The sequence below is a fragment of the Rhodococcus sp. MEB041 genome, from assembly GCF_030208955.1.
Classification (GTDB): domain Bacteria; phylum Actinomycetota; class Actinomycetes; order Mycobacteriales; family Mycobacteriaceae; genus Rhodococcoides.
The window spans coordinates 1-57,671 of record NZ_JARVSZ010000008.1 but is presented as its reverse complement, the minus strand read 5'-3'; the positions used below and the strand labels follow the sequence as shown (position 1 = coordinate 57,671).

Genomic DNA, 57,671 nt, shown 5'->3' with positions numbered 1-57,671 from the left:
GGGCTGTCCGAGAAGCGCGAGGGTGGTGAATCCGAGGCCGTGGAACGCGGTCACTCCGTACCGTCGCACGCGGTCCCAGAATGCCGACGCGCTGAAACGGGGCACGACGACCACCTCCGCTCCCGCGATGAGTCCGGTGGTCAGCACGTGTATGCCACTGACGTGGTAGAGCGGCGCGGACGACATGTACACGTCGTCGTCACGCAGCCCCGACCACGGCCCGAAGACCTCACCTTGATGCAGGAGGTACCGCTGGCTGAGGACGCAGCCCTTGGGCAGTCCGGTGGTGCCCGACGTGTAGACGATCTGGGCCGGGTCGTCGGGCCCGGCGAGTTCCAGTTCGTGCAGAAGAGGTCCGGAGGCCACGGTGCTCCACGCGACCAGGTCGAACGGCACCCCCGGAAGCGGGTGCGACGTTCCGTCGTCCAGTACGACAACCGTTCTCAGCTCCGGGACGTCGAGCGCGAGAGTGGCGAGCATGCTCAGACCATCGGAATCCACCACGATCACGCTGGGCGCGGCATCGACGAGTTGATGACGGAGCGAGTCACCTTTCAAGTACTCGTTCAACACGACGTTCACCGCGCCGAGCCGGTATGCGGCGAGAACGGTGAGCAACACCTCGCGTCTGTAGGCACTGAGATACACGATGCGCTCGCCTTTGGCCACGCCGAGCTGTAGCAGCCCTCCTGCCAGCGTCGCGGTCGCCGTGTCGAGGCTGTCGTACGTCAGCACGCTGTCGTCTATGCGTACGGCCGTGCGTCCCGGTCTCGTGCGTCCCCACGTGTGCAGTGCGTTCGCGATGTTGATGAACGGCTTTGCGGGGCTCGATGATTTGTTTCCGGTACGGGCCGCGAGATCGGGGTCGGTCATGGGATCCTCACTGCGGACGTGGTCGGGATTGCGCTCATGCGATCGGGTCGAGGCCACGGAGCGATCCTTCCTCGCGCCAATTCTTCAAGAGGTCGAAGAACTTGAGGGGTCCGTCTCCGTAGCCGCCGGAGAACAGTCCGTTGGCATCGCCCGGCTTGCCCTCGTTGTTGAAGTAGCCCGGAGTGCACTCTTCGTAGAATGCCTGGCTCGACTTCGATGATCGGATGATCTCGTCACGCCATTCCTTCTCCGCGAGCGGCGATGCTTCGAGCGGGCCGAGGCCGGATGCTTTCTGGGCGGAATAGATGTAGGCGATGTGCTTGGACTGTTCGTTGACGGTGTGCATGTAGTTCACCGATGTCCCGGTCTGTATCCGGCCCATGAAGTAGCAGTTGGGGAAGCCTGCGGAATGCAGACCGTGGAAGGTGCTGAACCCGTCCTGCCATTTCTCGCTCAGGCGTATCCCGTTGCGCCCGACCACGTCGTAACCGTTTCTGCTGGTGTACTGAGTTCCGACCTCGAAACCGGTGGCGAAGATGAGGCAGTCCAGTTCGACGGTCCGGCCGCCGGCCACCACAGCACCCTTCTCGATTCGTTCGATCCCCTGTCCCATGGTGTCGAGAAGAGTGACGTTGGGACGATTGAAGGTGTCGAGGTACTCGTCGTGGAATCCCGGGCGCTTGCACAGCAGGCGATACCAGGGTTTGAGCGCCTCGGCGGTCTCGGGATCCGCGACGGTCGCTTCGATGCGATCCCTGATCTCGTCCATCTTCTTGAAGTCGAGCAGTTCGAGAATCTCGTCCTTCTCTGCCGGCGAGAGTCGCCTACCCAGCTGCTCTGCGACCGGGCGAACTGCTCGCCCCGTCAGTCGCTCGTAGATCGATGTCCACCCGTCCGCCACGAGATCCGTCGACACCGCGTTTCCGCTGACGATGGTGATGAAATTCGTCATCCGATCCTGCTGCCAACCCGGCTGCAACGATTCCGCCCACTCCGGATCGGTCGGACGATTCGCGCGAACGTCGACCGTGGAGGGTGTCCGCTGGATGACTACCAGTTCGCCTGCAGATTCGGCCAATTGGGGAACCGCTTGCAGGGATGTCGCGCCCGTACCCACGATTCCGACCCGCTTGTCGGCGAGCCCGCTCATTCCGCCCGTCTCGTCGCCGCCGGTGTAGTCGAAGTCCCAGCGGCTGGTGTGGAAGACGTGGCCGCCGAAATCTTCGATGCCGGGGATGCGTGGGAACTTCGGCTTGCTCAGCGGACCGCTGGCGATGACGATGCTCGATGCGCGGAGAACGTCGCCGCGGTTCGTCCGGATCTGCCACACGGCTCGGTCGTCATCCCATTCGACGCTCTCGACACGTGTGTGGAATGTGGCCTTCTCGTACAGGCCGAAGTGACGTCCGATCCGCGCGGCATGGGCACGGATCTCGGGCCCCTTCGCGTATTTCATCGTCGGGACGTAACCGACCTCGTCGAGAAGCGGGAGGTAGATGTACGACTCGATGTCGCACATCGCTCCGGGGTACCGGTTCCAGTACCAGGCCCCACCGAAATCTCCGCCCTCGTCGAGGATTCGGATATCGGTACATCCTTGTTGCCGCAACCGCGCACCTGCCAGCAGGCCGCCGAACCCGCCACCGATGATCACGACCTCGACGTCCTCGTCGATGGCGGCCCGAGGTACGACATCCATGAAGGGGTCGTCGGCGAATCCTTCGTACGTGTCGACCGCGCCCTGGTACTGGGCGACCCCGTCGACCCTGATCCTCTTGTCTCGCTCGCGGCGGTAGATTTCCCGGTACTCCTCGGGGGACTTGTGGAGCCCGGCGACGAGCGACGCTCGAATCTGTTCGAAGTCCGATGTCGTTGGGTGTGTGGGTGTCGAGTGCGTGCTCGTCATGTTTCGCTGTCCCTGTCTTGTGTCGATTCGCCCATCGGTGATCGGGGCGCGCTACGGAAGCAGTTGTCGTGCTTCGACTCCGCGCACAGCGGGGGCGGTCGAAGTCGAGTAGGTCTTGACTAACTAAACAATGTTTAGTTGACTTCTCTCGAACGGTACGTCCATCGGACAGGCCCGTCAACCCCCATTACAGGGAACAGCTCCACCGTTGCGGCGAGGCGGCACCGGGAGATCTCACGGGCTGTTCCACTGCGTCGGCCGGCGCCCCGAGAGGGGCGAAAGATCAAGGAGTGATCATGAATTCGACGGGCGGTGCTCCGGGACCACTGCAAGGGCTACGGGTGTTGGAACTGGCGGGAATCGGACCTGTCCCCTTCGCGGGAATGATGCTCGCCGACATGGGCGCAGATGTCATCCGCCTGGACCGGGTGGGTCGGGGCGCGCATGCCGCGGACGTCGACGAGCTTCGGCACACCAGCATCAATCTCCGCGGCAAACGTTCACTCAGCGTCGACGTCACGACACCGCATGGCCGCGACGTTGTTCTACGCGTGATCGAGACGTGCGACGTCGTACTCGAGGGAATGCGGCCGGGAGTCGCGGAACGGTTGGGGCTCGGTCCCGACGACTGTATGGCACGGCGTCCCGACCTGATCTATGGACGGATGACGGGGTGGGGACAGACCGGTCCCTACGCGCAAGTTCCCGGCCATGACATCAATTACCTGGCGTTGGCGGGCGTGCTCGAGGGCATCGGGCGGCCGGACTCACCTCCGACTCCGCCGTTGGCGTTGGTAGGAGACTTCGGGGGCGGTGCGATGTTCCTATTGTTCGGCGTCATGGCAGCTCTCCACGAGGTGAAGTCGTCCGGGAGGGGACAGGTCGTCGATGCCGCCATGATCGAAGGTGCTGCACTGCTGAACACGATGAACTACAGCATGAGCGCTGCAGGTGCCGGGACGACGGAGCGAGGCGAGCATTTCCTGTCCGGTGCAGCGCCGCACTACGACGCCTACCGATGCTCGGACGGACACTGGATCTCCATCGCGGCAAACGAGCCGCAGTTCTACGCCGAACTGCGCGACGCACTCGGCCTCGACGGAAAGGAGTGGAACGACCAGCACGACCGAGCGCTGTGGGCATGGCGAAAAGTGCAGCTCGACAACCTTTTCGGGAGTGCTACTCGTGAACAATGGTGCGAGCGGTTGGAGGGACGTGCAGTCTGCTTCTCGCCGGTACTCGACATGCACGAGGCGGCGGAACACCCACAGAGCCTGGAGCGACAGAGCTTCGTGTCCAGGGAGGGTGTGCTGCAGCCGGCACCGGCGCCTCGGCTCAGCCGCACTCCCGCTCGTGTCGGAGCGAGACCTCCGAAGATCGGAGAGCACACGATCGACCTTCTGACGGAACTCGGCTTCGCCCCGGAGAGCGTGCGCCAGTGGGAGATCGACGGAGTGATCGGGTCTCGAGCCGACTCGGACTAGTGTGCGTCCGTCTCGTCTGTCGGCTCTCCGGAGACCGTCGCTTCCTCGGCGAGCGCCTCGAAACCTCGGATGAGTGCTCGCACGGTGATGTCCAGTGACTCCTCGGCCGTCCAGGTGTCGGCTTCGATGGCGCGCCGCAATGTGGGGTACTGCTCGGGTACGTCTCCGTACTTGCTGTTGTCCCAGTCCGGGCCGATGAGCGCCGAGGCGAGCCCCAACATCTCGCCGGCTCGCATGATCGCGAGCTGGAGGTTCTCGGGAACTCCTCCGGCCGCCATCGACGACAGGGAGTGCTCGAACTTCGCATACGAGTAGCCCTGCCACAGGCGTGCGGCGAGAATCGGTGCTGCGCGGGGATGTTCGAGCAACGTACGACGATACTGGTGAGTGCCGTTGACGAACGTGTTCTGCCAGCTGTCCTGGTGCTTCGGTATTCGTTGTTTGCGCAGCAGGTGCATCGTCAACTCCGCGAGGATCTCCTCCTTGTTCGCGAAGTGGTGGTACAGCGAGGCGGCGGTGACGTCCAGCGCCGTGGCAATCTTCCGGAGGTTGAGTCCCTCGGGGCCATCGCGATCGACGATGACGAGTGCAGCTTCGACGATCGATTCGCGGGTGATCAGAGCCGTCTTCGGGCGACCGAGCCCGCGCTGACCGTTCTCCGTCTTCTTCTGCACCGTGCCGAGCCTACCTTCGTCTCCGGGATGGATGCCTGGTGGAGATCCCGCTCGTCAGGGCGTGAAGTTCGGCGTGACGACGACGTTGATGGCGTTCTCCCCGGCGACCTGACCCTTGAGCACGTCCAGTGCTGTCCCGAGCCGATCGAAGCCGAAGACGTGTGTGCGCAATTCGGACAAGGCCTTCGGATTGTTCGCCACGAGGTCCAGCGCCAGGCGGTAGGAACGGTCGGTGCTGCCCGGCACCGCCTTGAGGGTGCCCCGCTTGTACAGGAACTGGTCGATCGGAAAGTCGTCGAGAGTACGGAGTTTCACCCCGATGACCATGATCGTGCCGCCGCGCCGGAGAGCAGCGACCGACTCGTTGATCGGGGTGACCGCGTGAGGTGTGGTGTCCAGCACCACGTCGAAACCCTCGCCGTCCGAAAGCTCCATGCACCGAGCGACGAAGTCTTCCGATTCCACGTCGATGACCGCGTCGGCGCCCAGTCGAAGAGCCACATCCAGTTTGAATCTGTCCTTGGTGAGACCGGTGACCACGATCTTGCCCGCACCGGCATGACGGGCGGCCAGCACTGCTCCGAGGCCGCGTTGACCCGGTCCCAGAACGAGAAGCCGATCGCCGACGCGCAAACCGCCCTGGGCGATCGCCCACTCGTATCCGCCGGCTATGGGCTGCCACAGAGTGGCATCGAGGGCATCGACTTCCGGCGGCACCTTGTAGAGGATGCCGTTGCGCGGAACGAATGCGTGTGTCGAGTACCCACCCCACAAGCTGGGCGACACCGATGTGGGCACCATTCCGTACCGCAATCTCTCGACATGGCCTGTGCAGCCGGAGAGATCGCCGATCAGGCACGAACGACAGATGCCGCACGAGACGAACGGATTGACGCACACCCGGTCGCCCACGGCGAGGCCGCGGCGATTGACCGTCGCCGGCCCCATGTCCTGGATGGTGCCGGCTATCTCGTGGCCGAGAATGCGAGGACGTTCGTCCCAGTCCCGGTCGAGCCCTTCGTACGCTTCGACATCGGACGCGCACAGTCCGTTCGCCTCGACACGCACCAGTACGTCGCCCTCGCCGAGTACCGGCAGGTCGAAGTTCTCGAACTCGAACTTGCCGGCGCCGTGTTGGACGAGCGCAGTCGCCTGTTCCATGTGATCACCTTTTCCTGGTCGAGGCAGATGGGCGCATCGTCCCGTGACCGAGTGCGCCGGCCGCGAGTGCCGAACGTGAATCGTTGCAGGTCGGAAACCTTGTTTGCCGACACACTGTATCCAAACAGTGTTTGATTTACAGGTATATCCCACCGGATGAGAAGAGGTCAACCGCCGCAGTGCAGCAGATCACCGGATAGATGAAGTGTGATCTGCATCTAGCGTCGTAGCTCACATTCGACTACTATGTCGATTAAGCGGAGATGAGATCTGCATCGGCTGTCGCCGGGCTCGATCGACCGCATGAGTGATAGCTGCCGGAGCTCGGCTGCACCCGACACGAGGAGTTTCAGATGGGTTTCACAATCGGAGTCGACGTCGGTGGAACCTTCACCGACATCGTCTTGAGCGACGGTGAGCGAACCTGGCGCGACAAAGCGCCGACGGATCCACAGGAGTTCGGCCGCGGCGTGCTCCAAGCATGTGACAACGTCGCCGCCCGAGCCGGAACGACCAGCGCGGACCTGATGCCGAAGGTCGAGCGCTTCGGTCTGGGCACCACCGCTGTCACCAACGTCCTGACGGTGCGCAAGGGAATGCGCGTGGGCCTGCTGACGACCGCGGGATTCGAGGACGTCATCTCCTCTGCCCGTAGCCGCCGCGTCTCCGTCGACGGGTGGCTGGAGGTGCCCTGGCAACCGGTCGAACGCTCGTGCGTCAGGGGAGTGCCCGAACGGATCGGTCGGGGTGGCGTCGTCGTCGACGAGCTGGACGAGGCCGCGGCGATCGCGGCGCTGGACGAGCTCGTGCGGGATCAGGGTGTCGAGTCGATCGCCGTATCGCTGTTGTGGTCCTTCGCGAACTCGGTACACGAGGATCGTGTGACGGCCATCGCGCGGGAAAGGTACCCGGAGATTCCGGTGTTCTCGGGCGCGGAACTGCACCCGTCCATCCGCGAGTACGAGCGGACGATGGTTGCGGTACTCAATGCGTTCAGTGGTAATGCGCTGGACGGAATCGATGATCTCGCAAAGACTCTCGTCGACATGGGTCTGCGTTCACCCATGCTCCTGCTCCAGGCGAACGGGGGTACGACCACACTCGACGAGGCCCGGCGATCACCGTTCAGCCTCAACTCTTCGGGGCCGTCCGCGGGTGTCGTCGCGGCCGCCGAGTTCGCGGCCGCAGCCGGATTCTCGAACGCGCTGTGCGGCGACGCCGGCGGCACGAGCTTCGATGTGGCACTGGTTCGGGAAGGACTTCCGCAGCGCACACAGCGCGGAACTCTGCACGGTGTCATCACTGCTCAGTCGACGGTCGACGTCGAGTCGATCGGAGCGGCGGGAGGGTCCATAGCCTGGGTCGACGACCGGGGGCTCCTGCGGGTGGGGCCGGAATCCGCGCGCGCCATGCCCGGTCCGGCCTGTTACGGGCGCGGCGGTACCCAACCTACGTTGACCGATGCCATGGTCGTACTGGGTTACATCGATCCCGCATCGTTCCTGCGTGGCACGATGCCGCTGGACGCTGCGGCGGCGCTGGAGGCGTGTGCCACCGTCGGTGCCGAACTCGGTCTGAGCGGTGAGGAGGTCGCGCTGGGCATCCATGCGATCGCGGTCGAGCAGATGGGCAAAGCCGCCCGGCTCCTGGCGACGTCCAGTGGTCTCGAACCCCGATCGCTCGCCTTTCTCGGCTACGGCGGATCCGGTCCACTCTTCTCCGGGGATCTGGCTCGGATCGCCGGGGTGCCGACCGTGCTGGTTCCGCTCCCGGCATCGGTGTTGTCCGCCTTCGGTGCCGCGTGCGCCGAGGTCAGACGAGAACGCCTTACCTCTGTCGACCAGCTGATCGATTCCGTGGACACCGAATCTCTCTCGGCCAAGATGAAGAGCCTCGGCCAGGACGTCTACGACGACGTCGAACGCAACGGAGTGCCCGAGTCCGGACGTCGCGTCGAATTCGAAGCGGACATTCGCTTCCACCAGCAGTCGTTCGAGCTGACGATTCCCCTCGGTGACGGAGCGTTCGACGCCGCCCAGATCAAGGAACACTTTCTCGCGCAGTACTCCCAGCGCTACGGCACGAGTGCCATCACCCTGGGAACTCCCGTCGAAGTGGCCGCCGTGCGCGCCATCGGCATCGGGAAACTCCCGCGCGCGGCCATACAGATCGATCCCGACGGCGTCGACACGACAGCGAAGCCCGACGGAACCCGGCAGATCCTTCTCGACGAGAACGGCCGTCGATCCGTCGACGTCTACGTCGCAGCCAATCTGCGTCCAGGACACACGTTCACCGGGCCGGCGATCGTGGACCAGGGAGACACGACCATCGTGGTTCCCGACGGCTACCGCGCGACGCGCGACTCCCGCCACACCTTGAAGATGGAGGCAATCTGATGACCGCTCTGCAGGAGAACCCGACCGTCACCATGAACGTGATCGCGGTCGAGGTTCTACGGCACCGGCTGGAAGCGCTCGTCGCCGAGGCATCGAGGGTGATCGAGCGGACCGCGATCAGTCCGATCGTCGTCGAGAACGGTGACTACTGCACCGCGATCCTCGACGGGGCGGGCGATCTTGTCATCGGCGGCGGCAAGATCACGATGCAGTTCAACGAATCCACCAATGCCGTCAAGACGGTGTTGGCAGTGCACGACGACATCGCCGCGGGCGACGTCTTCCTCTCGAACGACCCGCACGGTGGCGGCGGACTGCACCCGCAGGACGTCTTCGTACTGAGGCCCGTCTTCGTGCACGGCGAGCTCGTCGCATGGGTGGTGAACTCGGCCCACCTCATGGATCTCGGCGGCATGGTGCCGGGATCGTTCGCCCCCAACGCCACCGAGTGCTACCAGGAGGCGCTGCGCTTCCCGCCCGTACGTCTGGTCCGCGGCGGCGTGGAGCAACGAGACGTGTGGGCGATCTTCCTCAACAATGTCCGCGTCGCACACCTCGTCGAGATGGACCTGCGCGCACTGGTAGCCGGCATCAACGTCGGCCACGACAGGCTCTCCACCCTGGTCGAGGAAACCGGGATCGAACGATTCCGCTTCGCGATCGCCGACCTGAATCGACGTGCGCTGGCGGCGATCCGAGGTCGGATCGCCGAATTGGCGGACGGTACGTACCGCTACACGACGTATGCGGAATGGCGAGGTGCGTTCCACAAGATTCCGTGTGCGATGACCGTCGACGGGTCGTCCCTCGTCTTCGACTTCGACGGCGCGGCACCGCAGGTTGCCAGCTTCCTCAACTCCAAGGACCATGTCGTCAAGAGCATGTTGAGCATGTACCTCGCGCTCTACCTGGTGGGCGATCTACCCCACAATCAGGGCTACCTGGATGCCTTCGAGGTCAAGTGCACGGAGGGTTCGATCCTCAATGCCCTCCCGCCGGCGCCGGTCGGTGCCGCGCATCTGCTCGCGTCGATGGATGCTGTCAGCGCGGCCCTGCGCTGCCTGGTCGCAGCAGCGTCGTCGGCACCGGGTTCGTACGTCAGCCGATTCCTGTCCGCCATCCCGCCGCACTCGGGCAAATTCCTGTTGACCTGGTCCGGCCCCGGCCACGCGGGAGAGCCGCTGGCATGGCTCATGCAGGACTCCTCGGCAGCGGGCTCGTCGGCGGGCGCCGACCGCGACGGAACCGATTTCTACTGCGAAATCGTCGGGAAGCAGAACACGATCGAACCTGCCGACGTCGAGACGACCGAGTCGTGGTATCCGTTACGCATCGACTTCCGCCGACGGGGAACGCGCATGGCACACGGTGCGCACCGCGGCGGCGCCGGCGTGGAACTGGGTTTCCGGTCGACGAGCGACACGTCGCTGTTCGGCACCAGTATCGGGCAGCACGATCTCCTGTCGACGGCAGGAACTGCCGGGGGACTCGACGGAACGACATCTCGGATGGCGATCCAGCTCGCTGACGGCACGCGGAAACCGCTGGCCTTGACCGATCAGGGATTCGAACTGAAGCCGGGCGATCAGTTCCTGTGCTGGGCGGGAAGCGGAGCGGCGTGGGGCGATCCGATCGATCGTGCGCCCGCTCTAGTGGAAGCCGACATCGATGCCGGGTATGTCTCCGTCGAGGACGCTGCCGAGATCTACGGCGTCGTGCCGGGGGACGAGGATGCAACGAGTCGCCGTCGGGCCGAAATCGGTTCGAGGCGCCTGGCAGCGGCCCGGGCTGCGGCTGTCCCGATGGAGCAGACGGTGGTGTCGAACGAGGCAGGTCTGCCCATCGGTCCGAATGTCGATCAGCGAGGAGACCTCGCCGTGGCGAGTGCGTCCGGGGCGGTACTGGCGCAGGCGCCTCGTCCGTGGACGGACGGCGCCCCTGTTCTGGTCGAGGAGATCGGGGGTGCCTCCGAACGGCGGGCATACCTCGACCCGGTCACCGGGCACTTCCTCCACGTGGAGGTCGTGCCGGTGGGCGAAGGGATCTCCTTCGAGTACATGCCCACGAGTTGGGTGACTGCATGAAAGACGTCGAAGCGTGGACGACCCTGGTGTCACCGTCGAGCAGTCGTGACCCGCGGAAGTTGGCCGAACGTGCGCAACGCCTGGAATCCGACGGGTGGGACGGTGCTTCGCTGGTCGACTCCCAGTGCCTCATGGGGGACGCGTTCGCGGTGCTCACTCTCGCCGCGGTGTCCACGAGCACGCTGAAACTGGGGACGGGCACCAGCAATCCCGTGACACGTCATCCATCCGTCCTGGCTAATCTCGCGGCGACCGTCCAGGTCATCTCGGGGGGCCGGATGTCCTTGGGTATCGGACGTGGTGACTCCGCGTTGGCTCACATCGGAGCCCGACCTGCGACCGTGGCGACGTTCGACAAGGTGTTGTCGATGCTCAAGTCGTATCTGCGAAACGACGGCGTTCCGATGTCCGATTCGGCGAGCATGCTTGCCGTCGGACGTCCCGGGCTCGACGGCATCGCCATCGCCAACGCGCCGGAAACCAGTCGGCTGCACTGGCTTCCCGCCGACCTGCCGCCGGTGGAGATCGAGGTCGCGGCCAGTGGACCCAAGGTCATCGCCGCCGCAGCTCGCCACGCAGATTGGATCTCGTTCTCACTGGGTGCAGATGAGCACAGACTCCAGTGGGCGATCGACGTGGCACGTGAGGAGATGGATCGGGCAGGAAGGGAACCCGGATCCGTGCGCTTCGGAGCTTACCTTCCGCTCTACCCGCACGTGGACGTCGAGTTCGCTCGCGAATTGAGTCGGGGAATCGTCACGTCACACAGTCGGTTCGCGGTGATGAGCAACTCGATCACCGGACCCGTCAGCGAGTCTCAGCGCACCAATCTCGAACGGGTCAAGTCCACGTACGACATGACGAAGCACGGAGATGCTGCAGGTGCGCACTCGAAGGTGCTCGATGACGACTACATCGATCAGTTCGCGTTGGTCGGAGACCCCGATCGTTGCGTCGAGCGGATAGAGCGCCTCGTCGACATCGGGATCGAACGGTTCAATTTCTGGACGGCAGACCTGGACGGTAAGGCAGGCGAGAGTTACGGTCTCGCAGTCGAATCCATTCTCCCCCGCGTGCCTAACCGGGGGAGGAGTCCCGCGACGCCGTCACTCGACTGAGGGTTCGCGAGACCGATGCATGACGGCGCCGATGGATCTCACCACCGTAGGACGTTCACGGTGCTCGCTGCCGGTGTGGTGTCCTTCGCGCTGATGCTGTCGCTGGTGACGCCGGCTCTCCCGACGATCCGAGACGAGCTGGGAACCTCTCACGCCGGCGTCACGCGAGTACTGACGGCATATCTGCTGTCTGCGTCCATCTTCACACCGATCGTCGGTCGCCTGGGTGACAGGTACGGCAAGAAGCGGTTCCTGGTCATCGTCCTCGTCGCGCTGGCGCTCGGGTCGCTGGCCGCGGCGTTGGCAACCACTCTGCCGTTCATGATTCTCGCTCGGGTGATCCAGGGAATCGGCGGCGGCGTACTGCCATTGGCGTTCGGAATCATCCGTGATGAATTTCCACCGGACGAGGTCGGCGGCGCGGTCGGGTTCATTGCCGCGCTGACCGCGTCCGGTGCCGGCCTCGGGTTGGTGCTCGCCGGGCCGATATTCTCGACGTTGAGTTACCGATGGCTCTTCGTGATACCGATGGTCGTCGTCGTCGCCGCGGCAGTTGCAGCGCAGGTGTTCATCCCCGAGAGTGCGGAACGCGCAAGCGATTCGATCAGTGTAGGGGCGGCACTGGCCATGTCGGGTTGGCTGGTGGCACTTCTGGTAGCCATCGATGTGGCACCGCAGCGGGGCTGGACCTCCGTCTCGGTCATCGGTCTCCTCCTCGTCGCCCTCGTTCTGTGCACTCTGTGGATCCTCATCGAGACTCGTAGTGACTCGCCGCTCATCGACATCCGCATCATGGCCGCTCGTCAGGTGTGGGCGACGAACCTCGTTGCACTGCTCTTCGGTGTCGCTCTGTACGCCCTGATGAGCACTCTTCCTGCGTTTCTCCAGACCGCTAGGGACCACGGATACGGATTCGGTGCGTCGGTCACTCACTCGGGGGTGATGCTTCTGCCCCAGTCGGTGTTCGTCTTTCTCGCCGGATCCTCTGTCGGCAGACTCGCCCGCACGTTCGGATACCGTGCGATTCTCGTTGCTGGAACGGTCATCTCGTTCTCAGCATTGGTGACCTTGGCCCTCGCGCACACGCATCAGTGGCATATCTTTCTCGTGACCTGTTCGACCGGAGTGGGATTCGGTCTGGCTTTCGCGTCGATGTCGAGCATCGTCGTCCGCTCCGTACCCCGACATCGAACCGGGATGGCCGGCGGGGTGAATGCCAACATTCGAACGATCGGTGGATCCCTCGGTGCGTCGATCGTGGCCAGCGTCGTCGCGGCTGACGTCGATCCGTCGGGCGTACCCGCCGAATCCGGTTACACGGTCGGCTTTCTGGTCCTCGCAGGCGCCATGTTGCTCAGTGTGTTCGCGGCATTGGCGATCCCGAGGGGGCCTCGGGCGATCACGTAAGTGCCCGTTCGCGAGGTCGCCCGAAGTTTCGTGTCGGACAGTAATTTCGAATTTCTTTGCCGGCGTATCGGCTGCCGCGAGCGCTCGGAATCAAGCATTGCAATCGACATGCATGTCGGGTACGTTCCTCCGGTAAGTGAAACACATCACATCGTCGGACGTTCCTCGAGCCCGAGGTCGGTCCATTCCACGGAAGGATGTTCGCATGCCAAAAATGCAACCTCGGCTTGCGGCGGGGGCCAGCCTCATCGGCACGACAATCGAGTACTACGACTTCTTCGTGTACGCGACAGCAGCAGCTCTTGTCTTCAACAAGGTGTTCTTCCCCGGTCTCGGAGAATTCGGTGGCACGTTGGCATCGCTGTCCACCTTCGCGGTGGCATTCTTCTTCCGGCCGTTGGGCGGCATCGTGATCGGGCACTTCGGTGACAAGGTGGGTCGCCGTCCCATGCTGATTCTGACGCTGACCATGATGGGTGTGGCCACGGTCCTCATCGGAGTGCTGCCGACATTCGCAACCATCGGCGTCGCCGCACCGATCCTTCTGGTCCTCCTGCGCGCAGTGCAGGGTTTCGCCCTCGGCGGCGAGTACGGAGGCGCCGTCGTCCTGACGATGGAACACAGCCCGGTCGAACGACGTGGGTTCTTCGGCAGTTTCACCACTGCTGGTGGTCCGTTGGCACTCGTGCTCGCAACCCTCGTGTTCCTTCCGATCACCGCGTTGCCGGAAGAGGCTCTGCTTTCCTGGGGATGGCGTATCCCGTTCATCCTGAGCGCCGTTCTGATCTTCCTCGGCTTCTATCTCCGGCGAACCATCGAGGAGAGCCCCGCGTTCGCCGAGGTGAAGTCGGCCGGCCGACAGGATCGGTCACCGGCGCTGACCATCGTTCGTCAGTACCCGCTGCGGAGTCTGCTCATTGCCGGCATCAGCCTGAGTGCGGGTGTCTCGTTCTACGTGTTGGCCGTGTTCGGTCTGTCGTACGGCACGGGCACAGTCGGGTTCAGTCGGCAGACGATGCTCGAGATCGTCATGGTGACGATGATTTTCTGCTTCGCATTCATGGTCGCCGCCGGCAGGCTCTCCGATCGCATCGGGAGGCCGAAGTGCATCGTTGCCGGGATGGCCGGACTCGCCCTATGGGCTTTCCCCTGGCTGTGGCTGGTGGGTAGTGGCAACGCCTGGCTCGCGTTGGTGGGCTGCGTCGTCCTGTGTATCCCGTTGGCGATGAACATGGGTGTCATGGGTGTCTTTCTCGCCGAGTGCTTCCCCCCGGAGGTCCGGTACGCCGGCATCTCGATCGGCTACACGATCGGGCTCATCGTCGGCAGTGGTCTGGCGCCCCTGATCGCGACCACTCTGACGTCCGAATTCGGTGCATACGCGGTCGGGTGGTACCTGGTCGCCATGAGTCTGGTGTCACTGCTGTCGGTGGCAGTACTGTTGCGCACCAACGGCCATACAGCTGCCGGCCGCCGGACCCCGGTGTCGACGTCGAGTGCTCCGCGGGACAAGTCCGACGTGATTCACTGACGGACGGGTGCGTTGCGACTGCGGGACAACGAGAACGAAACTCGTTGTCCCGCAGTCGACGTCGTAGCACTGAGTGGGACGACTCAGCCCTTGTCCCTGCTCAGGCCGATGGTGCGAACCCACGCATCTGTGAGCGCTGTCGCTGCTTCGTCATGATCGTGTGACTCATTGCCGACGAACCACCAGTAGTTGAAATTCGAGGTCATCGAGACGAGCAGACCGGCAGTCGTCTCCGCGTCGATCGTGGTATCGGCTATCCCGCGATGTTGCCATCGCCGGATCGTGTCCGCCACGCGCGCCACGTGGTCGCGTCTCCTCCTCGTTCGGTCCGTGTGCACCTCGGGGTCGATGGTCGCGACCTGCTCGACCAGTCCGTACATGGCGGCGTGCTGCTCGTAGGTCGCGATGTATCTGAGGTTCGATTCGTGCAGACGGGCGATCGGACCGAGAGACTTGGTCGGCTCCGCAGTCGCGGCTTCCAGGACTGCTTGGTTCACCTCGGCGGACAGGATGCGAAACACTTCCAGTTTGTCCTCGAAGTATGTGTAGAAGCTTCCCCGCGCAACTCCTGCTTCCTTCACGATGTCTTCGACCCCGGCATCGATGTACCCGATGTTCTCGAAGACTCGTCGAGCGGCATCGAGTAGGCCACGCCTCGTGCGTTCTCCCCGAGCTGTTCCCTTGGATGCGTGGTTGGCGCGGCGTTCCGCGGCTGTACCGACGGGTGTCCATCCACCGCGTGTCAGCGGACCGGATTTCTTTCCGCGGCCGGCCGAGGGCGTCGTGGAACGAGGCACCATTTCCTCCTTCGTCGAGCGAGACGAGCGGTGTGCGGCTGTCACTCTTGTCGAGCAGAGGTCCCGCTACACCTCGAGAGCTTAGTGGACCCGCACGTCATGTCCTCGTCGATGACGGCACATCGGTGTCGTCGCGCAAAGCCTCGTGGAGTATCGACAATGATGTCGAATGAGGCTAATCTGTGATCATCGCCTCGGCGCCGTTGCCCACGGGTCCGCCGAGAATGCACGCCGGTCATCTCGATCGGCTTTCGACGAAGGGATGTGGGCCGGTGCCGAACTTGATCTTCACCGCAGAGCAAGAAGAGTTCAGATCCGTGCTCGCGGACTTCTTCGGGAGCAGGTCACCGGAATCCGAGGTGCGGCGACTCATGGAGACATCCGACGGCTACGACGCGGCGTTGTGGCGCGAGATGGGGGAAGGCCTCGGCCTCCAAGGTCTCGGAATCCCCGAGCAGTACGGAGGTTCAGGATTCTCTCACCTCGAGATATCTCTCGTGCTCGAGGAAATGGGCAAGGCGTTGGTCTGTGCCCCCTACTTCTCGACCGTCGTCCTTGCGGCGAACGCGGTGATGCTCAGTGGCGACGAGGATGCAAAGGGCTCCTACCTTCCCGGCATCGCGTCCGGTGAGACGATCGCGACACTCGCATTCACAGACGATCGCGGGCGGTGGGACGCGAACGGAATTTCGGCAACTGCCTGTGAGTCGGAGACCGGCTGGTCCATCACAGGAATCAGCTCCTTCGTGACAGACGGTCACACGGCCGACCTGATACTCGTTGCCGCTCGGTCCACGTCGGGCGTGTCGCTCTTCGCTGTGCCGGGGGATGCGCCCGGAACGACCAGAACGTTGCTGACCACGCTGGACCCCACCCGCAAGCAGGCGCGCCTCGAGTTCTGCGAGACGCCCGCGACATTGATCGGCACCGAGGGGCAAGGTCAGCCCGTTCTGGACAAGGTGCTCGACCTGGCGGTCGTCGGACTGGCGGCCGAACAGGTGGGCGGAGCTCAGCACGTTCTGGAGATGGCAGTTCGGTACGCGAAGGAGCGCATTCAGTACGGCAGGCCGATCGGAAGTTTCCAGGCGATCAAACACAGGTGCGCGGACATGTTGTTGGAAGTCGAATCGGCGAGATCCGCTGCCTACCAGGGTGCGTGGTGCAGCGTCGAGGGTGGCGACGAGTTCGCCGAGGTTGCAGCGCTCTCCAAGGCGTACTGCTCGGAGACGTATCTCGACGCGGCGACCGACAACATCCAGATTCACGGAGGTATCGGATTCACGTGGGAACACCCGGCCCACCTGTATTTCAGACGTGCGAAGTCCTCGGAGCTCCTGTTCGGCGATCCCACACATTGGCGTGAGATCTTCGCCGACCGCATCGGACTCTGACATGAGGATTCGCGCGAGGAGAAAGGTGAGGGCGACATGAGCTGGACTGCCGGTGGAGGGTCTCTCGGTACGATCGTCGGGCTCGGGATGACCGACAATGCGGTCGACGGCCGATCGGCCGCAGATTTCGCCACGGAGGCAGTTCATCTCGCTCTGGGCGACGCCGGACTCACCCTCGACGACGTCGACGGACTCGTGACCTCGAGTGGCAAGTCCGGTGGAGTCGACGTGAAGCTGGCAAGCAGACTGGGCCTTCGCGACCTCGGACTGCTCACCCAGATCTCGCAGGCAGGGTCGACCGCGAACGCGCAGATCCAGTTGGCGGCCTTGGCAATTGCCGGTGGCCTTGCCACCACCGTGGTGTGTGTCCACGCCGATGCTCCCTTGACCGCATCGAAGCGCGCGCGTGATGCGTACCGCCCGTCGGCCGGCGCGGTCGGTACCGGTTTCCGCGGGTTGTCCACCGTGGCAGGACCCCGGAATCCGAACGGCGGCTACGCGCTTGCCGCGCGCAGGCACATGAACCGGTACGGCACGACGAGCGAGCAGTTGGGCGCGATCGCCGTCGGGCAACGCGCGTGGGCAGCGTCGAATCCACGCGCCAGGTTCCAGGCGCCCATCACTATGGCCGACCACCAAGCATCACGGTGGGTCGTGGAGCCGCTACATCTACTCGATTGCTGCATGGTGTCCAACGGCGGTGTGGCCGTCGTCGTGACCACGGAAGAACGCGCACGGGATCTGGCCCAACCTCCGGTTCATGTACGAGGCTGGGCACAGAGCCACCCGGGTTACCTGATGGAACGCGGATCGGACTGGGGTTTGACGACGGGCGCCGCCGCAGCGGGGCCCACAGCTCTGAAGATGGCCGGCATGACCCCTGCCGATATCGACGTCCGGCAGATCTACGACTGCTACACGTACACGGTCCTGGTCACCTTGGAAGATTACGGATTCTGCGACAAGGGCGAGGGCGGCGCGCTCGCGGCCAGCGGTGCTCTGGCACCGGGAGGCGCGTTGCCGACCAACACGGGAGGCGGACAGTTGTCCAGCTTCTACCTGTGGGGGATGACTCCGCTGTCCGAAGCGATCATCCAGATCCGCGGCCAGGGCGGTGCCCGTCAGGTCCCACGGCACGAGACCGCCATCGTGAGTGGCAACGGCGGGATCCTCGATCACCACAGCACCCTTGTCCTGGGAGCGCAGTCACGATGAGCGAGAGGTCGATCTCGAAAATGACGGCGGCGCAGCAGTACACCATCGAACGCAACGCCGCGTCAGCGCCCTTCTTCGATGCCGCACGGAGCGGAACGCTCCTGATTCGGGTGTGCCCGACGTGCGACCACTTCTACGCCCCGCACGTCAGACGTTGCCGTGACGGCAGCGAACTGGAGTGGCATGCCGCGCGGGGTACAGCCACGCTCGTGACGTGGGCAGTGGATCATTCGCCGGCGATCAGCACCGAATTGTCCAGTAGTGACGGGGGACCGCCGGTGATCGGCATCGTGGAACTGTCCGAAGGTCCCTGGATGTATACCGCGTTGCCCGGCGTTCACCCCGCATCGCTGAGCGATGGCATGGACATGCACGTCGAATTCCTGACGCTGGGCACCGGTGAACCGGTGCCTGTCTTCGCACCGACCGTCAAGCACCCCGAAAGCGAGCAACCACGATGACAGTCGACCACGCGGACCAGCTGGTTCTGGCCGAGCGGCGCGGCTCGGTAGGGCTACTCACGATCAACCGACCTGCAGCGAGAAATGCGATCAGTCGAGCAGTCACCGTCGAGATGGCCGGCGCGATAGACACATTCGAAGAAGACGATCGTGTTCGCGTGTTGGTGGTGACAGGTGCTGGTGACAAGGCATTCTGCGCGGGCGCCGACCTGAAGTCCATGAAGGAGGGTCGACCCGTCGTTCCCGAGCTCGGCGGGTTGGCCGGTTTCACGTCGCGGACGTTCCACAAACCGGTGATTGCAGCCGTGAACGGATTCGCGCTCGGTGGTGGCACCGAAATCTGCTTGGCATGCGACCTGGTCGTGGCGGACGAACGTGCATCGTTCGGGTTGCCGGAGGTCAGACGGGGGATCGTGGCCGCCGCGGGCGGTGTGGAGAAGCTCTCGCACAGAATTCCTCCGGCAGTTGCCCTGGAGATGATCCTGACCGGGGAGCCCATCACCGCGCGGCGAGCCTTCGATCTGGGGCTCGTCAATCGCGTCACTCCCGACGGCGGGGCTCTCGGTGGTGCACTCGAGCTCGCGGACGTCATATGCAAGGGCGCGCCGTTGGCTGTCCGTTACTCCAAGGCCGTTGCGCGTCGGTCGAGTTCGATCGGCGAGTCCGATGCGCTCGAGGAGTTCGACTCCCTTCGCCGAGAGGTGTTCCGGAGCCAGGACGCAACCGAAGGACCACGCGCTTTCGCGGAGAAGCGCCAACCGAACTGGACTGGGAAATGACCGGGAACAAGCCGCTGGCGGGACTTCTAGTAGTGGACACGTCCGATGGCAAGGGCGAAATGTGTGGTCGCTACCTGGCCGACCTCGGCGCCGAGGTGATCCTTGTCGAACCCCCCGGGGGTGCGTCGAGCCGCACCTGCGAACCGATTTGCAGAGGCGTCAGCACATACTTCGCCACGCACAACGCGAACAAGTCGAGCGTCGTCATCGACCTGGACGACGAGAACGGGCGCGCCACTTTCCTGGGGTTGCTGGCCACCGCCGACATCTGGATCGAAACCTCGGCTCCAGGAACTCTATCCGTGATCGGCCTCGATCCGATCGACGTACAGCGTCGTTTCCCCCAGCTCGTGGTGGTGTCGATCACCGACTTCGGGCAGACCGGCCCACGCAGGGACGAGGTGGCCACCGATTGGGTGCAGATGGCCGTAGCGGGAATATTGAGTCGTTCCGGATCGCCCGACGCGGCGCCCATGATGCCCCCCGGCGCTCTGGCCTACGAGTCGGCGTCGATCCAAGCCGCATGGGCCACGCTAATGGCGTACTGGAACCGCCTCGAGTCGGGCGCGGGGGACTACCTGGACTTCTCGATCTCCGATGCCGTTGCGCAGGTGCTCGACCCCCCGTTCGGTTCGATCGGGACTGCGGCGGCTGCGACGGGTGACGGAGAGACCAGTCAGGATCGTTCCGCATTCCAGCCGTACCCGATTTTTCCCTGTCGTGACGGGCACGTGCGCATCGTCGTGCTGGCCGCCCGCCAATGGCGCGCCATTCGACAGTGGTTGGGTGAGCCGGAGGCCCTGGCCGATCCGGAGCTCGAGCTGGCGCACAGGCGATACGCCGAGGCCGATCTGGTCAATCCGTACATCGCAGAACTGTTCGCCGAGCGCACGTCCATGGAACTCGTAGTGGAGGGCCAGCGACGAGGCGTGCCGATCGCGCCCGTCCTGACCCCCGACGCGGTACTCGACAGCGAACACTTCGTCGAGCGAGGTGCATTCGTCGACCTCGAAGTCGCACCCGGAGTCGTGGGCAAGATTCCGTCCGGTCTCGTCGAACTGGACGGAGAGCGGGCCGGAATTCGGCGGAGAGCACCCGAGTTGGGTGAGCATCAACATCTGCTCGACACCATCGTTCCGTATCCCACGGGTACTCCGTCTCCGTCACCCGTACCCGCGGAACGCAGACTTCCCCTGCAGGGAATTCGTGTGCTCGATCTCGGCGTCATCGTCATGGGTGCGGAATCGGGTCGACTGTTCGCCGATCAGGGTGCCGACGTGATCAAGGTCGAGAATCGGGCGTACCCGGATGGTTCACGAGCCGTGCTGCAACGTCCGATGACTCGACGCTTCGCCATCGCGCAACGGGGCAAACGCAGTTTCGGCGTCGATTTGCGAAGTGACAACGGCAGAACAATCTTTCGGCAGTTGGTCGAGCAGGCCGATGTCGTGCTGTCGAACTTCAAGCCCGGAACTCTCGACAAGCTGGGGATCGGTCCGAGTGCCCTTCGTGAGATGAATCCGAGAGTTGTGGTTGCTACGAGTAGTGCGATGGGAGCAACCGGGCCGTGGAGCAACTGGATGGGGTACGGCCCGCTGGTTCGCGGGGTGTCGGGCCTGACAAGTCTGTGGCGCGATGCGGGCGACGATGGCCGGTTCGGGGATTCGGCCACCGTCTACCCGGACCATCTGGAAGCAAGGGTGGTCGACATCGCCGTACTGGCGTGTCTCATCTCGCGTAGGCACCACGGAGTCGGCGCACTCGTCGAGGCGTCTCAAGCGGAAGCAATCCTCGTGGCGATGTCCGATCTCTTCCTCGGAGAGTCGATCGAGCCCGGAACAGCTGTTCCACAGGGAAACTCGATCCCCAGTCAAGCGCCGTCCGGTGTGTACCGGTGCGCCGGCGACGACGCATGGTGCGTGATCAACGTCCGCGACGACGACGACTGGTCGAGAATGCTCGAGGTTGTCGACGTCCCGACCCTGTCGAATTCGGCGTTCGCCACTGTCGCGGGGCGGATCGCCGATCGTGGCGAGATCGACAGGGCTGTGACTTCGTGGACCAGTACTCGCGATCCCGCCGAGGTCGCCCGAGCGCTGCAGGGAGTGGGCGTTCCAGCAGGCGCTATGAGGCACGTCGGCGAGTTCGGATCGGACCAGCATCTGCAGGCGCGCGGTTTCTTCAGAACCGTGACGCACCCCTTGGTCCGACGTCCGATCCTCATGGAGAACGGCTTGTGTCCTTCAACGCGGATGGCAGACCCTGTCCTGGATCCTGCTCCCTTGCACGGTGAGCACACGCGCGACATCGCCGCCGAGTTGCTCGGCATGACCGACGATCAGATCGAATCCGCAATCGACGCAGGGGTACTCGAGGAGTCACCGACGCCGGTATCGGCCTAGCTGTTCGAGCCTGCGTTGCACTGAACGCAGGCAACTCTGGCCCCGTCGATGACGGGGCCAGAGCCATGTATAGAGACCTTCAGCTGCTTCGCGGTACCTCGCGGAACGGCAGATTCTTGCCCACGACCGGTTCACGTGGAAGTCCGAGAACCTTCTCGCCGATGATGTTCTTCTGGATCTCGTCGGTGCCGCCGGCGATGGATTGTGCAGGAACGGACAGTAGCACCTCGGCGATGATGCCGTCGAGCGGTGCGTCGGAACCGGCGAGCATGCCGTCGGCCTGCTCGATGAGGGTGTGAACCTTGCTTGCTTGCTTGGCCAGCTTGCTGAGCGCCAGTTTGCCGAGTGAGCCCTCGGCGCCCGGGGGCCGGCCGAGTTGCTGAGCGGCGCGTGCCCGGTCAGCGGTCCATCTGGTTGTTCGCTGTGTGGTGAGCAGCCGTGCAATCTCCTGCCGAACGACAGGATCCTGGGCTCGACCCGTTGCGATGGCCCGCTCGACGACCAGGTCGACTCGACCGAGGCGCTGGGGATACCACCGGTATGTCTCGAAGTAGTGCTCGGCCTCGTGCCTCGCCTCGTCGAGTGCTCGGCCGGGCGCGGTGGAGTAGTCCGGTCGAACCAGAGTCCCCGCGCGTCGCTCGAACGCAAGCGTGGTCAGGGCGACGGACCAGCCGTCGTCCACCTCGCCGATCACATATTCCTTGGGAATCCGGGCGTCGGTGAAGAAGACCTCGTTGAACGAGCTGTAATCGTTCATCTGCCGAAGTGGACGAACCTCGACACCGGGCTGATTCATGGGAATTGCGAAGTAGGTGAGTCCACGGTGCTTCGGCGCGTCCCAGTTGGTCCGCGCCACCAGAATGCCGAAGTCGGCGTGGTGCGCACTCGTATTCCACAGCTTCTGACCGTTGACAACCCACTCGTCGCCGTCGAGAACCGCTCGCGTGGTGAGACCGGCCAGGTCGGAGCCGGCACCGGGCTCACTGAACAGTTGGCACCAGGACTCCTGTCCGGTGAGGATCGGACGCAGGAAGCGCTCGCGGACGACGTCGCTCCCGTGGGTCAGGATTGTGGGTCCGGCGAGAATGGTGCCGTTTCCGACCGGAGTCCCCACGGCGCCGGCGGCAAGAATCGCCTCCGCGACGGCAGGGTCCGTCCACTCCGGCCACCCGCGTCCATGCCAGTTCCGCGGCCAGGCGGGTACGGCCCAGCCCGCGTCGAGAAGCAGGGTCCTCCACTGCACGAGGCTTCGGTCCGGATCCCAGTTCTCGGCGACCCATCGCTGAACTTGCTCGCGCAACTCCACGGCGGTTGCCGGCGGCGCGTCGATCGCAGAAGTAATGGTCATAGGGGCACTTTAAGGCTATTCGACACTCTTGTCGAGTGTGGATTCCGACTGTACAGTCGGCACTCATGTCGCAGATCGGTGAAGAACATGTCGTGACGATGCGCGTCGATCCGTCTCACGTGATGATGTTCGCGCGAGCGCTGGGGGAGCTGGACGCGTCGTTGCCCGAGCCTGGCGACGAATCCGTGCCGGTGACGTTCCCGGTCGCGGCGGCGCAGTTCGACCCGGATAACGAGTTACGGCCCACCAGCGCCCGTCCGTGGTTCGGCTCGGGCCGCGAGGCCGGGACGCCGCGACCCACCGCAGTGGAGGGAACGCGATTGCACGCCGAGCAGCACTTCGAGTACCACCGACCGATACGTGTCGGGGACGAGCTGACGTCTACCCGGTCTCCCGGGGCGAGGTGGACGAAGACCAGCTCGAAGGGGGGAGAACTCGAATTCTTCGAGACGCTGACGCATGTCGTGGATTCCTCCGGAGAGCCCGTGCTCACGATGCGCAGTGTCAGCGTCATCGTGAAGGAGAAGGGAGAACTCCGATGATCGACGCTGCAATCATCGGCCGTCAGTACCGGTGCGTGTTGGTCGACGATCTCACGAGAACTCAGATCGTCCAGTACGCAGGCGCTTCGGGCGATTACAACCCGTTGCACACGGACGAGAGGTACGCCGTCGAGGTCGCCAAGAGCCCGTCGGTCTTCGCGCACGGAATGCTGACGGCGGGCATGACGGCGCACGGTCTCCGAACCCTGTTCGGTACTGCGCCGGTGCTTCGTTTCGGAGGCCGATTCCTCGACAAGGTATGGCCGGGAGATTCGCTGACCATGACCGCGACCGTGGCGGGAACGCAGGATCGTGGCGACCGAGACGTCGTCACCCTCGACCTCGTGACCAGTAACCAGCACGGCCGCGCCGTGTACAAGGGGTCGGCCGATCTGGTTCTCGACTCGATACCCGACCGACTACCGCAATGTTCGGAATCCACATCGTCGAGAGAGTAAGAAATCATGCGTCGCACCATCTTCGACCTCGACCACGAGGCATTTCGCGAATCGGTCCGTACGTTCCTCGAGCGGAACGTCGTGCCTCGTGCCGATGAACTCGTCGAGAAGCGAACGGTTCCGCGTGATGTCTGGATCGAGGCCGGCAAGCACGGCTTCCTCGGCCTTCAGGTACCCGAAGAGTACGGCGGATCCGATGCACAGGATTACCGGTACACGGCCGTCATCACCGAGGAGTTCGCTCGGGTCTCGGCCTCTCTGTCGTCGTGCCTCGGCATTCACATCGACGTTGTCGCTCCGTATCTGACGGAGCTCGCCTCGCCGTCGCAGCGGGACAAGTGGTTACCGGGGTTCTGCTCGGGGGAGACGTTGACGGCGATCGGGATGACCGAGCCCGGTGGAGGTTCGGATCTTGCAGCGCTGAAGACCACCGCCGTGCGAGACGGTGACGGTTGGGTTCTCAACGGGTCGAAGACCTTCATCACCAATGGTTACTCGGCTGATCTCGTCGTGGTCGCGGCACGTACCTCCCCCGGTGGCGGCGCACGCGGAATTTCGCTGTTCGGGGTGGAAGCGGCGATGCCCGGTTTCAGTCGCGGACGCAAACTCGACAAGGTGGGACAGGTCGAATCCGACACGGCCGAACTGTTCTTCGACGACGTGTTCGTGGATCAGTCTGCGGTGATCGGCGAGGTCGATCGGGGGTTCATCCACATGATGGAGCGCTTGCCTCAGGAGCGTCTCGGATGTGCCGTCTCCAACGTCGCGCACGCATCCCGAATTCTCGAGGAGACGATCGAGTACGCGAAGATCAGGAAGGCCTTCGGGCAGGCAATCGGATCGTTCCAGTACAACAAGTTCACGTTCGCGGAGATGGTCACGAAGATCGACGCTGCACAAGCATTTCTGGACCAGGCCATCATGGCCCACGTCGAGGGGACACTGTCGGCGGTCGACGCGGCGAAGGTGAAATGGTGGTCGGCAGAAATCCAGAACGACGTGATAGATCGGTGCCTGCAGCTGCACGGTGGTTACGGATACATGAACGAGTACCGGGTCGCCCGGGCGTGGCGGGACGCCCGTGTCACGAAGATCTGGGCAGGGTCGAACGAGATCATGAAGGAGATCATCGGCCGCGACCTCGGATTCTAGCGACGTCGGATGCAGCCGGGGCGTGAGTCGGCGTCACGACGCTATTGTATTCGACTTACATGTCGACTATGTTCGGTCCATGGGTAACGGCGATATCGAAGTCGAGTCGGCAGCGGATCACGTCGCCACGATCGAGATGCGCCGCGGCCCTGACAACTACTTCGACACAGCGTTGATCCAGAGGCTCGGCGAGGCACTGAACGAGTTGGCCGAGGACGGGTGTCGGGCGGTCGTACTGTGCAGTGAAGGCCGGAACTTCTGTGCAGGAGCGCGTTTGGAGCCGATGTCGAGCTCCGGCGCCGCGGAGGGCCCACATCTCTACGACGTCGCGATCACGCTGTTCGAGCAGCCGTTGCCGATCGTCGCAGCCGTCCAGGGTGCAGCCGTCGGGGGAGGGCTCGGATTGGCTCTGGCCGCAGATTTTCGCGTTGTGGCCGATAATGCGAGATTCACGGCCTCGTTCGCTCGACTGGGATTCCACCACGGCTTCGGTATGACGGCGACGCTCCCCGCTGTCGTCGGCTCGCAGACGGCCCTGGACTTGTTGTTCACGGGCCGCAGGGTCGGCGCCGCCGAGGCGAAGAGCATCGGCCTGTGCGACGACGTCGTCCCCGCCGATGAGCTCCGGGCACGCGCTCGCGCCCGAGCACTCACGATTGCGCAGTCCGCGCCGTTGGCGGTTCGGTCGATCAGGGCAACCATGCGCAGGACTCTGGTCGACGATGTCCGTGCAGCCGTCTCGCGGGAGCGCAGCGAGCAGGAGCGCTTGATGGCAACAGCCGATTTCACCGAAGGCGTGACCGCGATGTCGGAGCGCCGTGATCCCGATTTTCACGGCGCCTGACGTCGCCGCCCGAGCAGAAGGAGATGCACGTGCATGCCGCGGTTCCGATCGTGAATTATCTGAAGTTGGACGGTGACGAGGCATATCTGCTCGCGACCGATTGTTCGTCGTGCGGCGCCAGTTACCTGGGTACTCGTATCGCTTGTTCACGGTGCAGTTCTCGCACGTTCGTCGAACGCCGGCTCCCGCAGGACGGGACCGTCGGATCGTTCTCCATCGTTCACAGGGCGTCGGCGCCTGTCGTGACTCCCTTCGTGTCCGCGTTGGTCGACCTCAGCGACGGAACTACCGTGAAGGCGAACATCATCGACTGCCCACCCGACGCGGATCACGTTCGCCTCGGTATGTCGACGACCCTGCGGATCTACGAAGTGGGCCGAGACAGCGAGGGAACCGTCGCAATGGCGTTCGGGTTCGCGCCGAACAAGACCGACACCGCACCATCAGCGACGAAGGAATCACGATGACTGCTATTGCCCCGGACTCCCTGTGGTTGATCGGTGTTTCGATGACCCGTTTCGGTCGCTATCCGGATCGCGACGCCTTCGATCTGGGCGCCGAAGCGGCCCTCGATGCGCTCGACGACGCCGGTGTCACCATCGCGGACATGGACGTCCTCGCGGCGGGCAGCGTGAATCAAGCGAGGCTGTATCCAGCACAGCGCATTCAGAAGTTGATCGGCCAGACCGGAATTCCGGCGTTCAACGTTCTCAATGCGTGCGCCACGGGAGCCACCGCGGTTCGTGTCGTGGTGCAGGCGATCAAAGCCGGCGAAGCCACCATGGGCCTCGCCGTCGGATGCGAGCAGATGGGAAAGATGGGTCTGCTGGGCGCCGCCGGCGCACCGGAGGTGCCGGAGCGCTTCACTCCCACCGGGCACGACGGTCACGTGGTGCCGACCGAAGGGATCCTCGGCACGTCCATGATGCCGGGCATCTTCGCTCAGGCAGGAATGCGGTACGCATCCGAGAACGACGGTGTGGGTTTCGAGCAGTTCGCCCGGGTAGCCGAGAAGAATCATCAGCACTCGACGCTGAATCCACTCGCGCAGTATCGGAAGGCATTCTCGTTCGAGCAGATCGTCAATGCGGAAATGATCGGATACCCGAACACGACGCTGATGTGCTGCCCGACGGGCGATGGCGCGGCGGCGGCGGTGATCGTCTCGGGGGAGCGCTTGGCGACCATGCCCATGGAGACGAAGAAGCGCGCTGTCAAGATGTCGGCGTCTGTACTGACGTCGGACCCGTGGTCGCCGGACGGCCTCGTGCAACCGGATATCTCGACCCTCACCCGGAACGCCGCGAGACAGGCGTACGAGATCGCAGGCGTCGGTCCGAGCGATCTCGATCTGGTGGAGTTGCACGATTGCTTCGCCACCGCGGAATTGATTCATTACGACAACCTCGAGCTGTGCGAGCGAGGGGGAGCAGGCGATTTCATCGATCGTCGGGCGCCCTGGCGAGACGGTGAGATTCCCGTCAACGTATCCGGCGGGTTGCTCTCGAAAGGTCATCCCCTGGGCGCGACAGGAGTTGCCAATCTGTTCGAAGTGGCAACGCATCTTCGTGGAGAAGCGGGCGATCGACAGATCGAGGGCGCGAAGATCGGACTTACCCACGTGATCGGGCTCGGTTCTGCCTGCTCGATTCATATTCTGGAGCGGAGCGGGTTATGAATGGAATTTGCCGAGATCGCGTAGTCGTCATCACGGGCGCGGGCCGTGGTATCGGCCGGGAGTACGCACTCGAGTTCGCGAGGCAAGGCGCGAAGGTGGTCGTGAACGACCTCGGCGCCGGGGGTGACGGCGCGGGTTCGGGGTCGGTCACACCGGCTGCGCAAGTTGTCGCGGAAATTCGCGAGATGGGCGGCGAAGCGATCGTCAACGGAAACGACGTCGCCGATTTCGACGGCGCCAAGAACGTGATCGACGATGCCGTCTCCACATTCGGGCGACTCGACGTTCTGGTCAACAACGCGGGGATCCTCAGGGATCGAATGATCGCCAATATGTCCATCGACGAGTGGGATTCGGTGATACGCGTACATCTGCGCGGAACGTTCGGACCGACTAGGTGGGCAGCGGCCCACTGGCGTGAGCGCAGCAAGGCAGGCGAAGCCGTCGACGCCCGACTCATCAACACAGCGTCGTCCTCCGGTCTGTATTCGAATGTGGGACAGGCCAACTACGCAGCCGCGAAAGCGGGAATCGCCTCGCTGACCGTGGTGGCGAGTCAGGAACTGGCCCGGTACGGCGTCACCGCCAATGCGGTGTACCCGACCGCGTTGAGCAGGCTGACCGAGGATGTCTTCAAGGCGGCCGGGTGGACGGGCGAGTCCGAGGACGGCTTCGACCCCTTCGATCCCGCGAACATCGCCCCTGCCGTCGTGTGGTTGGGTAGCACACGGTCGGCGGGAGTGACAGGACGTGTCTTCGGGCTTCGCGGCGGTCGTATCGTCCTCGCAAACGGTTGGGAGGCCGGCCCGACGGTCGATGCGGGACGACGTTGGGACCCAGCGGAACTGGACGATGTCATGGCCGACCTGGTTCACCGTGCGCCGGAGAACTCGGGCACGGACGGTATTCGACCTGTCCGAGTGGACACGGCGTAGTCGGCACCTCCTGTGGTCGCCCGAGAACGAGGAAGCGATAGATGAAAGCAGTCAGGCTCGCACGGCTCGGCGATCGTAGAGATCCGGTCGTGCACGAGGAAGACACACCGACTCCCGGACGCGAGGACGTCCTGATCCGGGTGTTCGCCGCATCCCTGAATTTCCGCGACCAGACGGTTCTGGACGGGACGTACCCGGGCCCGCTGAAGGTCGACGGCGTCCCACTCTCGGACGGTGCGGGCGAGGTGGTGGCTGTCGGTTCCACCGTCACGCGGGCGAAGGTCGGGGATCGTGTGTCGGTGAACTGCGCGGTGCACTGGGTCGGTGGACCGAGACTCCCGGAGCACCGTGCCAGTGCCATGGGTATGACTGTCGACGGCATGTTGGCCGATCATGTCCTGGTGCACGAGAATGCGATCGTCCATCTACCGGATTACCTGTCCTTCGTCGAGGCTGCGTCACTGCCCTGCGCCGCGGTGTCCGCGTGGTCGGCGATGAACGTGGTAACCCCGCTCCAGCCGGGTCATACCGTCCTCGTGCAGGGGACCGGTGGTGTCGCACTGTTCGGTCTGCAACTCGCACGAATCTTCGGTTCGCGAGTACTGGCCATCACGTCGTCGGACGAGAAAGCCGACATCCTGAGGGGCCTGGGAGCGGAGTCGGTCGTGAACTACAGCACCACTCCCGAGTGGGATCGCGAGATCCTCGAACTGACCGATGGGAAGGGTGTGGACAAGGTCATCGACATTGCCGGCGAGGCGACGATAGTCAAGTCGGCAGCGTCCACTCGTGTCGGTGGGGAGATCGGACTCGTGGGATTCGCGAGTGGATTCGGTGGTGGGCTTCCACCTATCGACATCCTGCGACGCGGGATCACCATCGCAGGAATCGGGGTCGGTCCCAGGCTGAACTTCGAGGCGGTTCTCGCCGCGATGGCTACCGAGGAGACCAGACCCGTCATCGATCGGATCTACCCGTTCGACGACTACCGGGAGGCCTACCGCCGCCTCGAGAGCGGAAAGCATGTGGGGAAGGTCGTCATCGACGTGGCGGGATGATGTCGGCCGGCCCGGGTGACCCCTCGGCGTCGTTCGCGCACATCACCTGACAGCGTCGACCTCGTCTGGTAGCGGAGTGAACACTCCGCTTTCGTGCTACGGTTCAAGCGGAGATGCTACTCCGCTTAGCCAACGAGGAGACGATGATGCCGAGTTCGACGCGTACCCACTATCGGGCGACGTTCGCCGTGCTGGCTGTGGGGGTTGCGGCGTTCGCCCTCCTGCAGTCATTGGTAATGCCCGCGCTACCGACGATTCGCGAAGCTCTCGACACCTCGCAGTCGAACGTGACCTGGGTGTTGACCGCGTATCTGCTCTCCGCGTCGATCTTCACGCCGATCATGGGTCGCTTGGGCGACGTGAAGGGCAAGAAGCGGATGTTCGTCGTCGCGTTGGTCGCACTGGCGGTCGGGTCCCTGCTCGCGGCCGTGGCGCCGTCGCTGGCGGTCATGATCATCGGTCGGGTTGTTCAGGGCATCGGCGGTGGGGTGCTCCCCCTGGCCTTCGGGATCATCAGGGACGAATACCCGGCGGCCGAAGTTGGCGGTGCCGTAGGGCTCATCGCAGCGCTGTCCGCGATGGGGGCGGGCTTCGGAATCGTTCTCGCGGGTCCGATCGTCTCTACTTTCGGCTACGAGTGGCTGTTCTGGTTCCCGATGATCATGGTCATCCTCGCCGCCGCCGCAGCGCAGGTGCTCGTGCCGGAGAGCGACGAGTTGGCGCCCGGCCGCATCAATTGGGGAGCTGCCGCGTTGTTGTCCGGCTGGCTGGTCGCTTTGCTGATCGCCGTCAGCCAGGCGTCGTCACGGGGGTGGGGTTCCGTCCCGATTCTGAGCCTCCTGGGTCTGGCGATCGTGCTCGGTAGCGTGTGGGTCCTCGTCGAGCGTCGCAGCGCGCACCCTCTGGTCGACATGAAAATGATGGCGTCCAGGTCCGTGTGGGCGACCAACATGGTCGCTCTGCTTTTCGGTGTGGCGATGTACGCCATGTTGGGATTTCTGCCGGCGTTCCTTCAGACACCCGTGTCCGCCGGTTACGGATTCGGCGCGTCGGTCACGGAATCAGGCGTCATGCTGTTGCCGAACGCCGTACTCATGTTCCTCGTCGGACTCGTTGCCGGGCGTCTGGCGCAACGATTCGGCTCCAGGAATGTACTCGTCGTCGGGACGGGGATCTCCTTCGTAGGCCTGCTTCTGCTGGCGCTCGCCCATGACCATGCATGGGAGATCTACAGCGCGACAGCCTTGACGGGCATCGGATTCGGACTTGCGTTCTCCTCGATGTCGAACATCATCGTCAATTCCGTTCGGCGTGACCAGACCGGAGTCGCGAGCGGTATGAACGCCAATATTCGCACCATCGGCGGCTCCATCGGAGCTGCGGTCATGGCGAGTGTCGTGGCGGCCGGCGCCGGAGAATCGGGAACTCCCGCGGAATCGGGTTACACCAACGGTTTCCTCGTGCTGGCCGGTGCCATGTTGCTCGCCGGCGCTCTCGGACTCGTGATCCCGCGTATCGCACGGCACACGGTGGGTTCGCACAGGGAAGAGCCCGAGGTGCAATTGCGGCACGGAGAGTTGGCTATGGTCGCCGGAGGAACTGTGGTCGGTGACGAATCCGAGTAGGTCGGTCACAGTGCCCAGCCCATCCGCGCACACAACCGAGGATCACCGTATGACCGAGGGTTCCCTTCCGGACGGCCACGCCGCGTCGTCGGCGCCCCGTCCACTCCGTCGAGATGCCGCTGAGAATCGGCGGCGTCTTCTCGATGCCGCGCGGACCGTCTTCGCGGAGCGTGGCATGGATGCCGGGGTGGAGGATGTCGCCCGGACCGCAGGGGTCGGAGTCGGCACTCTGTACCGGAGGTTTCCCACCAAGGACGCACTCGTGGCCGAGCTCGTGCACGAGTTCATGGAGAATGCAGTGTCACTCGCTCGTGACGCTGGATCGGTTTCGGGCGGCGGCGGATTGGAACAACTCGTCTTCGCACTGGGTGAGGTGCAGGCGGAGAACCGCGGATGCCTCGCCCGGATCTGGACCGACGAGGCGAGCTCGGCGCTGCGTGACGAATATCGAAGGCTGAGCGCGGCCCTTCTCGCCGATGCGCGACTGCACGGCACCATTCGTTCCGACGCCGTGGCGACTGATCTCGATCTCGTGTTCTGGTCCCTCCGGGGCATCATCGAAACCACCGGCGACTCGGCGCCGGTCGCCTGGCGCCGCCAGGCCGCGATCTTGCTGGCGGGCCTGCGGCCGTCGTCCCACCCGCTGGGCGTCGCGCCCATCAGTGAGGCGGTCGTCGCACGCACGCGCGAATCCTCGTTGTCGACGTGAGCACCGACGAACACTCGTAGACCCCTTGGAGACCGGCTCACGTCATTGACACGCTCGGTCGGTTGCCGCTAACTTGTCGGTGTTCTACATATGTAGAAGAACGATCTGGGGGGGCAATGACTTCGAAAACGAGTGCGTCGAGTGACACAACGGTGGCGCGCCGACACACGTTGCGGCGACGATCCGGCAGGTGGTCGGCAAGTCTGCTCGTCGCTGTGGCCGCCGGGGCGCTCTTGTCGCCGGTGACGGCGACCGCCCAACCCGGGCCGGTGGACTTCTACGATGCGCCGCCGCCCAGCCCGGATGCGTCACCGGGCGATTTGATCAAATCCGAGCCCATGCGCGTCGGAGCGCAGATCGGTTCCGGTGCAACAGCTCTGCCGTTGGACGCAACGCGGATCATGTACTGGAGCACGACACCGGGTGGTGACCGGATTGCTACCAGTGGAGCGTTCTTCGAGAGCGATGCACCCTGGACGGGAGGAGGCGACCGTCCTGTCGTCGCTCTCGCCCCCGGAACAGTGGGCCAGGGAACCCAGTGCGCACCGTCGAGCTTCATCGAGAACGTGGCAGATCCCGCCACCCCCGGCGCGATCGTCGCCCAGTACGAACTGCGCCTGGCGTACGAGTTGGGCCGGCGCGGCATCAACACCGTCATGACGGACTATCAAGGGCTGGGCGTCAAGACTGGAACCGTGCACCCGTACGTCAACAGGCGCGCACAGGGGGCTGCGGTGCTCGATTCCATCCGCGCTGCTCAGCAGATCCCCGGCACGGGATCCTCGCCTCAGAGCGCGGTCGGCGCCTGGGGCTACTCCCAGGGCGGTGGTGCCGCGGCCGCGGCAGCCGAGATGGCGGCAGAGTACGCACCTGAGCTGTCGTTCGAAGGCACCTACGCCGGGTCGGTGCCGGCCGACCTCGCCGACACGCTCGGCAGGATCGACGGTTCCGTGCTCAGCGGCGCGATCGGCTACGCGCTGAACGGATTCCGGGCCGTCTACCCCGAACTGGGGCCGATCATCGACCAGTACACCAACGAGGCAGGCAAGGAGTGGTTGGCCACTGTCGCCGGCCAGTGCCTCTTTCAGACATCCGCTCGGTACGCCCTGCACCGGTCCAGCGAATACACCACCACCGGCGAACCGTTGCTCACAATCCTCCGCCGCATTCCGGCGGCGGAGGAGGTGCTCAGCGACAACCGACTCGGTCTGGTCGCTCCCTCGGGGAGCGTATGGCTCGATTCGGCGACGTCGGACGACATCGTCCCGTTCGACCAGGCAGCGGAACTCGACACGTCCTGGTGTGCAGCAGGCGGCAACATCAGATTCGCTCCACAACAGCTCCCGGAGGTTCTTCCCGGTCTCGGCATAGGCCACCTGCTGCCTCAGAACTTTCAGATCGGACAAGTCCAGAATTGGCTCGTGGACCGCTTGAGCGGAACCACCGACGAAGGAACGTGCGGATGACCACACCCATCGAACTGCGGATCGACTTCGAGGTGGACGGACTCTCGTGCGAGGGCATCCTGACCTTGCCCGACAACACCGGCGGCCCATTTCCGGTGGCTGTCGGGGCATCCGGCTTCGGCGGCGTCAAAGAGATGTTGTTACCCAGCTTCTCCCGCGCCCTGGCCTCCGAGGGCATCGCCGGGTTCATCTGGGATTTCCCCAACTTCGGTGCCAGTCAGGGAGAACCACGGCAGCACGTGGACCCGCCGCAACAAGCCCGAAGCTATCGAGCAGCGTTGACAGCGATGGAGAACCACCCCGCCGTCGATGGCGATCGGATGGGTGTGTGGGGCCCCAGCCTCGCCGGCAGTCATGCCCTCGCCACGGCTGCCGACGATCCACGTGTCCGGGCAGTCGTGGCCATCATTCCCTTCATCCGCCTTCGGCCGTCGATCGAACCCCGCATCATCCTGGCCGTCGTTCGCCATCTGCTCACGCGTCCCTTCGGTCGTCCACAACAGATGATTCCGGCCGCCGGAGAACCCGGCGTCCTCGCGGCCATGACCACCGACGGCGCACAGGAGTGGGTCGAGAACCTGGCGAGCGAGGCTCCGTTGTTCCGGAACGAAGTCACAGTCGGTTCGTTGTGGAACATGGCGAGGTGGTCGGTGGCGAAGAAGGTGCGCGGCATCCGTGTTCCCCTCCGTGTGATCGTTGCCGAGGCCGACTCGATCACACCGGCGTCGATGGTCAGAAAGGCTGTCCGAGCGATTCCGGACGTCGACATCATCACCTACCCCGACACGCACTTCGAAGTGCTCGACGAGCACGCCGACGCCGTGCGCCGATCGGTCACCGAGTGGATGACCACGCATCTATGAGTGGAGAATTTCGGCAGTACCTCTTCGCGCACGATCATCCTCGCCTGGCTGATGTCCGAGGGATGGACCCCTACACCTACCGGGCCGCTTCTCGCGGAGAAGGGACGTTCACAGGTGATCTGGTAGCAGGGTGGACACCGCTGTACCTCGATGATTTCCGAGGTATCACCGAAGACGGTACGTTGCGCGATGACGTCCATCCCCTAGAGCCCGCCCGGCCGGGGGAGGAGGCGCCGGTAGCGGCGATGGTCTCGGCGGCCGAGGACTTCCTCGCCGCGCTCGGCCCCGACGACCGTACTGCCGCCACCTACGCCATGGATGCGCCGGAATGGCAGACGTGGGCCAACCCCGAGTTTCTGCAATTCGATACCGGTGTACGCCTGGAGTTCCAACCCGCGGACGTCCAGCGTCGGGCGTTGGCTCTACTGGCGGCCTCGCTGAGCCCGGAAGGCTACGAACTCGCCCACGACATGATGCTCATCAACGGGTTCCTCGGCGAGTTGGTGGGCCTGCAGAGCATTCTCAACGAGTTCAGCTACAACATGGCCATATACGGCACACCTGACGTGACCTCGCCATGGGGATGGCAAATCTTCGGCCACCACATGGCCGTGAACTGTTTCGTGGTCGCGGGTCGCATGGTTGTCAGCCCCGCGTTCTTCGGCGCCGAACCGAACGAGATCGACGAGGGCGCTCGAGCCGGGGTGACAGCGTTCACGCCCCGAATCGACACGGCCATCGAGCTGATTGCCGCACTGTCCCCCGAGCAGCGTTCGTCCGCAACGACGTACGAGCGAATGGTCGATCCGTCGACGCCCCATGGGCGAGTCCATCCGGGCGACGAACGGCACCTCGCCGGTGCGTTCCAGGACAATAGAGAAATACTCTTCGAAGGCGTTCGGGTCAGCGAACTCTCGGAGGAGGCTCAGCGACTCGTGCTGGCGCTCGTCGAACAGTTCGTGGCACTGCTGCCCGATGGGCCGCGCACAGCGCGGATGCGCGAGGTCCGGGAGTGTCTCGCTGAAACCTGGTTCTCCTGGATCGGGGGACACCACCCGGGTGATGTCTTCTACTATCGGATCCAATCACCGGTCGTCATCGCCGAGCTCGATCACCACTGCGGAGTCTTTCTCGACTACGACAGCCCCAAGCCGTTCCACATCCACACCGTTCTGCGGACGCCACACGGCAACGACTACGGGCGCTCCTACCTGTCGCAATGGCGGAACGCCCAGTGATGAGCAGTGATCCGGATATCGTGGCGGGCGCTGTTGCTCGCCATCACATCGCCAACCTGCTCCACACCTACGTCGAGATCGCCGACGGTAAGGACGTCGATTCCGCGGTGGACTTGTTGGGGGATGCTCGTGTGCAGTTTCCCTCGGGCGGGTACGACGCGTCCGAGGCCGCGCGGTCGTTCTTCGCCGACCTGTGGGCGGCACCGACTCCCCACCGCCACGACGTGACCAATCTCCGGGTCGACCGGGGTCACGGTGGATTCTGGCATGCACGGGCTCACTACACTCGTTGGATCATCTCGGGAGATCCGGTCCTACACACACTCGGAACATACACACTGGTCGTGGATTCCGCGGAGTGGGCGATCACAGAATTGGTCGTCGACCGGGTGTGGACGAAAGGGTGAACCGTTGGCCAACATCGGTCGTGCGTCGGTAATCCTCGACGCGATCGCCGAAGGACGCAGGCCGCTGACGCTGACGGAACTGGCCGCCCGAACAGGGCTGCCGAGGTCGACCGTGCATCGCATCGTCAGGGTACTCGAGATCGAGTTGTTCATCGTCCGGGTGCCGGAGAGGCACGGTTATGCGCTGGGCCCGGGACTGCTGAAGTTCGGCATGAACGCGCACATGCGACTGCTGGGTGGCAACCGACCTCAGCTGGCTGCCCTGGCCCGGGAGGTCAACGAGAACGTCGAGCTCGCGGTGTTCAACGGCCGCGAACTCGTCGTCGTCGACCAACTGGCTTCCCCGGACCGGGTGCGAGGGGTCACCAAAGTCGGCAAGTCGTTCTCGTTGCACGCCAGCTGCATCGGGATGGCCTTGTTGGCGCAACTACCCGATTCTCAGGTCACCGAACTTCTGAAGAGCCCTCTGGCACGGTTCACCATCAACACCCTCACCGACATCGTCGACGTCAGAGATCGTCTCGAGGAGATCCGCAGGTCGCACGTTGCCATCGACCTCGAGGAACACGACGTCGGAATCTGTGCCGTCGCAACCGGATTCGTGGGTCCGACCGGTGCGCTACAGGCAGTGAGCGTGGTCATGCCGACCGCACGTTTCGCGAGTAAGCGCGAGCGCGCGATCGAAGGTCTGCAGCGGATGAACCCGAGCATCGACCCGTCGAGCCTCTCGACTCGCCGCTGAGATTCACGCAGCCAATGCGGGCGTCGCCTGATCGGGGAGGGTATCGGCACTCACGCGCAGGGCGCGGTCGGTGACGTACAGGCCGATCACTGCGACGAGGCAGATACCGGCCGCCGCGGCGAACGTCGAGAACAAGCCTCGCGCACCACCGGCGGCGATCGCGCCACCTCCGAGCACCGGCCCGAGGAACGCGCCGACGAAGGACGTGCCGTTGGACCATCCGAGTGCGGTGGCTCGTGCCGGAAGCGGGAAGATGTCAGCGGTGGTGGTGTGGACCAGGTTCATCGTCGAGTGGCCACCGATACCCATCAACGCCGCACACGCGACGGTGGTGGGGAGAGACAGCGGCACCACGACCATGCCGACCAGCCCCACCAACGTGCAGGAACTGGTGGCGATGGCGATCAGCGCGGAGCTGCGACGGTCGGCGGCCCACGCGGTGACGAACGATCCGAGGACTGCAGCGCCGGTGAGGGAGAAAGCGATCGACAGTGCCACGTCGAGGGAGTACCCGAGATCGACCATCGCCTGGGTGCTCCATACGTTGAGTCCCTGCCAGGCAATCATGTTCGCGATGGCGCAACCCGCGATGACGAGCGTGGCAGCCAGGCCGCGACCGGCGAACATGACACCGAGCTTGCGGCGCGTAGACCACAGTCGACCGGCCAGTTCCTGGGGAGTGTCGGTGGGCAGAGTCATGCACGCCACGACGGCCATGATGGTCAGCGCCGTCGCCGTTCCGATGAAGAACATGGGTCGCCAACCCAGTGCCGGCAGGACGGGAATGGCCAATAGCGCGGCCACGACGCCCCCGAGCGGGATACCGGCCATGGTGATGGTCACCACACGAGATGCGTGCTTCGATGCCGAGCTGTTGCGTGCCGTGGTCATGGCGGTAGTCAGCGATCCGCCGATTCCGAATCCGGTGATGAACCGGGCGAGTGCCAGCATCGGTGCGCTGACCGCCGAACCGGTCAGGATCCCGCCCAGAGCGAACAACCCGATGGCGAAGAGCAGAACCTTCTTGCGGCCGACGCGGTCGGCCAGCCACGGTGCGGCCACCGACCCCAAGATCGCGCCGACGTACACCAGGCCGCCGACGAGGCCGGCTTCTCGATCGGACAGACCCAGCGAGGTGTCGTCGAGCAGCAGCGGGACCACCGACCCGTACATGATCAGGTTGAAGCCTTCGATGACGGTGATGAACATGCACAGGGCTATGACCGCGGGGTGGGATCGGGTTTCCGCGGCCTGCGGCGAAGTGGTCACTGGCATGAGAGTTCCTCCAGGTGGTTTCGGGCTGGTGCCGGCCATCGTGCAGTGCGAATGTGATGTGGATAACCCTCACGTCGCAGAATCCGGGACACCGGTGTGACCGGCACCACCATCGAGGTCGTCGGGTGGGGTTGCGATCACGCGATCCGACCGTTTGCTGTCCCTGAAAGCGGGACGCGGGAGGTGACTCGGCCCACATCACCCCGCATCGTCGTACGAGCGCTGCACGTCCTGATCAGAAAGCCTCGGCCAGAACGGATCTGCCATGAACACCAGTCACGCATCGTTGCCCGGGACGACATCCGACGTGCTGATAGTCGGTTTCGGGCCGGTGGGGAAGTTGCTCGCCATCAAGCTGGGACAGCAAGGACTCGACGTGGTGGTCGTCGACCGCAACGCGGCCGCCTACCCGCTGCCACGAGCAGTCACGCACTGTTCCGACTTCGCTCGCATCCTGCAGTCGGTCGGCCTCGCCCCCGACACCATCCCGCACATCACCGAGCCCTATGACGACATGTACTCCTGGCGTGACCGCGACGGTCGGACGCTGGTGGAGGTCGACTGGAGTGGAAGGGGTGAATCCGACTGGTACAACACGTATTTCTTCCACCAGCCGGCACTCGAGGACGCCCTGGACGAGATCGTCGACGGGTTGGAGAACGTCCGTGTGATGCGAGGCTGGGAAGCAGTCTCGCTGTCGCACGGCGCCGAAGACGCGACGGTCGGTATGCACACCTCGGTCGGGGAGGAGATGTCGGTAACTGCCGAGTGGGTCATCGGAGCCGACGGGGCCAACAGCACGATCCGGAACCTGGCCGACATCGAATGGCACGACGACGGCTACTTCTTCGACTGGCTCGTCGTCGACGTGAAATTACGTCCAGGACTGAAGTTTCCGCACATCGCTGCGCAGAGTTGCGACAGCCGGCGCCCCTCGACCATGGTCCCCGGCGGCCCCGGCCGCCGACGCTGGGAGTTCATGCGACTGCCCCACGAGTCCACGACGGACCTCGACCGCACGGAGAAGGCATGGGAACTGCTCGCGCCCTACGGCCTTTCTCCCGACAACGCGGAACTGGAACGCCATTCGGTGTACACCTTCCAGTCGTGTTGGGCTACCGAATGGCGGCGCGGCCGTGTCGTCCTCGCCGGTGACGCCGCACATCTGATGCCTCCCTTCGCCGGTCAAGGCCTCGGGGCAGGGGCCAGGGACGTGATGAACCTGTCCTGGAAACTCGGTGCGGTCATGCGTGGGCACGCCGACGACAGTTTGATCGACACCTACGGGGCCGAACGCATCCACCACGCAGTGGCCTTCGTGAAGTTCTCCACGTCACTCGGACAGGTCATCTGTATCACCGACCCCGCCGAGGCCCATGCCCGTGACCAGCGGATGCTGTCCGAATGGAAAGCCGGCATGAAGCCACCGGCTCCTCCGCGTCCGGGTCTCGGTGACGGTGTGCACACCGGTCCATTCGGCGGCGCACTCGCCCGCCAGGGCCGGGTGCGGGTGACCGACGGCCGCGACATCGTGCTCTTCGACGATGCTTTCGACGGGCCAGGCGCGGTGATCACACGCACCGCCGACACACTTGCGACCATCACGGCTGATGCGCGTGCGTCGCTACTGGATCTGGGAATCACGTCGGTGGCGTTGTCGGGTTCCGCCGTCGCCGGCTCGGTCATCGATGACGTCGATGGCACCTACCGTCGATGGCTCGACGAACTAGGCGCGGACACCGTTCTCGTCCGCCCCGACTTCCATCTGTACGGATCGAGCGCGGCCGAGGAGACCAGCCACCTGATCACTGAATTCCTGTCCAAGGTCGGTGGCCGATCTGCCAGCGCTGTTCAGCAGAACGAGTCGACCAGCTCCGCCTACGTAAGAACGAAGGAATCATGAATCTTGCTGACGCAGACCAGTTGCTGGCCCCCACCCCGTTGCCCCTGGAAATGGGATACGAGCGGCTCGACGACGGGTCGCTGCACATCGCTACTCGAACCGACATGCACGGGTGTACCGGTGAGATGCTCGAATGGTGGTTCCGGTGGCGCTGCGATACCCAGAAGTACATCTGGTGGCACCCGATCGACCACATCTCGAGTACGTGGGCGGGAAACCTGGCAGCCGACACCCACGTCGGCAGTGAGCATATCGTCGTCGAGAAGCTGACCGGGATAGCAGCAACCGAATTGACCATTCAGTTTCGCGATCCCACCGAGTTCTTCGCACCGCACCTGTATCGACATGCCCGCGAGAACTCGGACATCAGCTGCGCTGTCACCGGCCGAATCGGCAACGGGCACACCCCGCCGCGCACAGCGGACGGCGAGGTGCTCGGGGGCCGCCTGATGCACATGGGACGAGACACCCCCTGGGGGCTTGCGCTGCGCAGCCACTTCTATCTCGGCACCGACCTCCCCGCAACAGGGCTGACACCCGTCGAGGTCGAGCGAGAAGTTCCCACGGACACGGCCGTAGCGCTGCTGCAACACGCGTACAACGAATTCACGTTCCTCTCCCGCATCCTGCCGGGGCTGCATGCCGCCGAGCACCGCGACGACCACCCGCCTGTCGCTCCCTGGTAAGTGTTCTCGGAGCCCGGAGAATGGACGACCGCCATGGCCTAGGGTTCAGCCATGACGACCCAGAACTCGTCGACGCCGTCCACTCGCCGCGTTGCGATCGCCGACGCGGTCATCGAACTCTTGGCGGAACCGGCGTCGCGGCGGGTGACGCACCGGGCCGTGGACCGCAGGCTGACGATGCCCGAAGGCTCCACGAGCGCGTACTTCCGGACACGTGCGGCTCTTCTTGCGGCCGCCGCACGGAGATTGGCCGAGTTGGATCACGCAGCGCTCGCGGAACTCGGACAACGCGCGGGCGGCGAAGCGGTTGCCGTACAGCTGCACACCGTCATCGCGGAGGTGGTGAAGGACTGGACTTCGGGGCGAGGGCGAATGCGGCAACTCGCCCGCATGGAACTACAACTCGAGGCACGAGGCCTACCGGAGCTGGCCGAAACGTTTGCCAGGCAACGCACGTCGTTCCTCCGATCGGTCGAAGAGCTCATTGCAACGGAGCAACCGGCGCTACCACCGACGGACATTCGTCTGCTCGCTTCGACGGTGGTTGCATTGATCGAAGGGTTGATCTCCGACCGTCTGTTGAATCACTCCGATGGCAGTGGGTTCGACGAAGAAGTATCGCGCGCCGTCCATCTGCTCTTGACATTCACCGGGCGCCGCCGGAGGTGACCTCGACGACATGCACGTGAACACCCTGCTCGGCGATCCGTTCGAGCTGTGACGGGTCAGCGGTCGAGTCGGTGACGAGGTGGTCGAGCCGATCCAACGCCGTCATCCTCGCGAGCGTGACCTTGCCGATCTTGGAGCCGTCGACCGCCACGATCACGCGCTGCGCGTTGGCGGCCATGGCAATCGCGGTACGTGCCTCGGCCTCGTCGTACGTCGTGGCACCGACGTCGGCAGACATACCGTCGGCGCCGAGGACAGCGGTGCCGACCGTGATGACCTGAAAGGCGTACTCGGACATGGGCCCTACTGCTTCGAGGGAGTTCGCGCGTACCAGTCCACCAGTCATGAAGACCTTCATGTGCGTGTCGACGACGCAGTCGGCCGCAATGGTGAGCGAGTTGGTCACGATGGTCATGTTCGGTCTGCCCTTGAGTGAGCGAGCGACCTCCTGAGTGGTGATTCCGCCGGTCAGTGCCACCGACTGCGGACCCGCCGGAATCAGGGCCGCTGCGCGCTGCGCGATCCGCCGCTTCGCAGCGATAGTCCGGTGGTCGCGCAGCCGCACCGGAATGTCGCTCCCACTCGGATCGAGCGCGCGAGCACCGCCGTGAGTGCGCTGCAACAGACCCTGTCCTTCGAGTTCGCTCAGGTCTCTGCGCAGCGTTGCGGGTGACACTCCCAGCTGTTCGCACAACTGCTGGGACGTGACCTCGCCCTGGTCTCGGAGCGTCGAAAGCATCGTCCGCATCCGGTCCGTTCTATTCGTCGACATCGTCGTCGCTTCCACTCTCTCTCGATTCGCTCAGTTTTATTGATCGTTTCGCCGATCCATATTGCGCGCTCCACCTGACGTTTCCATACTCGTCGAATGCAATCCACATCACACCCGACACGACAGACGACGTCGTGACGCTCACGACGACGAGAGCGCTCGTCGACTCGGCGGCGTCCCACGGGACGGCGGTCCCGGCGTTCAACGTGATCTCCCTCGAACACGCGGAAGGCGTGGTCGACGGCATCGAGAGTGCCGGATCGTCGGCCTTGCTGCAGATCAGCGAGAACACGGCGCTGTTCCACGGCGGTCGCTTCGCCCCGCTCGTCGCCGCGTGCGCGCAGATCGCCTCTCACTCGACGGCCGCCATCGCGATTCACCTCGATCACTTCCGAAGCATCGACCTGATCGAGGAGGCGATCGCAACTGCGGCCGGCCTCGGCGCCACATCGATCATGGTGGACGCTGCGCACCTGGACTACGGCGACAACATCTCGCGCACCACATCGCTCACACGTGACGCACATGCTGCCGGCCTGTGGGTCGAAGCCGAACTCGGCGAGATCGGCGGAAAGGACGGCACCGTGCTGGACGCACATGCACCAGGTGCGCGGACCGACCCGGACGACGCCGCGGCCTTCGTCGCCGCAACCGGTGTCGATGCTCTCGCGGTGGCGGTCGGCAGTTCTCACGCGATGTCTAGTCGCACAGCCCGACTCGACATCGACCTTCTTTCCCGAATCTCCGGCCGGGTATCGGTGCCGCTCGTGTTGCACGGATCGTCGGGCGTCCCCGACGACATGATCCGGTCGGCGGTCGACGCGGGCATTCGTAAGGTCAACGTCGGAACGGCACTGAATCTATCGTTCACCGCCGCAGTTCGGGGTGCGATGCGAGCGGAACCGTCTGCACTCGATCCGCGAACGTATCTCTCGGCCGGACGAGCAGCGGTGAGCGACACGGTCGCTCATTTCTGCCTATCGATCGACTTTGTTCGGGCGGTGAGCGGCCGATGACCACCGGCACTCTCGCAGACAGCCCACTGGCCGACCTGATCGCCCGGCACAAGGCCGGGGAAGCAGTCGGCATCTACTCGGTGTGCTCAGCGCACCCCACCATCGTGCGAGCGGCGATCGAGCAGGCCGCGGAGGACGGCAGCCACGTGCTGATCGAAGCCACGTCCAACCAGGTGGACCAGTACGGCGGCTACACCGGTATGCGACCCGCCGATTTCCGGTCACTCGTACTCGGCATCGCCGACGACGAGGCGTTCCCCCGCGACCGCGTCATTCTCGGTGGCGACCACCTCGGGCCCAACAGGTGGCAGGACCGACCGGCCGAGGTGGCGATGGCCGAAGCCGACGTGCTGATCGCGGCGTACGTCGAGGCGGGGTACACGAAGATCCATCTGGACTGCAGCATGTCCTGCGCCGACGACCCACCCACCCTGAGCGACGATGTCGTCGCCGGCCGAACTGCTCGGCTGCTGCGTATCGCCGAAGATGCGGCGGAGCGTGCGGGCGGTGTCCGGCCCGCATACGTGATCGGCACCGAGGTTCCGGTACCCGGGGGTGCCCACGAGACTCTCGACGCGCTGACGCCGACCCCCGCTGACCGAGCCGGAGCCACGATCGCCGCTCACAGGGCCGCGTTCGCGGCAGCGGGACTGGATGCCGTGTGGCTCAGAGTCATCGCGCTCGTGGTGCAGCCCGGCGTCGAGTTCGACCACGTCAACGTCTTCGACTACGACCGCACCGCCACTGTCGACTTACGCGCCGTTCTCGACGACGAGCAACATCTGGTCTTCGAGGCGCACTCCACCGATTACCAGAGACCCGATCGGCTCCGCGAACTCGTGGAGGATCACTGGGCGATCCTGAAGGTCGGCCCCGGTCTGACGTTCGCGATGCGGGAGGCGCTCTTCGCTCTGGCCCGGATCGAGAAGGAACTGGTGGCGGTTCCGTCCCAGTCCGCTCTCATCGAGGTCGTCGAACGCCGGATGCTGGCCGAACCCGGTCACTGGCAGTCCTACTATCACGGCGATTCGACGGCCCAGCGCACTGCGCGACGCTACAGTTACAGCGACCGTCTGCGGTACTACTGGCCCGATCCCGAGATCGACGCAGCTCGAAAGACGTTGCTCGACAACCTCGATCGCATCGGAATTCCGTTGCCGCTCATCAGTGCCTTCATGCCGGACCAGTACGCGCGGGTGCGTGCGGGCCTGCTGGACCCTCGCCCTGATGCCCTCGTCGCGGACCGCGTTCGCGACGCCATGCGCCCTTATGCCCGAGCTTGCGGCACCAGTGCCGTCCACTACTCCGACGGAGCCCAGACATGACCGACAGAACCCGACCCGCCTCGATCGCTGTACCCGCTCAGGAGGACGGCGGCGCAACAATTCTCGAGATCGGTCAGCAGCCCGAGGTGTGGCGTGAAGTCGCCGGAGGCTGGGATGCGCGCGCCGACGAGTTCCTTCGCGACCTGACCGCGCGCTCGGATCTGCGCGTCATCCTGACCGGCGCCGGCAGCAGCGCCTTCGCCGGCGAGGTCGTCGCTCCTGCTCTTCGACGCCATCTCGGCCGACGCGTCGAGGCAATTCCCACGACCAGCATCGTCGCAAGCCCGCTCGATCACCTGGAGCCCGACACTCCGACGCTCCTGGTGTCGTTCGCGCGGTCGGGCAACAGTCCCGAGAGCGTGGCGACGACCGAGCTGGCCGATGAGATCGTCAGGGAGGTATGGCATCTCGTCCTGACCTGCGACCGCGACGGGCAGCTGGCTCGGACGCACGCGGATCGAACCGACTCCGTGGTTCTGCTGATGCCGGAGCGCACCAACGACACCGGATTCGCGATGACGTCCAGCCTCACGTCGATGATGCTGTCGTGCCTGCTGCTGCTGGGTGGCATGTCGCGTCAGGACGTCGAGGCTCTCTCTCGAGCCGTCGAGCACATCATCGAGATGCAGTCGGACATCCGCGATCGTGCACGAACCAGGAACAGCACGTTCGTGTACCTCGGTGCCGGTGGACTGGAGGGCCTCGCTCGAGAATCGGCGCTCAAGTTGCTGGAACTGACCGCGGGCGAGGTATCCACATACTTCGACTCACCACTGGGCTTCCGTCACGGCCCGAAAGCCGTGCTCGACTCCGAGACTCTCGTCCTGGTCTTCGTCTCCACCGATGCGCACACTCGTCGATACGATCTCGATATCATCGCCGAGCTCCGCGCCCAGCTCGGGTCGGAGAGTGTCACGGTGATCAGTGCCGAGCCTCTCGACGACGCCGTCGTGCTTCCCGGTCTGGCGGATCTGAACGACTCCTCGGTGGCCCTGGCCTACCTCGTCTATGCGCAGTACCTGGCGCTCTTCACCTCCATCGACAGGGGTAAGACGCCGGACAACCCGTTCCCCTCCGGTGAGGTCAACCGAGTGGTCGAGGGCGTCACCATCCACCCGATGTACGACACGGTGCGGCGATGATGTCGACTACGGCTCACTTTCTCGGTGTCGACGGCGGCGGTTCGAAGACGGCCTTCGCGTTGGTCGACTCTCACGGCGTGGTGTCCGCGCGCATCACATCCGGTAGTTCCTACTATTTCAATTCCAGTTCCGATGTGATGAAACGTGTTTTGGCAGAGGGTGTCTCACAGGTCTGCGTTGCGGCCGGAATCACACCGGAGCAGATCGACGCGGCCTTCTTCGGGCTCCCCGGCTACGGGGAGGCGAGCGGGGACGTCGCCGAACTCGACGCGATGCCGGCACGCATTCTGGGACATGACCGCTACCGATGCGACAACGACATGGTGTGCGGGTGGGCGGGTTCGCTGGCAGGCGAAGACGGCATCAACGTCATCAGCGGCACCGGGTCCATGACCTACGGCGAACGCCTCGGGGCCGGGCACCGTGTCGGCGGCTGGGGTGAACTGTTCGGCGACGAGGGATCGGCGTACTGGATCGCCACCCGCGGTCTGAACGTCTTCAGCAGAATGAGTGACGGTCGCACCCCACGCGGTCCGCTGCACGGTCTGCTCGTGGAGAGGCTGGGTCTCTCGTCGGATCTCGACGCGGTGGGCCTCGTCATCGGTACGTGGGGTGGCGACCGCAGTCGAATTGCCGCACTGGCGACAACTGTGTGTGAAGCTGCGCGGCAGGGTGATTCGGAAGCGCTGGGTGTCGTGTCCAGTGCGGTCCGCGAGCTCGCGACCTTGATCGAGACCACCCGCTCTCTCCTCGGCTTCAGCGACGACGAGGTCGTTCCCGTGTCCTATTCGGGTGGAATGTTCACCGACGTCGGTTACCTGACGTCTTTTCGCGCGGCATTGGGAGAACTGCCGGCCGAGTACGACCTTCGAGTTCCCCTGCTGGACCCCGCACTCGGGGCAGCCGTCTATGCCGCCAAGGACGCCGGCACCCCGTTCAGCACCACGGCGCTCCAGCGCCTCCGCAGTACCCACACATCGACAGATGAGGTAGAGACCCATGAGTGACACACTCGTAGCCCCCCGCACCCGCAGCTGGATCTTCTATGCAGCTCTGCTGATTCTCTTCTGGGGCGTATGGGGGGCGTTCTCGGCGCTACCCGCCACCAGGTACGGCTATCCCGATCGCATGATCTACTGCATCTGGGCACTCACCATGATCATTCCCGCTGTATTCGCGCTGCGTGGAGCGACATTCGACCGGCGACGCGCAGCGACCGGTTACGGTCTGCTCATCGGGCTCACCGGCGCCGGTGGCCAGCTGCTTCTCTTCCAAGCCCTCACCATGGGGCCGGCCTACCTGATCTTCCCGATCGTGTCGATCTCGCCTGCGATCACGGTCATCATGGCCATGGTGCTTCTGCGAGAGCGGATCTCACGTCTCGCCGTGGTCGGTCTGATCGCTGCTCTCGCCGCGATCGTCCTGTTCAGCGTCACCGGTGCGGCTGCGGACGATTCGACCGGGCCGTGGTTGCTGCTGGCAGTCCTGATCTGTGTGGCGTGGGGAGTGCAGGCCTACTTCATGCGCAAGACCGCGACGATCGGGGTCGGCGCGGCCACCACCTTCGGGTGGATGGCGATCAGTGCCCTCGTTCTCATTCCCTTCGCCGTCTACTCCATGGGCGGTATACCGACCGAGTTCCCCTGGCAGGCACCAGTGTTGACCGCAGGGACCCAGATCTTGAATGCTGTCGGCGCGTTGTTCCTCGTGATGGCGTTCACTCGCGGCAAGGCCACCGTGGTCGCGCCCACCACCAATGCGCTGGCGCCCGCTCTGACCATCGTGGTGTCGCTCGTGGTCTACCAGACCGTGCCCACGCTGTACGGCGCACTGGGTATCGCCCTGGCGCTGATCGGGTCGACGTTGATGGTCTACAGCGACGAGAAGCGCGGCATGGCTCCCACCCCTGCAGTGCAGAGTGCGCACGCCGCGTCCTGACCGCGTGTTCGCCCGGTCGGTCACAGTGTCGTGCTCGCTCGGCGTATCAGTGAGACCGTCTCGCGGTCGCCCTCGGACTGTCCCTCCACCTCGCGCCCCAATGAGTGGAGTACGTCGGTAGCGATACGGCGGGCCTCGCGGGTCAGGTCGTATCCGACGGTGGACAGTGGAGGGACCAGGTACGGGGAGAACGGTGCATCGTCGACCCCGATCACCGCAAGCTGGCGCGGAACGGAAACATTCGCGTTGCGAGCAAGATGAAGCACCCGACCTGCTACCACGTCCGAGAAGGCGCACACACCAACAGTCCGACCGGAATCGGTCCACGACTCGACGATGCGGAGGTCAGCCTCCGCATCGTCGGTGAGATACGACGTTGTCGCGTGGTCCGATTCCCGGGTCAGTGAGTCGAAAGCGTGTCGGCGCGCGCGAACGAAGTCGTCGTCCTCCGATGCCCGGTCGGCGACGTAGACGAGTTTCTCGCAGCCGATGTCGATCACGTGCTGCACCTGGGTGCGCACCATGTCGAGCTGGCCGATGCCGAGTGCGTCGCGGGTCGAGGCGGACTGCAGAACCCATGCTCTGATCTCCCGCACGCCCAGCGTCTCCAACGACGCCTGATCGACAGTGGAGAGTCGCTGGAAGGTGACGACGCACGCTGCGGTGACCGACCGCAGGAGATCGCGGACATGACCCGGGTGGTCACCGACCGGATGACGCAGGAACGCCAGGCCTTCTGCAGACAATGCGGTACCGACGCCGGCGAGCAGCCGTGCGATGGGCTCACTGGTGTCCCACGTGTGCGGAACCAGAGCGACCACGATATCGCCGGTTCCTCTTCTCAGTGCGCGGGCAGCGGGGGAGGGGTTGTAGTCGAGTTGCAGTGCTGCGTCCAGCACCTTGCGGCGCGTGCTTTCCGAGATCTGCTTGTCCACCCGATTGTTCAGCACGTAGCTGACCGTCGCGCGTGACACACCTGCTGCCGTCGCCACGTCTGCGCTCGTGGTTCTTTCGGACATCGATGATCCTCGTTTCTCCTCAGCGACACCGTACGCGGGCGGAGGATTTTGTCCGAAAGCTTCACACGGAGTAGTTACACGTGTAACTTGAAGAAAACGTTCAGTTCCGGTGACAGCGACATCACCTCGACTCATGGAAAGGCGGATCGATGCGTCGGCGCACAGGCACCGTGTTCCCGCCGACCGCCTCCGGTACGCATGACGAACGGTTCGCACCGGTCGTCGCGGAATTCGAGGAACAGTTGACCTCGTTCCCGTACGGTGGCGCATCGTTGGCGATATTTGTCGATGGTGCACCGGTCGTCGATGTCTGGGGTGGCATGGCCGACGCGATGACAGGACGACCGTGGCGCCGGGACACGCTCGCCGTACCGTTCTCCTGCTCCAAGAGCGTCACCACAATTGTCGTGCTCACGCTCGTCGAACAAGGGATTCTCGAGCTCGATACCCCGCTCGCGCACTACTGGCCGGAGTTCGCCGACAGCGGGAAACTGAACATCACCATTCGAGAGGTGTTGTCGCACCGTGCCGGCCTCCCCTTGGTCGACGCGGCCCTGTCGTTCGCCGACGTGTGCGATGGTGGTCCGCTGGCCGTTGCGCTCGAGAGGCAGAAGCCGTTGTGGGAGCCCGGCACCGGTCACGGCTACCACGCACTCACTGTCGGCGCATTGATCGGTGAAGTCGTCAGGCGTGCGACGGGGGAGACCCTCGGCACGATCTTGCGTGAGCACCTCTGCGCACTGCTCGATCTCGACTTGTGGATCGGCCTCCCCCCTGTCCACCACAGCCGAGTGGCTACGGTTCTGCCGCCGTCTCCCGCGGATTACATCCCGGCGCTGCATGATCCGGTTCTCGACTACCTGCGGGCGGACGACCGAGTTCTGCAAGCCCTCACTCTCGGCGGCGCCGTTCGTATCCCGGTCGTCGGGCTGATCACGGAAACCGACTGGAACGACCCGCAATTGTGGGCGGCGGAATTGCCGGCCGGCAACGCGATGGCGACCGCACGAAGCCTGGCGAAACTCCATGCCGCCTTGGTGTCCGAGACGGCTGCTCTGTCGGGCACCCCGATCCCTCCGATCCTGAGCCCGTCGACGCTGCGCGACTCCCGCGAGTGCGCCAGTGACGGCGCGCCCGTCATCGGGCCGGATTCCGGTCCGTTCCATCGATGGGGAACAGGTTTCATGCTGTCCAGCGACGCACGGCCCATGCTGTCCGAGAAAAGCTTCGGGCACGATGGCGCCGCGGGCGGACTGTGTTTCGCCGACGACGATCATCGTGTGGGTTTCGCCTTCCTCCCCAGTGTGATGGGGGCGGGGCCCGACACTCGCGCCGATCGAATCGTCGATCAGCTTCGTACTTGCATCACGCGATGACGGCCGCCGACCGGGCGCCCGTTCCGACCGAGGAGGACCTCCATGCCCGTCGATCCCTTCCTTGCTCCGCTGCTCTCCCAGCTGCCGCCGTTCCCCGACCATATCGACGACTTCGAGGAGTTGCGCGCAACGGAGAAGGCGGCCGGTGACGTCCTCGCCCAGCAGGTCGCGGAACCCGGCCCCGAGGTCGCGGACGTACGTGAAGACTTCGTCCCTGTCGACGGCGGTAGCATCAAAGTCCGCATCTACGAGCCCTTCGGCGACGGGCCGCATCCGGTTCACCTGTATCTGCACGGAGGCGGGTGGATCGGCGGCACCATCGACTCGGCGGCCGTGGACATCGTTGCGAGAGAACGGTGCGTCGGAGCGGCATGCGTGGTTGTCACCGCCGAGTACCGCAAGGCACCCGAGCACCCGTATCCCACCGGTTTCGACGATGCGTACGCGACACTCACGTGGATCGCAGAACACAGCGGCGACCTCGGTGTCCGACCGGACGCAGTGACCATCGGCGGTGGATCGGCCGGGGCAAATCTCGCTGCGGCCGTCGCCCTGCGCGCACGGGACGAGAACGGGCCTTCCATCGCGTTCCAGTTGCTCGAGGTGCCGGCGCTGGACCTCACCTTCGGATCCGCGTCCGTCACCGAGTACGGACAGGGTTACGGGCTCACAGAGGACGCTTTCCGCCGGATCGCGTCCTATTACCTGCCCGATCCCAGCGTCGCATCCGACCCATACGTGTCCCCGCTGAAAGCGGCCAGCCTTGCCGGTCTACCGCCGGTGCACATCATGTCCTCGGAATACGACCCGGTGCGTGATGACGGTGAGCGGTACGCCCGACGGCTGGTCGAGGACGGGGTGGATGCGTCATTCTCCCTGCAGGCGGGGCACATCCACATTTCGTCGGCATTCACGAAGGTGATGGAGTCGGCGCGGGCATGGCGAGCGGAAGCGGTGGCGACCCTGAAGCACGTTCACGATACGGTCGGTGCAACCGTCGACTGATCGTCTCGTTCCCGGCCTGGTAGGCGTGGTGCTCAGTCACCGTTGATCTGCAGATCCGCCGCACGTTGTGCTGCCATCACCACGGTGGCGTGGGGTCCGCGCGAGACCGGCGCCGGGAACATCGAGGCATCGACGACGGACAGCCCGCGAGTGCCTCTCACCCGCCCTGTCGAACCGACGACCGCGAGCACATCGTCGTCCGCACCCATACGCGCACTGCACATCGTGTGCAGTGATCCGCCCGGGGACACCTTCGGGCCGACCATGGGATCCGTGATGTCCGACGCCACTGTCGACGCTGCCAGAATGTCGGTCGCCAGGGCGATTCCACCTCGCAGAGCTTCGCGGTCCGCAGCAGTATCCAGATAGCGGTGATCGACATTCGGCACCGAGAACGGATCGTCGGACGTCACGTCGACTGTCCCTCGCGCGTCGGGTGTCATGTGCGCGACGCCGATGGCCGGCAACATCGGCGGTAGCCCGGGAATCAGATGGTCGAACGACGATGTGTACGGGCGGATCTCGATCGGACCGGAGTGCAGTACGACCTGCAGAGGTGTCCCGCGGTCGGAGCCGTCGGGTGCGGTTCTCGGCAGGTAGGTGATCGTGATCTCGGGGTGGTCTGCCATGCCGGCCCCGACTCCCGGGAGATGCTGCACGACCGGTATACCCACTCGTCGAAGGGTGTCGGCATGACCGATCCCGGAGTGCATCAGGAGGTTCGGCGTGCGGACTGCTCCGGCAGCGAGCACCACCCGGTCGGCGTGGACGACGAAGGGGCCGTCGTCGTCGCGGCCGGTGACCCCGATGACCCTGTCGCCGTCGAACAGGAGGCGCGCCACCTGCGAGCGTCCCCGAACGGTGATCCTGTCGGCAACGGGCGAGAGGTAGGCCTCGGCCATCGAGATCCTCTGCCCATCACGCACGTTCGACGGGACCGCGCCTATACCGTCGCCCACCGTGGGTGCGTTGAGGTCGCCGAGGTGTCGGTGCCCTGATGCCACACCTGAATGGAGGAATGCCTGTGCGATGGGCGCACTGATCGAACGTGTCACCGGTACCGGACCGGTCGAGCCGTGATGATCGGCGTCTCCGAAGTCGTGGTCGGCCTCGATGCGGTTGTAGTACCGGGCGACGGTCTTTCGATCCCACAGGTCTTGCGGCCAGGTATCGAAGTCGGAGAGGGGTGCGCGCACGAAGTAGGCCCCGTTGACGGCACCGGATCCACCGAGCACACGTCCACGCGTTGCGACGACATGTCGATCTCCCGTCGTCCGCGCCGAGATCGGATCGGTGTACGGCGACTCGGGGCCGATAGGCATGCGCCGAACGTCCGTCAGGTCGGGTGGCCGCGAGTCGTGGCCGGCTGCAGGCAGGAAGACGGGGCCGACCTCGATGACCATCACCGAGGCCCCCGCCCGCGCGAACGTCGCCGCGGCGACGCAGCCTGCGCTGCCGCCGCCGACGATGATCACGTCAACCACGGGGTGGTCTCGCCGTCACCGGAGGATTCCGCGGTCGTCGGGTGTCCATCGTCGGACAGCCGAGACGAGGCGTTGTCCGAGTCCTGCGAGCAGGTCGGCGCCCTCGGCCGGTGTCGCGCCGCTGGGGTCTCCGAGTACGCCGGACGGGGACACGCTCGCGACGCCGGAGGTCGACAGTCGCTCCATGAGTGTGGAGATGGGATCAGTGTTGCCGACGACCGCAGCCTCGATGTCGACCTGATCGGGTGCGATGTGCAGCATCAACGACGTTTCGGTACGTCCGGCGTGGGCATCACCGCCGGGGACCCAGCACGGAAACCAGGCCACGTCACGGCCCTCGTAGCGCAGGAGCGTAACCGCGTCGGCCAAGGCGGATCCGTTACCACCGTGGCCGTTCACGAAGATCACCCGGTCGGCCCACCGGCAGATCGAGCGGCCGTACTCGACGATGACCGTGCTCAGAGCTGTGCGGCCGAGCGAGACGGTGCCGGGGAAGCCCTCGTGTTCTCCGCTCGCCCCGTAGGCAAGTGCGGGGGCGATCCACGCATCGGACATAGCGGAAGCCACCTCCTCAGCGATCATGGTGTCCGTGGTCAACGGTAGGTGGGGTCCGTGTTGCTCCACCGACCCCACCGGCACGACCACCAACCCGCCGTCGACGTTCGGCCACGGCACGGACCCGAGATCAGCCATGTCAGCGGGCGCGCACAGCCTGATCGCCGGTAGCTCCCAACGCTCTGACGAAGCCGTCGGGCACAACGATGTCATCGGGGCGCAGTTCGGTGATCGAACTCTTGCCCATGCCGAGCAGCGCGCTGTCGATTCCCATCCGCAGGATGTCGAAGACGTTCTCCACGCCGGCCTGACCGTTCGCGGCGAGACCCCACAGGTAAGCGCGGCCGATCATGACCGAACGGGCGCCGAGGGCTACAGCTTTGACGACGTCGCTGCCGCGGCGGATCCCGCCGTCGAGGAGCACTTCGATCTGATCGCCGACAGCCTCGGCGACGGCAGGCAGCATGCGGATCGTGGCGGGGGTGCCATCGAGGTTGTTGCCGCCGTGGTTGGAGACGGAGATGGCGGAAAAGCCGGCGTCGACGGCGCGGCGGGCGTCGTCGACGCGGGAGATGCCCTTGAGCATGAACGGGCCGGCCCACTGCGCACGGAGCCAGGCGATGTCCTCCCAGGACGGCGGCGGGGTGCGCTGCCACATGCCGTAGGCACCGAAGAACGTCGGCGGCTGCGGTGCGCCGGCGGGCAGGATGTTCGGCGTCGTCAGGTCCGGAATGCGGCCCGACTTGGCGAACTTGTAGAGCCACACCGGGCGAATGAGGCCCTCGGGGGCGAACTTGGCCATGGCGGTGAGGTTCATCGTCTCCGGGATGGCGGGGCTACCCCAGTCGCGGCCGTAGGAGAACGACCAGTCGAGCGTGAGGATGATTCCCACTGCGCCTGCGGCTTTCGCCCGTTCCATGCGGGCGACCATCTCCTCGCGGGTACCGAGCCAGTAGACCTGGAACAACGTCTGCGAGTTGACGGCGGCGACGTCCTCGACCGACTTGGAGGCGAATGAGGACAGCCCCATGATGGTGCCGCGGGCGGCGGCGGCGCGGGCGACGGCGATTTCACCTTCGGGATCCACCGCCTGCACGCCGGTGGGGGAAATGATCACCGGCATCGAGATGTGTTGTCCCATCACCGTCGTCGACTGGTCACGCACATGCGCGTGACCGGCGACCCGGGGTGCGAAACCGAGTTCGCCGAACGCTGCCATGTTGTCGTCGTAGGTGCTGCCGCGTTCGGAGCCGGCTATCAGCGCCGAGTACACCGACGGGGGGAGACGCTTCTTCGCTCGTCGCTGCATCTCGGCGACGGTCTCCATCCACGGGTTTCTCGCCCACGGGTTGTGGGCTTGGATGTCGCGGAGTTTCACTGGACACCCCCACCGAATGTCATACCCGCGAGAGGATTCTCGTCACAGAGGGTGGCAGGCGCGCCGTCCCGGCGGGTGAGCAGCGTCAACGGCACCGACGCCTTCGGGATGGACCGCTTCCCGGTGCGGGAGTGGTCGACGCTCGACTTCGGGACGGCGCCGCGGTCGGCGGCGAGGGCGGATTCGCCGTAGCCCTGCACACATTCGGGGTCGGGGCCGTCCATGGGGAGCCCGGTGAAGAACTTCGCGGCCATGCATCCGCCGCGGCAGGCGTCGAAGTGCGCGCACTTGGTGCACGCGCCCGACGTCTGCGGGGACCGTAGTTCCTGGAACAGTTCCGAGGTCTGCCAAACGGCTTGGAAGCCGCCCATATCGGAGGTGGCGCCGCGGACGATGTTGCCGGCGAGGAACTGTTCGTGGATGGCGAAGGGGCAGGCGTAGACATCGCCGATCGGGTCGATCAGGCACACCACTCGTCCTGCGCCGCAAAGGTTGAGCCCCGGCAGGGCGTCGCCGAAGGCGGAGAGGTGAAAGAACGAATCGCCGGTGAGCACTCCGTCGCCGTTGGCGACGAGCCAGTCGTAGAGTTCGCGCTGCTGTCCGGCGGTGGGGTGCAGGTCGTCCCACACGTCCGCGCCGCGACCGGACGGACGCAGGCGGGTGATGCGCAAGGTGGCGTCGTAGGCGTCGGCAAGGGCCTTGAACTCGTCGAGCTGGGAGACGTTGTGGCGGGTGACGACGACGGAGATCTTCGCGTCGCGGAACCCGGCGTCCTTCAGGTTCTTCAGGGCGCGGACGGCCATGTCGAACGAGCCGGGGCCGCGGACGGCGTCGTTGACCTCGGCGGTGGCGCCGTCGATGGAGATCTGCACGTCGACGTAGTCGGAGGCGGCGAGTCGGGCGGCGACCTTCTCGTCGATCTTGACGCCGTTGGTGGAGAACTTGACGCCCACCTGGTGGGCGGTGGCGTAGTCGACGAGTTCCCAGAAGTCGGATCTGACGGTGGGTTCGCCGCCGCCGATGTTGACGTAGAAGACCTGCATCTTCTGCAGTTCGTCGATGATGGATTTGCACTGCTCGGTGGAGACGCGACCAGCATCGACGACATCGCGGAGGCAGCAGACATCGCTCGCCGCACCTTCTTCCGCTACTTCGCCTCCAAGAACGCCGTGCCCTGGGGAGACTTCGACGCCGGGCTTCACGTTCTGCAGCGTCTGCTCGACGAGATGCCTGACTCCATGTCAGTGCCCGATGCGGTGATGGCTGCGCTGTTGCAGTTCAACTCGTTTCCTGACGAGGAACGCGACGTGCACCGGGTCAGAATGCGACTGATCTTCGAGGTGCCCGCCCTGCAGGCGTACTCGATGGTCATGTACCAGGGATGGCGGGCCGTCATCGCGGGTTTCGTGGCCACTCGTGAGGGTCTCGGTCCGAACGACCTCTATCCACGGACCGCCGGCTGGCTAGCGCTCGGCGTGGCGATTTCCGCGTAAGAACAGTGGCTTGCCGACGATGGAGCCGCATTGTCGGCCTTGTTGCGACGGGCTTCCGAACCGCTGTACCACGGCTTGCGTCGCGTGCCTGAATCCTAATTGCGTCTACGAGCGAGGCAAGGGCCCCACCCGGTGAACCATCGCTCAACGAGATGGACTGTCAGGCAGCGTGATACAGATGCAGTGAGAGCGACGCATGGGATTTCCGGTGGCACGAGAGAGTCACACGTTGCGACAGACGGAGGTGGGCTCAGGCGGACGGCGGTGGATGTATCAGCAGGAACCCTTCGCCTGCTTCCAGGTCGGGAGCGGCCCGCAGTAACCGTGCGCCGAGGACCGACACACGTGCCGGTGGGCAACCCGCGGGTCCTCGACGTGGAGGTCGAGGTGGACCTGCTGCGGCGAACCGTTCGGCCAGCCCGGTGGAACGTGGCCCGGTGCCAGTTGCACTCCGATGCGCCACTGCCCGGCAGAATCGATCACGGTGTGCCACCGTTCGTTCTCGAGAACACGTCCGTCGAGCACCCCCGCCCAGAACGCGCTTTCGGCGTGGAGGTTGGCTGCGTCGAACACGACGACCTGGCGGACGATCCGCATGGCCACGGATGCTACACACGGCAACAACAGATCGAGAGGTGTTCGCATCCTCGGGTGATCGACCACCCGGTCAATGGCGAACCGCTTGTCCCCCTGCACGGTATCGCCGGGTCGGGGTCTTTCGGCAAGACCCCCTGCGCCCTGCACAACCGCCTGGCGCATCACCGAGTGGAAGCCCGGAACCACCGCAGCCGGACGATAGCCTTTCGCTACGTCCGTCGGCGACCGCGGAAGAAGGTGCGGAGCTCCCGGACGAGGATCTCCGGTTCCTCCATTGCGGCGAAATGTCCACCGTGGTCGACGTCTGTCCACCGCTGCACGTCGTGCTCGTGTTCCGAGAACCGCCGGATGCCGATGTCGTGTGCGAGTTGCAGGAATCCGGTGGGGACACCGGACGGCTCCGGGGCCGGTCCCCACGCCGAGGTGGCGTACCCGGTGTAGGCGCTGGTGCCGGCGGTGCCGGTGAACCAGTACAGCGACACGTGATCGAGCACCCGATCGGCACCCAGCACGTCCTCCGGCAGTGCGTCGATCGGCCAGGTCCACGCCGCGAACTTGTCCACCATCCACGCCAGCTGCCCCACAGGGGAGTCGGTCAACCCGTACGCGAGGGTCTGCGGGCGCGTCGACTGCATCGCGATGTAGCCGTACTCGGTGCGCATGAACTCCCCGACCCGGGCCAGCCGATTCCGTTCGAGATCCGTCAGTGCGCTCAGTGTGTCGTCGTCGACGGACTCCGGAGCCCTGAAGGTCTGCGAGCCGTTGATGTGCACGCCCACCACCCGGTCGGGTGTGTGCCGTGCGACCGCGGGGAAGACGGCGGCGCCGATGTCGCCGCCCTGCACCGCGAACTTCTCGTACCCCAGCTCGGTCATCAAGCTCACCCACGCTGCTGCGATGCGGTCGGTGTCCCACGGTTCGCGTGTGGGGCCGAGAGGGTGAACCCGGGCAGTGAGGGAACGACGACGTCGAAAGCGTCGAAAGTGTCGGCAGGGTCGGCCGGATCGGTGAGCGTGTCGATGATGTCGAGGAACTCGAACACCGACCCGGGCCACCCGTGCGTGAGGATCAGCGGCAGGGCACCGGGGTGCGGGGATCGGACGTGGACGAAGTGGATGCGTGTGCCGTCGATGCTGGTGGTGAACTGCGGGAACGCGTTCAGGCGCGCTTCGCGGGCCCGCCAGTCGTAGTCGATTCGCCACGGGCCGGCGAGATGCCTTAGATAGTGCACCGGCACACCGGCACACCGGCACACCGGCACACCGGCACACCGGCACACCGGCACACCGGC

General features: G+C 64.7%; 52 protein-coding genes and 1 pseudogene (1 of these 53 running past the window's edge). 37 read left to right on the top strand and 16 right to left on the bottom strand.

Annotation, left to right across the window (positions count from 1 at the left end; translation table 11 throughout):
- Nucleotides 1-873 carry the 5' portion of an AMP-binding protein gene (locus tag QRN16_RS20390; RefSeq protein WP_285189534.1) on the bottom strand. The gene continues 828 nt to the left of window position 1, outside the view, so only the first 873 of its 1,701 coding nucleotides appear in the window; its start codon is at nt 871-873; its stop codon lies off the left edge, out of view.
- Nucleotides 874-907: 34 nt separating this feature from the next.
- Complete coding sequence (locus tag QRN16_RS20385; protein WP_285189531.1) at nt 908-2,779, bottom strand: flavin-containing monooxygenase; 1,872 nt, start codon at nt 2,777-2,779, stop codon at nt 908-910.
- A 296-nt stretch (nt 2,780-3,075) separates the two neighbouring features.
- Between QRN16_RS20385 and QRN16_RS20380 the strand changes: the two genes are divergently transcribed.
- Nucleotides 3,076-4,263 (top strand): CaiB/BaiF CoA transferase family protein, encoded by a 1,188-nt coding sequence (locus QRN16_RS20380; RefSeq protein ID WP_285189529.1) that lies wholly within the window; start codon nt 3,076-3,078, stop codon nt 4,261-4,263.
- On the opposite strand, the gene QRN16_RS20375 is transcribed toward QRN16_RS20380, so the two are convergent.
- Both QRN16_RS20375 and QRN16_RS20370 read right to left on the bottom strand, forming a co-directional pair.
- The gene (locus QRN16_RS20375) at nt 4,260-4,937 is read right to left on the bottom strand and encodes a TetR/AcrR family transcriptional regulator (protein WP_285189528.1); all 678 of its coding nucleotides are present in this window, start codon (nt 4,935-4,937) and stop codon (nt 4,260-4,262) included. The genes QRN16_RS20380 and QRN16_RS20375 overlap by 4 nt on opposite strands.
- 54 nt (nt 4,938-4,991) lie before the next feature.
- Nucleotides 4,992-6,098 carry a zinc-dependent alcohol dehydrogenase gene (locus QRN16_RS20370; protein WP_285189525.1) on the bottom strand — a complete coding sequence of 369 codons (1,107 nt, stop codon included), beginning with the start codon at nt 6,096-6,098 and terminating at the stop codon, nt 4,992-4,994.
- 353 nt (nt 6,099-6,451) lie between these two features.
- Between QRN16_RS20370 and QRN16_RS20365 the strand changes: the two genes are divergently transcribed.
- The 5 genes from QRN16_RS20365 (at nt 6,452) to QRN16_RS20345 (ending at nt 14,637) form a co-directional block, all read left to right on the top strand.
- Nucleotides 6,452-8,497 (top strand): hydantoinase/oxoprolinase family protein, encoded by a 2,046-nt coding sequence (locus QRN16_RS20365; protein ID WP_285189524.1) that lies wholly within the window; start codon nt 6,452-6,454, stop codon nt 8,495-8,497.
- Nucleotides 8,497-10,581, top strand: a complete 2,085-nt coding sequence (locus QRN16_RS20360) for a hydantoinase B/oxoprolinase family protein (protein ID WP_285189522.1) — start codon at nt 8,497-8,499, stop codon at nt 10,579-10,581. Before QRN16_RS20365 ends, QRN16_RS20360 begins: the two co-directional genes overlap by 1 nt.
- On the top strand, nt 10,578-11,699 hold the full coding sequence (locus QRN16_RS20355; protein WP_285189520.1) for an LLM class flavin-dependent oxidoreductase: 1,122 nt from the start codon (nt 10,578-10,580) through the stop codon (nt 11,697-11,699). The genes QRN16_RS20360 and QRN16_RS20355 overlap by 4 nt, the downstream gene beginning before the upstream one ends.
- A gap of 60 nt (nt 11,700-11,759) precedes the next feature.
- On the top strand, nt 11,760-13,106 hold the full coding sequence (locus QRN16_RS20350; RefSeq protein WP_285189518.1) for an MFS transporter: 1,347 nt from the start codon (nt 11,760-11,762) through the stop codon (nt 13,104-13,106).
- Between the two features lie 205 nt (nt 13,107-13,311).
- Entirely contained in the window at nt 13,312-14,637 is a 1,326-nt protein-coding gene (locus tag QRN16_RS20345; protein ID WP_285189517.1) for an MFS transporter, read from the top strand.
- A gap of 83 nt (nt 14,638-14,720) precedes the next feature.
- On the opposite strand, the gene QRN16_RS20340 is transcribed toward QRN16_RS20345, so the two are convergent.
- The gene (locus QRN16_RS20340) at nt 14,721-15,437 is read right to left on the bottom strand and encodes a TetR/AcrR family transcriptional regulator (protein WP_056449036.1); all 717 of its coding nucleotides are present in this window, start codon (nt 15,435-15,437) and stop codon (nt 14,721-14,723) included.
- Between the two features lie 269 nt (nt 15,438-15,706).
- On the opposite strand from QRN16_RS20340, the gene QRN16_RS20335 reads away from it, so the two are divergent.
- The 5 genes from QRN16_RS20335 to QRN16_RS20315 all read left to right on the top strand — a co-directional run bounded on the left by QRN16_RS20335 (nt 15,707) and on the right by QRN16_RS20315 (nt 21,682).
- Nucleotides 15,707-16,825: an acyl-CoA dehydrogenase family protein gene (locus tag QRN16_RS20335; RefSeq protein WP_350310222.1), complete on the top strand. Its 1,119-nt coding sequence runs from the start codon at nt 15,707-15,709 to the stop codon at nt 16,823-16,825.
- 87 nt (nt 16,826-16,912) lie between these two features.
- Nucleotides 16,913-18,040 carry a thiolase family protein gene (locus QRN16_RS20330; RefSeq protein WP_285189515.1) on the top strand — a complete coding sequence of 376 codons (1,128 nt, stop codon included), beginning with the start codon at nt 16,913-16,915 and terminating at the stop codon, nt 18,038-18,040.
- Nucleotides 18,041-18,060: 20 nt separating this feature from the next.
- On the top strand, nt 18,061-18,501 hold the full coding sequence (locus tag QRN16_RS20325) for a Zn-ribbon domain-containing OB-fold protein (RefSeq protein ID WP_285189513.1): 441 nt from the start codon (nt 18,061-18,063) through the stop codon (nt 18,499-18,501).
- On the top strand, nt 18,498-19,280 hold the full coding sequence (locus QRN16_RS20320; RefSeq protein WP_285189512.1) for a crotonase/enoyl-CoA hydratase family protein: 783 nt from the start codon (nt 18,498-18,500) through the stop codon (nt 19,278-19,280). Before QRN16_RS20325 ends, QRN16_RS20320 begins: the two co-directional genes overlap by 4 nt.
- Nucleotides 19,277-21,682 carry a CaiB/BaiF CoA transferase family protein gene (locus QRN16_RS20315; protein WP_285189510.1) on the top strand — a complete coding sequence of 802 codons (2,406 nt, stop codon included), beginning with the start codon at nt 19,277-19,279 and terminating at the stop codon, nt 21,680-21,682. The genes QRN16_RS20320 and QRN16_RS20315 overlap by 4 nt, the downstream gene beginning before the upstream one ends.
- A gap of 79 nt (nt 21,683-21,761) precedes the next feature.
- Here the strand turns inward: QRN16_RS20315 and QRN16_RS20310 are convergent, their stop codons facing one another.
- Complete coding sequence (locus QRN16_RS20310) at nt 21,762-23,030, bottom strand: acyl-CoA dehydrogenase family protein (protein ID WP_082544710.1); 1,269 nt, start codon at nt 23,028-23,030, stop codon at nt 21,762-21,764.
- 65 nt (nt 23,031-23,095) lie between these two features.
- On the opposite strand from QRN16_RS20310, the gene QRN16_RS20305 reads away from it, so the two are divergent.
- The 15 genes from QRN16_RS20305 (at nt 23,096) to QRN16_RS20235 (ending at nt 36,747) form a co-directional block, all read left to right on the top strand.
- Nucleotides 23,096-23,572 carry an FAS1-like dehydratase domain-containing protein gene (locus tag QRN16_RS20305; RefSeq protein ID WP_056449058.1) on the top strand — a complete coding sequence of 159 codons (477 nt, stop codon included), beginning with the start codon at nt 23,096-23,098 and terminating at the stop codon, nt 23,570-23,572.
- The gene (locus QRN16_RS20300; protein WP_056449061.1) at nt 23,569-24,030 is read left to right on the top strand and encodes a MaoC family dehydratase; all 462 of its coding nucleotides are present in this window, start codon (nt 23,569-23,571) and stop codon (nt 24,028-24,030) included. The genes QRN16_RS20305 and QRN16_RS20300 overlap by 4 nt, the downstream gene beginning before the upstream one ends.
- A gap of 6 nt (nt 24,031-24,036) precedes the next feature.
- The gene (locus QRN16_RS20295) at nt 24,037-25,182 is read left to right on the top strand and encodes an acyl-CoA dehydrogenase family protein (protein WP_285189505.1); all 1,146 of its coding nucleotides are present in this window, start codon (nt 24,037-24,039) and stop codon (nt 25,180-25,182) included.
- 79 nt (nt 25,183-25,261) lie between these two features.
- Entirely contained in the window at nt 25,262-26,026 is a 765-nt protein-coding gene (locus QRN16_RS20290; RefSeq protein WP_285189503.1) for an enoyl-CoA hydratase/isomerase family protein, read from the top strand.
- Nucleotides 26,027-26,049: 23 nt separating this feature from the next.
- Entirely contained in the window at nt 26,050-26,493 is a 444-nt protein-coding gene (locus QRN16_RS20285) for a Zn-ribbon domain-containing OB-fold protein (protein WP_056449068.1), read from the top strand.
- Nucleotides 26,490-27,704, top strand: a complete 1,215-nt coding sequence (locus tag QRN16_RS20280; protein WP_056449071.1) for a thiolase family protein — start codon at nt 26,490-26,492, stop codon at nt 27,702-27,704. The genes QRN16_RS20285 and QRN16_RS20280 overlap by 4 nt, the downstream gene beginning before the upstream one ends.
- On the top strand, nt 27,701-28,639 hold the full coding sequence (locus QRN16_RS20275; protein ID WP_285189499.1) for an SDR family oxidoreductase: 939 nt from the start codon (nt 27,701-27,703) through the stop codon (nt 28,637-28,639). Before QRN16_RS20280 ends, QRN16_RS20275 begins: the two co-directional genes overlap by 4 nt.
- An 89-nt stretch (nt 28,640-28,728) precedes the next feature.
- Nucleotides 28,729-29,697 carry a zinc-dependent alcohol dehydrogenase family protein gene (locus QRN16_RS20270; protein WP_235578838.1) on the top strand — a complete coding sequence of 323 codons (969 nt, stop codon included), beginning with the start codon at nt 28,729-28,731 and terminating at the stop codon, nt 29,695-29,697.
- A gap of 143 nt (nt 29,698-29,840) precedes the next feature.
- On the top strand, nt 29,841-31,322 hold the full coding sequence (locus QRN16_RS20265) for an MFS transporter (RefSeq protein ID WP_285189547.1): 1,482 nt from the start codon (nt 29,841-29,843) through the stop codon (nt 31,320-31,322).
- A gap of 49 nt (nt 31,323-31,371) precedes the next feature.
- Entirely contained in the window at nt 31,372-32,031 is a 660-nt protein-coding gene (locus QRN16_RS20260) for a TetR/AcrR family transcriptional regulator (RefSeq protein WP_285189497.1), read from the top strand.
- Nucleotides 32,032-32,369: 338 nt separating this feature from the next.
- Nucleotides 32,370-33,497, top strand: a complete 1,128-nt coding sequence (locus QRN16_RS20255) for a lipase family protein (RefSeq protein WP_285189494.1) — start codon at nt 32,370-32,372, stop codon at nt 33,495-33,497.
- Complete coding sequence (locus QRN16_RS20250) at nt 33,494-34,360, top strand: alpha/beta hydrolase (protein ID WP_285189493.1); 867 nt, start codon at nt 33,494-33,496, stop codon at nt 34,358-34,360. Before QRN16_RS20255 ends, QRN16_RS20250 begins: the two co-directional genes overlap by 4 nt.
- 62 nt (nt 34,361-34,422) lie before the next feature.
- On the top strand, nt 34,423-35,598 hold the full coding sequence (locus QRN16_RS20245; protein WP_285189491.1) for a DUF3500 domain-containing protein: 1,176 nt from the start codon (nt 34,423-34,425) through the stop codon (nt 35,596-35,598).
- Complete coding sequence (locus tag QRN16_RS20240) at nt 35,598-36,005, top strand: nuclear transport factor 2 family protein (protein WP_285189490.1); 408 nt, start codon at nt 35,598-35,600, stop codon at nt 36,003-36,005. Before QRN16_RS20245 ends, QRN16_RS20240 begins: the two co-directional genes overlap by 1 nt.
- Before the next feature lie 4 nt (nt 36,006-36,009).
- The gene (locus tag QRN16_RS20235) at nt 36,010-36,747 is read left to right on the top strand and encodes an IclR family transcriptional regulator (RefSeq protein WP_285189487.1); all 738 of its coding nucleotides are present in this window, start codon (nt 36,010-36,012) and stop codon (nt 36,745-36,747) included.
- Between the two features lie 3 nt (nt 36,748-36,750).
- Here QRN16_RS20235 and QRN16_RS20230 read toward each other — a convergent pair whose 3' ends face one another.
- Nucleotides 36,751-38,022, bottom strand: coding sequence for an MFS transporter (locus tag QRN16_RS20230; RefSeq protein ID WP_285189485.1), 1,272 nt, complete (start codon nt 38,020-38,022; stop codon nt 36,751-36,753).
- A gap of 265 nt (nt 38,023-38,287) precedes the next feature.
- On the opposite strand from QRN16_RS20230, the gene mhpA reads away from it, so the two are divergent.
- The 3 genes from mhpA to QRN16_RS20215 are packed head-to-tail and all read left to right on the top strand — an operon-like array spanning nt 38,288 to nt 41,280.
- Complete coding sequence (gene mhpA / locus QRN16_RS20225; protein WP_285189482.1) at nt 38,288-39,925, top strand: bifunctional 3-(3-hydroxy-phenyl)propionate/3-hydroxycinnamic acid hydroxylase MhpA; 1,638 nt, start codon at nt 38,288-38,290, stop codon at nt 39,923-39,925.
- Entirely contained in the window at nt 39,922-40,611 is a 690-nt protein-coding gene (locus QRN16_RS20220) for a DAPG hydrolase family protein (protein WP_285189479.1), read from the top strand. Before mhpA ends, QRN16_RS20220 begins: the two co-directional genes overlap by 4 nt.
- A gap of 51 nt (nt 40,612-40,662) precedes the next feature.
- Nucleotides 40,663-41,280 carry a TetR/AcrR family transcriptional regulator gene (locus QRN16_RS20215; protein WP_285189477.1) on the top strand — a complete coding sequence of 206 codons (618 nt, stop codon included), beginning with the start codon at nt 40,663-40,665 and terminating at the stop codon, nt 41,278-41,280.
- On the opposite strand, the gene QRN16_RS20210 is transcribed toward QRN16_RS20215, so the two are convergent.
- Complete coding sequence (locus QRN16_RS20210; protein WP_285189475.1) at nt 41,258-42,019, bottom strand: DeoR/GlpR family DNA-binding transcription regulator; 762 nt, start codon at nt 42,017-42,019, stop codon at nt 41,258-41,260. The genes QRN16_RS20215 and QRN16_RS20210 overlap by 23 nt on opposite strands.
- Nucleotides 42,020-42,186: 167 nt before the next feature.
- Here QRN16_RS20210 and QRN16_RS20205 point away from each other — a divergent pair, with 167 nt between their 5' ends.
- Genes QRN16_RS20205 through QRN16_RS20185 form a run of 5 tightly spaced genes read left to right on the top strand, consistent with a single transcriptional unit; the run spans nt 42,187 to nt 47,473 of the window.
- Nucleotides 42,187-43,068, top strand: coding sequence for a class II fructose-bisphosphate aldolase (locus tag QRN16_RS20205; protein ID WP_285189473.1), 882 nt, complete (start codon nt 42,187-42,189; stop codon nt 43,066-43,068).
- Nucleotides 43,065-44,393 (top strand): D-tagatose-bisphosphate aldolase, class II, non-catalytic subunit, encoded by a 1,329-nt coding sequence (locus QRN16_RS20200; RefSeq protein ID WP_285189471.1) that lies wholly within the window; start codon nt 43,065-43,067, stop codon nt 44,391-44,393. Before QRN16_RS20205 ends, QRN16_RS20200 begins: the two co-directional genes overlap by 4 nt.
- The gene (locus QRN16_RS20195) at nt 44,390-45,535 is read left to right on the top strand and encodes an SIS domain-containing protein (RefSeq protein ID WP_285189469.1); all 1,146 of its coding nucleotides are present in this window, start codon (nt 44,390-44,392) and stop codon (nt 45,533-45,535) included. Before QRN16_RS20200 ends, QRN16_RS20195 begins: the two co-directional genes overlap by 4 nt.
- Complete coding sequence (locus QRN16_RS20190) at nt 45,532-46,542, top strand: N-acetylglucosamine kinase (RefSeq protein WP_350310221.1); 1,011 nt, start codon at nt 45,532-45,534, stop codon at nt 46,540-46,542. Before QRN16_RS20195 ends, QRN16_RS20190 begins: the two co-directional genes overlap by 4 nt.
- On the top strand, nt 46,535-47,473 hold the full coding sequence (locus tag QRN16_RS20185; protein ID WP_285189468.1) for a DMT family transporter: 939 nt from the start codon (nt 46,535-46,537) through the stop codon (nt 47,471-47,473). Before QRN16_RS20190 ends, QRN16_RS20185 begins: the two co-directional genes overlap by 8 nt.
- Before the next feature lie 20 nt (nt 47,474-47,493).
- Here QRN16_RS20185 and QRN16_RS20180 read toward each other — a convergent pair whose 3' ends face one another.
- Nucleotides 47,494-48,492 (bottom strand): LacI family DNA-binding transcriptional regulator, encoded by a 999-nt coding sequence (locus QRN16_RS20180; protein ID WP_285189466.1) that lies wholly within the window; start codon nt 48,490-48,492, stop codon nt 47,494-47,496.
- 170 nt (nt 48,493-48,662) lie between these two features.
- Here QRN16_RS20180 and QRN16_RS20175 point away from each other — a divergent pair, with 170 nt between their 5' ends.
- Nucleotides 48,663-49,868 carry a serine hydrolase domain-containing protein gene (locus tag QRN16_RS20175; RefSeq protein WP_285189464.1) on the top strand — a complete coding sequence of 402 codons (1,206 nt, stop codon included), beginning with the start codon at nt 48,663-48,665 and terminating at the stop codon, nt 49,866-49,868.
- A gap of 42 nt (nt 49,869-49,910) precedes the next feature.
- Nucleotides 49,911-50,873 (top strand): alpha/beta hydrolase, encoded by a 963-nt coding sequence (locus QRN16_RS20170; protein WP_285189461.1) that lies wholly within the window; start codon nt 49,911-49,913, stop codon nt 50,871-50,873.
- A 32-nt stretch (nt 50,874-50,905) separates the two neighbouring features.
- Here QRN16_RS20170 and mftG read toward each other — a convergent pair whose 3' ends face one another.
- The 4 genes and pseudogenes from mftG to mftC form a co-directional block, all read right to left on the bottom strand.
- Entirely contained in the window at nt 50,906-52,357 is a 1,452-nt protein-coding gene (gene mftG / locus QRN16_RS20165; RefSeq protein WP_285189460.1) for a mycofactocin dehydrogenase MftG, read from the bottom strand.
- Between the two features lie 15 nt (nt 52,358-52,372).
- A complete protein-coding gene (gene mftE / locus QRN16_RS20160) occupies nt 52,373-53,050 on the bottom strand; it encodes a mycofactocin biosynthesis peptidyl-dipeptidase MftE (protein WP_285189458.1) in 678 nt (225 codons plus the stop codon).
- A gap of 1 nt (nt 53,051) precedes the next feature.
- Nucleotides 53,052-54,239: a pre-mycofactocin synthase MftD gene (gene mftD, locus QRN16_RS20155; RefSeq protein WP_285189456.1), complete on the bottom strand. Its 1,188-nt coding sequence runs from the start codon at nt 54,237-54,239 to the stop codon at nt 53,052-53,054.
- A gap of 47 nt (nt 54,240-54,286) precedes the next feature.
- Nucleotides 54,287-55,381 (bottom strand): annotated as a pseudogene (mftC, locus tag QRN16_RS20150) (mycofactocin radical SAM maturase); the annotation flags it as partial.
- Here mftC and QRN16_RS20145 point away from each other — a divergent pair.
- Nucleotides 55,328-55,783: an acyl-CoA-like ligand-binding transcription factor gene (locus QRN16_RS20145; RefSeq protein ID WP_285189543.1), complete on the top strand. Its 456-nt coding sequence runs from the start codon at nt 55,328-55,330 to the stop codon at nt 55,781-55,783. The pseudogene mftC and the gene QRN16_RS20145 overlap by 54 nt on opposite strands.
- Nucleotides 55,784-56,056: 273 nt before the next feature.
- Here the strand turns inward: QRN16_RS20145 and QRN16_RS20140 are convergent, their stop codons facing one another.
- The 3 genes from QRN16_RS20140 to QRN16_RS20130 form a co-directional block, all read right to left on the bottom strand.
- The gene (locus QRN16_RS20140) at nt 56,057-56,566 is read right to left on the bottom strand and encodes a VOC family protein (protein ID WP_285189454.1); all 510 of its coding nucleotides are present in this window, start codon (nt 56,564-56,566) and stop codon (nt 56,057-56,059) included.
- Between the two features lie 23 nt (nt 56,567-56,589).
- Nucleotides 56,590-57,264 carry an alpha/beta hydrolase gene (locus QRN16_RS20135; RefSeq protein WP_285189452.1) on the bottom strand — a complete coding sequence of 225 codons (675 nt, stop codon included), beginning with the start codon at nt 57,262-57,264 and terminating at the stop codon, nt 56,590-56,592.
- Nucleotides 57,261-57,671, bottom strand: a 411-nt coding sequence (locus QRN16_RS20130) for an epoxide hydrolase family protein (protein ID WP_285189450.1), incomplete at its 5' end; no start/stop codon positions are given. The genes QRN16_RS20130 and QRN16_RS20135, both read right to left, overlap by 4 nt.

Excerpts from the sequence above, each read along its gene's own strand:
- QRN16_RS20385 (WP_285189531.1), bottom strand. The coding sequence starts at position 2,779 with ATGACGAGCACGCACTCGACACCCACACACCCAACGACATCGGACTTC.
- QRN16_RS20380 (WP_285189529.1), top strand. The coding sequence starts at position 3,076 with ATGAATTCGACGGGCGGTGCTCCGGGACCACTGCAAGGGCTACGGGTG.
- QRN16_RS20370 (WP_285189525.1), bottom strand. The coding sequence starts at position 6,098 with ATGGAACAGGCGACTGCGCTCGTCCAACACGGCGCCGGCAAGTTCGAG.
- QRN16_RS20365 (WP_285189524.1), top strand. The coding sequence starts at position 6,452 with ATGGGTTTCACAATCGGAGTCGACGTCGGTGGAACCTTCACCGACATC.
- QRN16_RS20360 (WP_285189522.1), top strand. The coding sequence starts at position 8,497 with ATGACCGCTCTGCAGGAGAACCCGACCGTCACCATGAACGTGATCGCG.
- QRN16_RS20355 (WP_285189520.1), top strand. The coding sequence starts at position 10,578 with ATGAAAGACGTCGAAGCGTGGACGACCCTGGTGTCACCGTCGAGCAGT.
- QRN16_RS20345 (WP_285189517.1), top strand. The coding sequence starts at position 13,312 with ATGCCAAAAATGCAACCTCGGCTTGCGGCGGGGGCCAGCCTCATCGGC.
- QRN16_RS20340 (WP_056449036.1), bottom strand. The coding sequence starts at position 15,437 with ATGGTGCCTCGTTCCACGACGCCCTCGGCCGGCCGCGGAAAGAAATCC.
- QRN16_RS20330 (WP_285189515.1), top strand. The coding sequence starts at position 16,913 with ATGACCGACAATGCGGTCGACGGCCGATCGGCCGCAGATTTCGCCACG.
- QRN16_RS20325 (WP_285189513.1), top strand. The coding sequence starts at position 18,061 with ATGACGGCGGCGCAGCAGTACACCATCGAACGCAACGCCGCGTCAGCG.
- QRN16_RS20320 (WP_285189512.1), top strand. The coding sequence starts at position 18,498 with ATGACAGTCGACCACGCGGACCAGCTGGTTCTGGCCGAGCGGCGCGGC.
- QRN16_RS20315 (WP_285189510.1), top strand. The coding sequence starts at position 19,277 with ATGACCGGGAACAAGCCGCTGGCGGGACTTCTAGTAGTGGACACGTCC.
- QRN16_RS20310 (WP_082544710.1), bottom strand. The coding sequence starts at position 23,030 with ATGACCATTACTTCTGCGATCGACGCGCCGCCGGCAACCGCCGTGGAG.
- QRN16_RS20305 (WP_056449058.1), top strand. The coding sequence starts at position 23,096 with ATGTCGCAGATCGGTGAAGAACATGTCGTGACGATGCGCGTCGATCCG.
- QRN16_RS20300 (WP_056449061.1), top strand. The coding sequence starts at position 23,569 with ATGATCGACGCTGCAATCATCGGCCGTCAGTACCGGTGCGTGTTGGTC.
- QRN16_RS20295 (WP_285189505.1), top strand. The coding sequence starts at position 24,037 with ATGCGTCGCACCATCTTCGACCTCGACCACGAGGCATTTCGCGAATCG.
- QRN16_RS20290 (WP_285189503.1), top strand. The coding sequence starts at position 25,262 with ATGGGTAACGGCGATATCGAAGTCGAGTCGGCAGCGGATCACGTCGCC.
- QRN16_RS20285 (WP_056449068.1), top strand. The coding sequence starts at position 26,050 with ATGCACGTGCATGCCGCGGTTCCGATCGTGAATTATCTGAAGTTGGAC.
- QRN16_RS20280 (WP_056449071.1), top strand. The coding sequence starts at position 26,490 with ATGACTGCTATTGCCCCGGACTCCCTGTGGTTGATCGGTGTTTCGATG.
- QRN16_RS20275 (WP_285189499.1), top strand. The coding sequence starts at position 27,701 with ATGAATGGAATTTGCCGAGATCGCGTAGTCGTCATCACGGGCGCGGGC.
- QRN16_RS20265 (WP_285189547.1), top strand. The coding sequence starts at position 29,841 with ATGATGCCGAGTTCGACGCGTACCCACTATCGGGCGACGTTCGCCGTG.
- QRN16_RS20260 (WP_285189497.1), top strand. The coding sequence starts at position 31,372 with ATGACCGAGGGTTCCCTTCCGGACGGCCACGCCGCGTCGTCGGCGCCC.
- QRN16_RS20255 (WP_285189494.1), top strand. The coding sequence starts at position 32,370 with ATGCGCGTCGGAGCGCAGATCGGTTCCGGTGCAACAGCTCTGCCGTTG.
- QRN16_RS20250 (WP_285189493.1), top strand. The coding sequence starts at position 33,494 with ATGACCACACCCATCGAACTGCGGATCGACTTCGAGGTGGACGGACTC.
- QRN16_RS20245 (WP_285189491.1), top strand. The coding sequence starts at position 34,423 with ATGGACCCCTACACCTACCGGGCCGCTTCTCGCGGAGAAGGGACGTTC.
- QRN16_RS20240 (WP_285189490.1), top strand. The coding sequence starts at position 35,598 with ATGAGCAGTGATCCGGATATCGTGGCGGGCGCTGTTGCTCGCCATCAC.
- QRN16_RS20230 (WP_285189485.1), bottom strand. The coding sequence starts at position 38,022 with ATGCCAGTGACCACTTCGCCGCAGGCCGCGGAAACCCGATCCCACCCC.
- mhpA (WP_285189482.1), top strand. The coding sequence starts at position 38,288 with ATGAACACCAGTCACGCATCGTTGCCCGGGACGACATCCGACGTGCTG.
- QRN16_RS20220 (WP_285189479.1), top strand. The coding sequence starts at position 39,922 with ATGAATCTTGCTGACGCAGACCAGTTGCTGGCCCCCACCCCGTTGCCC.
- QRN16_RS20215 (WP_285189477.1), top strand. The coding sequence starts at position 40,663 with ATGACGACCCAGAACTCGTCGACGCCGTCCACTCGCCGCGTTGCGATC.
- QRN16_RS20210 (WP_285189475.1), bottom strand. The coding sequence starts at position 42,019 with ATGCTTTCGACGCTCCGAGACCAGGGCGAGGTCACGTCCCAGCAGTTG.
- QRN16_RS20200 (WP_285189471.1), top strand. The coding sequence starts at position 43,065 with ATGACCACCGGCACTCTCGCAGACAGCCCACTGGCCGACCTGATCGCC.
- QRN16_RS20195 (WP_285189469.1), top strand. The coding sequence starts at position 44,390 with ATGACCGACAGAACCCGACCCGCCTCGATCGCTGTACCCGCTCAGGAG.
- QRN16_RS20190 (WP_350310221.1), top strand. The coding sequence starts at position 45,532 with ATGATGTCGACTACGGCTCACTTTCTCGGTGTCGACGGCGGCGGTTCG.
- QRN16_RS20185 (WP_285189468.1), top strand. The coding sequence starts at position 46,535 with ATGAGTGACACACTCGTAGCCCCCCGCACCCGCAGCTGGATCTTCTAT.
- QRN16_RS20180 (WP_285189466.1), bottom strand. The coding sequence starts at position 48,492 with ATGTCCGAAAGAACCACGAGCGCAGACGTGGCGACGGCAGCAGGTGTG.
- QRN16_RS20170 (WP_285189461.1), top strand. The coding sequence starts at position 49,911 with ATGCCCGTCGATCCCTTCCTTGCTCCGCTGCTCTCCCAGCTGCCGCCG.
- mftE (WP_285189458.1), bottom strand. The coding sequence starts at position 53,050 with ATGGCTGATCTCGGGTCCGTGCCGTGGCCGAACGTCGACGGCGGGTTG.
- mftD (WP_285189456.1), bottom strand. The coding sequence starts at position 54,239 with ATGGAGACCGTCGCCGAGATGCAGCGACGAGCGAAGAAGCGTCTCCCC.